We start from the raw sequence: 57,123 nt of genomic DNA, 5'->3' as shown, positions 1-57,123 counted from the left end.
CGGGACTGATCGGCATACACCTTGGAGAAGCCCGCAGCCTTGTCATTGGCGACCTGGGGCACCTTTTCGGGCGCTGGCGCAGCCGTGCGCGAGGCCTTGGCCACGGCGGACGGTTGCAGCAGCGGGTTTGAAGCGACAGGCATGGGAAGGGTCTCCACTACAGAAGCGCGAACTTGAATAGCGAAGAGACTGCAAGAGTCGCGCCAGGTTTGCGCTACACAGGATGCCTGGCCGCCTGCGGCGACACGCGCTCCAACTCGGCGACATAGAAGGGACGCACTTCGAGGTACTCGCACCTGATCTGGCTGATCAGGTCCTCGATGCCGTGTGCCGGCTGCTCCATCACGCGCACTTCCAGCTGCCGACACAACTCGGCCAGGTCGGTGGCGCCCATGTTGCTGCAGCTACCCTTGAAACTGTGGGCAGCCTCACTCAGCTGCCGGGGGGAGCGGGCGTCGCGCAGTTGCACCATGCGCTTTTCGCAATCGGCCAGGAAGGTCTCCAGCAACTCGGCATACTGGCTACCCATGACCTCCCGCAACTCGCCCACTACCTTGTTATCGATACGCTGATCGGACACTTGCTCACTCCTTGATCAAGTTCAATTATGCCAGAGCCACCCAGGCGAACTCCACGCGGGCCCTGCGCCCTCCGTCGGCCCATTCGGCGTGACGGCTCAAACGCCGGATCAGGCTCAGGCCACGCCCGCACAACCGCTGCTCCAACACCGGTCGGGCCAGCACTGTACCCACATCGAAGCCACTGCCGCTATCTTCGATCTCAATCACCAGACGCCCGCCACCCGCTACGGGTTCAACCTGAAGGTGCAAGCGTATGTAACCTTCCTGCAATGCCTGCAGGCGTCGGCTGCGCTCCTGATAATAGGCGGCAAACCCCTGGGCGTCGCGCTTGAGGGCCGAGTCGAGGGCCAGCACACCGTGCTCCAGTGCATTGGTGTAGAGCTCGTTGAGCACGCTGTGCAGCGCACCGCTCTGGGGGCGCAGGCCGTGTATTTCCTGCAGTACCTGCAACAGATAGGGCAAGGGGTTGAAGCGTTTGAGGGTCTGCGCGCGAAACTCGAACGACAGCGACCAGTCCAGCGGGCTGGACTGGCCGCTGTCCGAATACACCAGCGGCGGCGGGGCCAGTGTCTGGGGCTCGACCACACTGATCTCGAGCATGCTGACATCGTCGCGGGACTGGCCGCGAAAGTCTTCGAGCGCCTGCAGCACATCCTCGAACAGGTGCTGCGGCGCACGGTTGCGCGCAAACACCTGGCGCAGGCGTTCCACCCCGAACAACTGCTCATCCTGGTCGCAGGTATCCACCACCCCATCGGACAGCAGGAACAGGCGATCCCCCAACGCCAGCGACACCACCTCGGGGTGCTCGTCGAAACGCTCCGGCGCCAGCACCCCCAAGGGCAAGTGCCGCGACACCAGCGCCTGGGGCTCGCCACCGGCCGCGGGCAGCAGGTAGCCGTCCGGCATGCCGCCGTTCCATACCTCGACCAGGCGCCGTTCGAAACTCAGGCTGAGCATCATTGCGCAGCAGAACATGTCCACCGGCAGGATGCGCTTGAGCTTGGCGTTCATCTCGCGCAAGGTTTCGGCCAGGCCGTAGCCCTTGGCGGTCATGCCGTAGAACACCTCGGCCAACGGCATGGCGCCCACTGCAGCCGGCAGGCCATGGCCAGTGAAATCGCCCAGCAGCACATGCATTTCACCGGTCGGCGTGAACGCCGCCAGCAGCAGGTCGCCGTTGAACAGCGCATAGGGAGATTGCAGGTAGCGGATGTTCGGCGCATTCAGGCACCCCGAGTGCGTGACCTGATCGAACACCGCCTTGGCCACCCGCTGCTCGTTGAGCAGGTGGCCGTGGTGGCGCGCCAGCTCGTCGCGCTGCTCCAGCACGGTCGCCTGCAGGCGACGCAGGCGATCCATCGCCTTGATCTTGGCGGCCAGGATCACCGGGCGATAAGGCTTGGGCAGAAAGTCGTCGCCACCGGCCTCCAGGCAACGCACCAGGGCCTGCTCCTCACTCAGCGAGGTAAGAAAGATGATCGGCACCAGCGCCTGGCCAGCCATCAGCTTGATCTGGCGAGCCGCCTCGAAGCCGTCCATCACCGGCATCAGCGCGTCGAGCAGCACCAATTGCGGACGCAGCTCGGCAAACAGCGCCACTGCCTGCGCACCGTTCTCGGCCGTGATCACCGAGTGCCCCTGCTCGCGCACGATGCGCGCCAGCAACAGGCGGTCGGTGGCGCCATCTTCGGCAATCAGCACGGTCAGCGACGACTGCTCGTTCACGAGGTCGCTCAAGTGATCTCGAACAGCTTGTCGAAATTGGAGATGGCGAGGATCTTGCGAACGTCGGAGCTGGCGTTGATCACCCGTATATACGCATCGTCGCCGCCGGCGTGGTCACGCAGCAGCAGGAGCATGCCCAGGGCGGAGCTGTCGAGATAGGTGGCGTCCTTCAAGTCGACGACCACGCCCTTGGAAGGTACTGGCTCGCGCTCGTAGCATTCACGAAACGCCTGGTGCTTGCCGAAATCGAACCGTCCCTTGACCCTGATCGTCAGGCTGTTCCCATCCGGCGATAGATCGTGCTCCACGGCCATATGCTCGACTCCTTCGATCATGGCGATTGCAGACACCACAGGTTTAGCAGCCCGCCCGCCCCTGGGCAACCTGCGCCGACCAATGCCGTGCTAGAAGCGATCGTGGCGCGGCAATCGCTGGGACAATTCGTCGAGCAGCTTCTGCTCGCGCTTGTCCTCGAGCATGCGGGCTTCATCGCGGTAGCGCTGTACCAGCTTGCGCAGGCCCTCGACCCGGGCGTAGGCCTGCTGCCAGGTGGCCCGTGCGTTGTTGAGGTTGGTCTGGTGCCACACCAGGCTCTGGTGTTGCTGGGCCACGGCGGTGTCCAGCTGGCTGAGAAAGCGCTGATAGCCCAGCAGCCAGCTGCCTGAAACGCCCTGGCCGCCCTTTTCCATCCACTGGTTCTGGTACTCGCTGCGAAACTGGTCCAGTTCCCGGAGCTTGGTTTCGGCCATGCTCACCTGCTGCTGGAAATGCCCGAGGCGCTGCACAGCCTTGCGCTCGGCCTCCTCGGCCATCTCCACCACCGGCACCAGGCGCGCGGCACGACTTGGCAGGGCCATCGGTTATCAGCCCGATGCCGCTGGGGCGAAGACCGCCGCCAGTTCATCGCGGCTCTGCTCATGGCTGACGTTTTCATTGAGCCCCTGGCGCAGGTACTGCACCAGCTTGGGTTGCAGGGAAATCGCCAGGTCCGTCTCGCGGTCGCCGCCAGCCACATAGGCACCCACGCTGATCAGGTCGCGGCTTTGCGACAGGCGCGACCAGAGCTGCTTGAACTGCTGGGCCTGGGTCATCTGCTCGGGGCTGACCACCTGCGGCATGACCCGGCTGATCGAAGCCTCGATATCGATGGCCGGGTAATGCCCCTCTTCGGCCAGGCGCCGGGACAGCACGATATGGCCGTCGAGTACGCCCCGCGCGGAGTCGGCAATCGGGTCCTGCTGGTCGTCGCCTTCGGACAACACGGTGTAGAAGGCGGTGATCGAGCCACCACCGGCCTCGCCGTTGCCGGCACGCTCCACCAGCTTGGGCAGCTTGGCGAACACAGAAGGCGGATAGCCCTTGGTGGCTGGCGGCTCGCCGATGGCCAGGGCGATTTCCCGCTGGGCCTGGGCGAAACGGGTCAGCGAATCCATCAGCAGCAGGACGTTCTTGCCCTTGTCGCGAAAGTACTCGGCGATCCGCGTGCAGTACATGGCGGCGCGCAGGCGCATCAGCGGCGCATCATCGGCAGGGGATGCCACCACCACCGAACGCTTGATGCCCTCCTCGCCCAGGATGTGCTCGATGAACTCCTTGACCTCACGCCCCCGCTCACCGATCAGCCCCACCACGATGATGTCGGCCTCGGTGAAACGGGTCATCATGCCCAGCAGCACACTCTTGCCCACGCCGGTACCGGCGAACAGGCCCAGGCGCTGGCCACGGCCCACCGTCAGCAGGCCATTGATGCTGCGAATGCCCACGTCCAGCGGCTGGCTGATGGGGTCGCGGTTGAGTGGGTTGATGGTGGGGCCGTCCATCGGCACCCAGTCCTCGGCCTTCATCCCGCCCTTGCCATCCAGCGCCCGGCCGGCACCGTCCAGCACGCGACCGAGCATGCTCATGCCCATCGGCAGGCGGCCGCTTTCGGCCAGCGGCACCACCCGCGCACCGGGCGCGATGCCGGCAACGCTGCCCACCGGCATGAGAAACACCCGGTCACCGGCAAAGCCCATGACCTCGGCCTCGACCTGCACCGGATGGTAGCTGTCATCGTTGATCACCAGGCAGCGGCTGCCGACGGCAGCGCGCAGGCCCTCGGCCTCCAGGGTCAGGCCGACCATGCGCAACAACCGCCCCTCCACCACCGGCTGCGCCGGCAGGCTCACGGCCTCGGCATAGGTGCCCAGGCGCTTGCCGAAGCTGGTACGGTCAAGGCGCATCGGGCGTGGCCTCGCTAGTGCCCGGGTCGCCAGCAAGGTCGACGTGCAAGTCTGGTGCGGCAGGGTGCAGGCCCTGGTCATGCAACTGGTCGAACAACTGGGTCATGGCCTTTTCGATGCGGGTCTCGACGGTGGCGTCGATACGGCTGTGCAACGTCTCGATGCGGCAACCACCGGGCAACAGGGCGTCGTCTTCGAGCAGGCGCCAGTTTTCCTCATGACGCTCGCGCAGGGCCTTGGCCAGCTCGAAGTCCTGCGGATTGACATGAATGCGGATGTTTTCGGCGCCCATCGGCAGCAGCTTGAGGGCCTCGCGCAGCACGTGGGTGATCTGGCTGGAGTCGGTGGCCAGCTCACGCCCGATCACCTCGCGGGTGATGCGGCTGACCATGTGCACCAGGGCCTTCTCGATCTGATTGTCCTGCTCGGCGATCGGGTCGAGCAGGTGGCCCATCAGCTGCTCCAGGCTCGCCAGCTTGGCGCTCAGGGCCACTTCGGCCTCCTGGCGGACCTTGAGCTGGGTGCTGTGAAACCCTTCGCGCTCGCCGGTGGCAAAGCCTTCGTTGTAGGCTTCCTGGCGAATGCTTTCGAGCTCTTCGAGGGTCAGCGGCTGGACTTCTTCCAGCGGCACTTCTTCGACTTCCTCGACGATTTCCGGCTCGGGTTCGGGCTCGGGTTCCGGCTCCGGGTCGAAGCTGGGCAGCGCCCAGCGGTCGAAGCCCTCGACGTCGCGGGCGGGGATCAGTTCACTCAGGTGCTCGTTGGTCGACATGATTCCACGCGTTCAATTGGGTAGGCGCCGGGGTGGTCGGCGATGCGGCCGCCAGGCACCGGCGGGTACCGCGTTGAGGCATCCGCCGGCAAGGCCGGCTCCTGTGGAGGAGCCGGGGCCGGCGAACGGCTTTAGATCATTTCTTCGGCGCCCTTGCCGCCGAGCACGATCTCGCCGGCTTCGGCCATGCGCCGGGCAATGGTGAGGATCTCTTTCTGCGCCGTTTCCACGTCGCTGACCCGCACCGGGCCCTTGGCCTCGAGGTCGTCACGCAGCAGCTCGGAAGCCCGCTTGGACATGTTCTTGAAGATCTTGTCCTTGACCTTCTCGTCGGCGCCCTTGAGCGACACCACCAGCACGTCCGAGGACACTTCGCGCAACAGCGCCTGGATACCGCGGTCGTCGACATCGGCCAGGTTGTTGAAGACGAACATGAGGTCTTCGATCTGCTCGGACAGCTCGCCGTCGACGTCGCGAATCGCGTCCATCAGCTGGCCTTCGACCGAACTGTCGAGGAAGTTCATGATGTCGGCCGCGCGCTTGATACCGCCCAGGGTGGTACGTGCCGCGTTGGAGTTGCCCGAGAACTGCTTCTCCAGAATCTGGTTGAGCTCCTTGAGCGCCGCCGGCTGCACGGTGTTGAGCGAGGAGACGCGCAGGATGATGTCCAGGCGCACCTTGTGATCGAAGTTGCCCAGCACCTCACCGGCCTGGTCGGGGTCCAGGTAGGCCACCACGATGGCCTGGATCTGCGGGTGCTCGTAGCGGATCACGTCGGCCACGGCACGCGGCTCCATCCACTTCAGGCTGTCCAGGCCGCTGGTGTTGCCACCCAGCAGGATGCGGTCGATCAGGCCGTTGGCCTTGTCCTCGCCCAGGGCCTGGGTGAGCATCTTGCGGATGTAGCCGTCGGAGCCGACACCCAGGCTGGTCTGGTCGCCGACGATCTCGACGAACTCGCTCATCACCTGCTCGACCTGTTCGCGATGGACGTTGCCCATCTGCGCCATGGCCACGCCGACCCGCTGCACTTCCTTGGGGCCCATGTGGCGCAACACCTGCGCCGCATCGGTTTCACCCAGCGACAGCAGCAGGATGGCCGCCTTGTCGACACGGGTCAGTTTGGCGGTAAGGGCTCGATTATCACTCATCGGCGTTGATCCACTCTTTCACGACCTGGGCCACACGACCCGGGTCTTCGGCCACCAGGCTCTTGATTGCGTTCAGCTGAGCGTCGTAACCCTCGCTCGGGCTAGGCAACAGAATGCTTTGCGGACCACCCAGGCTGACGCGGTCGTTGGCCAGATCGCCATCCAGACCGAGCATGCCGCCCAGTTCCATGTCGCCATCGGCACCGGCGCCCTGCTTGCCGTTGCCGGTGATGTTGTTGAGCACCGGGCGCAGCACGCCGAACACCAGCACCAGGATGAACAGCACGCCCATGACCTGCTTGATGATGTCCCAGAACCACGGTTGCTGGTAGAACGGAATCTCGGTGAACACTTCGCCACGGTCGGCGGCGAATGGCACGTTGATCACACTGACGCTGTCACCGCGGCTGGCATCGAAGCCGACGGCGTCCTGCACCAGGCGCGTGAAGCGCGCCAGGTCTTCGGCCCCCCATGGCGCGCGGGTCGACTCGCCAGTGGCCGGGTCGAGCTTGACCTGGTCGTCGACCACCACCGCGACCGACAGGCGGCTCAGGCGCCCCTGCTGCTGGCGGGTGTGGCTGATGGAACGGTCCAGTTCGAAGTTCTTGGTCGACTGCTGACGCTTGTCGGCCGGGTACGGTGCGAGCATCGGCTGGCCGGTGGCCGGGTCCATGATCTGCTGGCCGTTGGCGTCCAGCAGCGGCTGGCCTGGTTGCACCATGCCCGCGGCAGCCTGTGCCTGACCGGTCTGCTGTGGCGCAGTGGCCGGGCCGGGTGGCTGGTTGCTCAGGGCACCAGGCACGCCCTGCGGGCCCATGCTGCTGGAGCGTTGTTCGTTCACCGACTGCTCGCTGCGCAAGGCAGGCTGGTCGGGGTTGAACTGTTCGGAGGTGGACTCGACCGCACTGAAGTCGACGTCGGCGGAGACTTCGGCCTTGTAGCGGTCGTTGCCCAGCACCGGCAACAGAATGTTGTGCACGCGCTGGGTGAGCATGCCTTCCATGCGGCGGCTGTAGTCGAACTGCTTGCCGGCCATGGTCAGCTCGGAGTTCTCGCCCTGGTCGGACAGCAGGTTGCCCTTCTGGTCGACCACGGTCACCTGGGACTTGTTCAGTTCCGGAACGCTGGACGCCACCAGGTTGACGATGGCCGCCACCTGGCCGGGCTCGAGGCCACGCCCCGAATACAGCTCGACCAGTACCGAGGCACTGGGCTTGCGCTCGTCGCGCACGAACACCGAGCTTTTCGGAATGGCCAGGTGCACGCGGGCACCCTTGACGTTGTTCAGGCTGGAGATGGTACGCGCCAGTTCACCTTCCAGGCCGCGACGATAACGGGTGGCCTCCATGAACTGGCTGGTGCCCAGCCCCTGCTCCTTGTCGAGCAGTTCGAAGCCGACGTTGCCATCGCCTGGCGCCACGCCGGCCGCGGCAAGTTTCAGGCGCGCACGGGAGAGGTCTTCGGACTTGACCAGCAGCGCCCCGGAGCTGGGCTCGACGTTGTAGGCGATGTCGGCGGCGGACAGGGTGTCCATGACCTGCTTGGTGTCCATGCCGGCAAGGCTTGGGTACAGCGGGCGGTAGTCGGGCTGCTGCGACCACAGCACCACGGCAAAGCCGATCGCCACGCTCGCCGCCAACCCGACCAGCAGACCGACCTGACGCAGCATGGGCATCTCTGCGATGTTTTCCAGAAAGGACATGCCGAACAGCGGCGGCTTGGGCGCCGGGCTGCCTTTGGCGGGCACGTTATCAACGACTGCTTCGGCCATGACTCAATCTCGCCCTTATACCGGCATCTGCATGATGTCTTGATACGCCTGCACCAGCTTGTTGCGCACCTGGGTCAAGGCCTGGAACGACACGCTGGCCTTCTGCGAGGCGATCATCACGTCGGTAAGGTCGACGCCGCTCTTGCCGATCTCGAAGGCGTTGGCCAACTGGGTGGACGCCTGCTGGGTATCGCTGACCTTGTTGATGGCCTGGCCAAGCATGTCGGCAAAACCGCTCGAGCCAAGCTCTGGCGCAGGGGCAGCCTTCGACATCGACATGGCGTCCGCCTGCATGGCCCGCATGTCCAACATCAATCGATTAAATTCAACACCTTGGCTCATTGACTCTTCTCTCCGACGACCCGCATTTTTTTGACACTACGCAGCGGACAGGCAGAACTTAGCAACAAGAGTGCCAGCTCTACCCCCAGGACCAACAAAAACGACCGGTTACGGCGTCACACGCCGCTGGCGTAGAGACTCGCCTCCACATCCAGGCCGGCATCACGCATCTGTGCCAGCTTGTAGCGCAAGGTGCGCGGGCTGATGCCCAGACGCTCGGCAGCCTCCTTGCGGCGCCCGCGCTCGGCGCGCAGGGTATCGATGATCATCTGGAACTCGTGGCGGCGCAGATCATCCCCCAGCCCGGCTGGCTCGGACGGCTCGGCCAGCACCGGCACCGGCTCTACGGGCGATGCCGCCAGCAGCGGCAGCACCCCGGCCAGGCAGAAGTCCGCCGCCTCGATCACCCCGCCCTGCTGCAGGATCAGCGCCCGCTGGATGGCGTTGTCCAGCTCGCGCACGTTACCCGGCCACGGATAGCCTTGCAGGCAGGCCTGGGCCTGGGCCGACAGGCGCACGGGGGCATGCTTCATTTTATTGACGTGTCGCGCCAGCAGACGCTCGGCCAGCGGCAGAATGTCGGCGCTGCGCTCGCGCAGCGGTCGCCAGGCCAGCGGGAACACCGACAGGCGATAGAACAGGTCTTCGCGAAACCGCCCCGCCGCCACTTCGCCGGCAAGGTCGCGGTTGGTGGTGGCGACCACGCGGATGTCCAGCGCGATCGGCTTGCGCCCGCCTACCCGCTCGACCTCGCGCTCCTGCAGCACCCGCAGCAGCTTGGCCTGCAGCCCCAGCGGCATTTCGGAAATCTCGTCGAGCAGCAGCGTGCCACCGTCGGCCTGCTCGAACTTGCCTGGCTGGGCGGCTATCGCCCCGGTGAACGAGCCCTTTTCATGTCCGAACAACGTGGCTTCGAGCATGTTGTCGGGGATGGCGGCGCAGTTGATGGCCACGAATGGCTGGTCGGCACGCAGGGACTGCTGGTGAATGTAGCGCGCCAGCACCTCCTTGCCGGTGCCCGACTCGCCGGAAATCAGCACGGTGGAATCACTGCGCGCCACCCGCGCGGCCAGTTCGAGCAACTGCGCACTGGCAGGCTCGCGCGCCACCGGACCGTCGGCGTCCGCGCCGCTGGCAACGCCCAGGGCATGACGGGCCACCAGGTCGAGCAATGCGCGTGGCTCGAAGGGCTTGACCAGATAGTCCGCAGCGCCCTGGCGCATCGCATCCACTGCACGCTCAACGGCAGCGTGCGCGGTCATCAGCAGCACCGGCAACTGCGGCTGGCGGGCCCGCAACGCGGCCAGCAACTGGTGGCCGTCCATTCCCGGCATGTTGACGTCGCTGACCACCAGGCTGAAGGGCTGACTGGCCGCCACTTCCAGCGCTTCTTCGGCCGAGCCCACTGCATGATAGGCAAAACCGCCCAGCTCCAGGGTATCGGCCAGGGCCTGGCGCAGTACGCGGTCATCCTCGACCAGCAGAACCTTGATCGCCCTCATGCCGTTGCCTCCAGCGGTGCGCCGATCAGCGGCAGGGTCACCAGCGCACAGGTACCGCGCCCGGGGCGCGAGCGCAGCTGCACGGTGCCTTGGTGTGCTCGGGCAACCGCCATCACCACCGCCAGGCCAAGCCCGGTGCCAGTGGCCTTGGTGGTCAGGAACGGCTCGCCCAGGCGCGCCAGCAATGCACTGTCGATGCCCGGCCCGGCATCGCTGATGCACAGGCGCAGGCTTTGCCCGCGACGATACAGGTGTACCTTGAGCCGAGCAGCGCCGGGCGCGGCCTGCAGGGCGTTTTCAATGAGATTGAGCAGCGCCCCCACCAGGGTGTCGCGGTTGCACAGCAATTCGCCCAGGTGGCTGTCGCACTGCCAGCGCACAGCATGCCCCTGTACATGTACCTGCGCGGCCTGCTGCAGCGCCTGGAACAACGCCTTGGGGGTCACGCGGTCGGTCAGCGGCAGTTCCCCGCGGGCGAACACCAGCATGTCGCGTACCTGGTGCTCGAGTTCGTGCAGACGCTCCTTGAGGCTGCCGGCAAAACGCTGACGGGTGTCCAGCGGCAGGTCCTGCTCGGCCAGGTGACTGGCATACAGCAAGGCGGCCGACAGTGGCGTGCGGATCTGATGCGCCAGCGAGGCCACCATTCGCCCCAGGGTCGACAGGCGCTCGTGCCGCGCCAGCTGGCTTTGCAGGTGGCGGGTTTCGGTGAGATCGGTCAACAGCACCAGCTGGCCCGGCTCGGCATCCAGCGAGCGGGTAGCGATCGACAGGCGGCGACCATCGCGCAGCGACACTTCGTGGCCGTCGTCCTCGCGCGGCGCAAAGCTGCGGGCGATCACCTGACGCCACAGCTCGCCCACCAGCGGCTGACCCAGCAGTTCGACGGCGGCCGGGTTGGCCTCGCGCACGCGGCCCTGGCCGTCGATCACGATCACCCCGCCGGGCAACAGCGACAGCAGGTTCTGCAGGCGGTTGGCCAGTCGCTCCTTCTCCGCCAGCTCCGCCATGCGCTGCGCACTGACCACGGCCAACTCCCCCTTGAGCTCGGTGACACGGGCCTCGAGCAGGTTGTAGGACTGGCTCAGTTGGGTCGACACCTGGTCGAACAGGGCAAACGCCTGCTCGAGCCCCTGACGACTCTGCTGTTCGGCGGCGTCAGAACGCCTGGGCTCGGCGGCGGGGATGTGGGCGGCGTGGGGCATGGGTTGCTCTCTCGCATGGCTCACCGTCATAAAACGGTATGTTGCCAGCGGTATAGCAATAGACGTGCCGGATACTTTGACGGGGGGTTGCCAGCAGCAGCGGCGCGCCGCCCAAAGCCAGCAAGGGCAGGCTTTACAGCCCTGTGGAAAATAGGGGTATTGCGTTCGGCAGGCCCCGGTCGGGGCCTGCCGGCAGGAAGCAGGCGTCAATCCTCCGCCTGTTCGTCTCCATCGCGACGGCTCATGCCGTACTTGCGCATTTTTTCCACCAGCGTGGTGCGGCGGATGCGCAGGCGCTCTGCGGCACGCGCCACGATACCGTTGGCATCGTCCAGCGCCTGCTGGATCAGGCCCTGCTCGAGGCTGCCCAGGTAGTCCTTGAGGTCGAGACCTTCGGGCGGCAACATCGCATGGTTGCTGAAATTGGGCGTATGGCCGTTGATTGCCACGCGCTCTTCCAGGTCCGAGCGGAGGCTGTCGACCAGTTGCTCGTCTTCATCATCGACGTAGCGGAACTTCTTCGGCAGCTCGGACACGCCGATCACGCCATACGGGTGCATGATCGCCATGCGCTCCACCAGGTTCGCCAGCTCGCGCACGTTGCCCGGCCAGCCATGGCGGCACAGCGACATGATCGCGGCGGAATTGAAGCGGATCGACCCCCGCTTCTCGTGCTCCATGCGCGAGATCAACTCGTTCATCAGCAGCGGAATGTCTTCGACCCGCTCACGCAGCGGGGCCATCTCGATCGGGAACACATTGAGGCGGTAGTACAGGTCTTCGCGAAAGCTACCCACCTCGATCATGCTCTCGAGGTTCTTGTGAGTGGCGGCGATGATGCGCACATCGATGCTCTGGGTCTTGTTGCTACCCACACGCTCGAAGGTGCGCTCCTGCAGCACGCGCAGCAGCTTGACCTGCATCGGCAGCGGCATGTCGCCGATTTCGTCGAGGAACAGGGTGCCGCCATTGGCCAGCTCGAAACGCCCGGCACGGCTGGTGATGGCGCCGGTGAACGCCCCCTTCTCGTGACCGAACAGTTCGCTTTCGAGCAGCTCGGCCGGGATCGCGCCGCAGTTGACCGGCACAAACGGCGCTTCACGGCGCTTGGAATGGTAGTGCAGGTTGCGCGCGACCACTTCCTTGCCGGTACCCGACTCGCCGAGGATCAGCACGCTGGCGTCGGTGTCGGCCACCTGCTGCATCATCTGGCGCACATGCTGGATGGCGCGGCTGGTACCGACCAGGCTACGGAACAGGTTGGGCTCGCGCTGACGACCGCGCTCGCGGGCCTGGTCGTACATCTCGCGATAGACCTGGGCACGGTGCAGCGAATCGAGCAGCTTGCTGTAGCTGGGCGGCATCTCCAGGTTGGAAAGCACCCGGCGGCGCAGGTCCTCGGGCAACTCGGCAGAAGATATTTCACCCAACAGCAATACCGGAAGGAACTCATCCCAGGCAGCCACGGTCTTAAGCAAGCCCAAAAGGCTTGCCGGAGCGTTCACGGTGCCGACCAGGACACAGAGTACTTCACGGCTGGATGACAACGACTGAACGACCTGCTGCCAATCGTGGCTGGAGCAGGAAAGATTTTCTTCGCCAAGAAAATTCAGCACCACCGCCAGGTCGCGGCGGCGAGCGTCATCGTCATCGATCAGGAGAATTTTGGTTTCACGCCACATGCAATCGAAACTTCCCTAGTCAACTCGACACCCAATGTGGGCATGCTCGACATCCATTCCGACTGGAGCGGTCAGTGATCGGACGTCTGAAATTAGAAAACAGCCACTAGTTAAGTCAAAAAATCGTACACAGTCAAATTTATGGCGCACTGCATTTTCGAACCGTCCAGCGTCAGCTGAACAGATGGTATACCTTTGCGGCGTTTTTCGCTTGGCGGATCTGCGTCATCTCGTCGACTATTGTTTGACGTTCACCACTTGCAACATCAATTAGTTGGCGGTAGACGTCGAGCAACTCCTCAAGGCTGGTACGCAGAACCTGTTCGTTGGTCGATGCCTCGGCCAGTACGTCCTCGACGCAAACACGGCAGCTCAGGTCCAGTTCGGTGATCGTTTCCCAGTCGCGGCTGGCCAATGCCCCGAGCAGGGCTTCGCGGGTTTGTTCGATACGTTCGAGCACGGCACTCATGGCGTTCTCCTAGACGTCGGCGACCTGATCGCCGATCGCGTCCCAACCTTCCTTGACGGTAATCAGCAGGCGTGCGACTTCATTGAGGATCTCCGGGTCGTTCTGCACGTTGGCCTCGACCAGACGCCTGCTCATGTAGGCGTACAGCCCATCAATGTCGGCCAGTGCCTCGGCCTGGTTTTCGAGGTCGAGCCCTTCGCGCAGACCGCCGATAATCCCGATGGCCTTGCCGATCAGGATGCCCTTCTGGGCCAGGTCATTGCGCGCGATTGCACCTTTGGCCTGCGCGATGCGATCCAGCCCGCCCTGCATGAGCATCTGCACGAGACGGTGCGGGCTGGCCTCGGAGGTCTGCGCCACGCCGTTGACTTTCTGATACTGCCGAAGGGCCAACATAGGGTTCATGTTCTACCTCGTAACAAACGAAAAGGTTCATATACCGCCTGTATCGCCTGCGGGTCAAAAAACTTTAACCCCGAAAACGAAAAGCCCGGAGCACCCGAAGGGGTGCTGCCGGGCTTTTTTGCGGCCCCTGCTATCAGGAGTTCTTCTGCTGCGCTTCGATCGAGGCGAACATCGAGGCAATGTTCTTGCGCTGCGCCTCGAGCTTGCCGACCAGGGTATCCATGGCCACGTAGCGTTTGGTCAGCGACTCGGTCAGCGACGCAATGCGCCGATCCAGGGCCTCCTGCTGGTTCTCGAGGTCTTTCTGCAGCCTGTCCAGGCCGTTCTTGCGCGAGTCGAGAATGCCACCGGTCTGCAGGTACGGTTCGATCGCCTTGTTCATGTGCGCGAACACGCCATTCTTGCCGGTGAAAAGCTCCTGCACGTCGGCACCGAGCTTCTTGTCCTTCATCGCTGCGTCGTACTTGACGGAGTTGAACTCGAGGGTACCGTCCTTCTGGGTGTTGATACCCAGCTGGCTGAGGGTGGTCAGGCGGGTACCGTCCGACTCGGTCGCCAATTGGCTGCGCAGGTCGCTCAGCAGCGAACGGGTGGTCGGGTCGTTGGTCAACGGGCCCAGCACGGTGTTGCCATCGGCATCCTTGCTCACGGAGGTCAGGTTGGTGACCGCCTTGATCAGGGTGTTATAGGCATCGACATAGGCCTGCACCGATTTTTTCAGGCCATCGGTGTTCTCGCCCACCGTAACCTGTACAGCCTTGCTGTCGTCGGGGCCGGTTGCCTGAAGCAGGTCCAGGCTGATGCCACTGATGGCACCGGTGACGGTATTGCTCTTGCTCGTGACCGGCAGGCCGTCGACGTACAGTTTTGCGTCCTTGGCCGGCTCACCGATGTAGCCGGCACCGTCACCAACCATCTTCTCGCCCGGCGCGATCTTGAGCGCGTCGATAGTGCCGTCGACGGAAATGTCCGTACCCTCACCGGTCTTGGTCGAACTGAACACCAGGCGCGAACCGTCTGCACCATTGACCAGGTTGGCAGTGATGCCTTTCTCGGACAGCGACGAGTTGATGGTGTCGCGCACGGACTGCAAGGTTGCACCAGGGCCGACCTTGACGGTGTGGGTGACACCGTCCTGGGTAATCAGCAGGTCACCTTCGGGAATCGGCGTGGTGGCACCGGTGTCGAAGTTCTGGCTGGCCACCTTGGACGAGGTGGCCAGGTTGTCGACACGGATCGTGTAGGTACCGGGCACCGCGGTATTGTTGGAGGTTGCCTTGATCGCGGCGTCGTTGCTGGACGTTGCCGCATAGGCATTGAACGACGGCGCGAGGGGATCATTGAGCTTCTTCATCGCCGCCTGATAGACAGACAGCGCGCTCTTGAGCGATGCGACACCAGAAAGCATGGCCGAGTTGTTGGCAGTCTGGCGTTTGATCTGGTTGGCTTTCGGATCGGTTTCAGACGCCACCAGCGTGCTGACGATCTTGTTGATATCGACGCCAGAACCCAGACCGGTGCCCGGTAAAATTGAACTCGCCATTGCTATTCCCTCTTGGTTGCGCGCCGCCCCTAGCCGATCAAGGCTAGCGAACGTGCTGCTCGGACGCCAGCATCAGACCTTGGCGTTGAACAGCAGGCTGTTAACATCGCTCAGACTGTGGGCAATTCTCAACGCCTCTTCCGAAGGAAGTTGGCGGATCAGCTCACCGGTTTCACTGGCGATGACTTTAACTACAATTCGGCCGGATTCTTCATCCGTGGAAAATTCGAGATTGCGACGCGACGAGGCGAGAAACTTCTCGATGTCCTTGAGCGCGTTCTTGACCTTCTCAGCTTCGGTCAGGCCGCTGTCGGCACTTTCCTTCGCTGGCTTGATGGATTCGACAGCCTCCACGGGCTTGACCGCAGGGCGCTCGGTGGGCTGCTCCACAGGCTTTGCAACCTGGTAGGACAGGTTCAGCTTGACGCTCATATCCATGCCAACCACCTCTCAATGCAAAAGGCGGGGGAGCGCCACAGGTGCACTCCCCCGCCGATAACCATCAGGCGATTACTGAAGCAGTTTCAGTACGGCGGATGGCAGTTGGTTGGCCTGGGCCAGAACCGAAGTCGAAGCTTGTTGCAGAGTCTGCTGCTTGGTCAGCTGAGCGGTCTCGGCAGCGAAGTCGGTATCTTGTACACGACCACGGGCAGCGTCGGCGTTTTCGTTGATGTTCTGCAGGTTGTTGATGGTGCTGGTCAGACGGTTCTGAACGGCACCCAGTGCAGCACGGCCTTCACCGATCTTCTTGACCGCGCCATCGATCGCGTCCATTGCAGCCGAGAAGTTGGTCTCGGCAGTGGCGCTGTCGCTACCGGCGATGGTGATGGCATTGGTGATGCCCAGGTCGCTGGCCAGGTACTTGCTGGTCAGGTCGATGCTGATCTGGTTGATGCCACCGGTTTCCGAACCGACCTGGAAGGTCATGGTGCTGGCGGAACCGTCCAGCAGGTTCTTGCCGTTCAGCTGGGTGGACTCAGCGATACGGGTCAGCTCGTCACGCATCTGGACAAATTCGTCGTTCAGCGATTTACGGTTGTCAGTGTCGTTCGAGTCGTTACGTGCCTGCAGAGCCAGTTCACGCATACGCTGCAGGATGTTGACCTGCTCTTGCATCGCGCCTTCAGCGGTCTGGGCGATCGAGATACCGTCGTTGGCGTTTTTGATCGCCATGGTCTGACCGCGGATTTGCGAGGTCATACGGGTAGCGATCTGCAGGCCAGCGGCGTCGTCTTTGGCGCTGTTGATTTTCAGGCCGGAAGACAGGCGAGTCATCGAGGTGCTCAGGGCGTCGGAAGCGCGGTTCAGGTTTTTCTGAACGTTCAGCGACGTGACGTTGGTGTTTACGGTTAATGCCATGACGAATTCCTCGTTTGTGGGTATTGCGGCTTCCGGCCCTGGCAAGCGCCGGGTGTGGCCTAGAGAACCTTCGTAATAGTTATCGTCGTCTGTGCAGGTTGCTTTAGGGGTTTTTTGAAAATTTTTACTGGCACCCTGCCACCCCAATGAAATCAAGGGTTTGACGCCGGGTTTCTGGCCACTGTGCCAGGGCCCAAACAGTGGCCACCGGTCAAGACAAAAAAAACGCCACCCTTAGGCAGCGCTTCTGCGTACAGCAAGCCAGCTCAGTCTCGACGCTCGATGATTGCCGAGCCCCATGACAGACCCACGCCAAAGCCGCTCAGTGCGACCCGCTTGTGCTGCGAACCCAGCACATGCTTTTCAAGCAGTAGCGGAATGCTCGATGAAACGGTATTGCCCGTCTCAGCCATGTCCTTGACGAAGCGCTCAGGCTCCCCGCCCTCGAACCGCTGGGAAACGGCATCCACAATGGCGGCACTGCCCTGGTGCAGGCAGTACAGGTCGATATCGTTGGCCTGCAGATGGCTGACGTCCAGCAACTGCTGCAAGTGAGCAGGTACCTTGATCAGAGCGAAGTTGTAGACCTGACGACCGTTCATGAAGAACTTGCCAGCAGTGGTCCGCAAAAACTCGGCGCCTGCGCCATCTGTGCCGAAAAGAGACTTGCCCAACTGCCAGTCTGCCTCCTCCCCCATCCATGTCACCGTTGCAGCATCACCAAACAGCATGGTGGTATTGCGATCCTCGGGGTCGACAATCTTCGAATACGGGTCGGCAGTGATCAACAGCCCATTCTTCAAGCCGGCAGCCTCCATGAAGCCTTTCATGGCATACAAGCCGTAGACATAACCGGAACATCCCAGAGAGATGTCGAAAGCGGCGATATTTGTCGGCAGACCCAGCTTGTGCTGGACGATGGCAGCTGTGTGCGGCAGGCCCTCAGCATCGCCATTCTGGGTGACAACGATCACGGCGTCGACAGAGGCCGGGGTCAGTGCGGGGTTGTTGGCGAACAGGGCCTTGACGGCCTCGACACACAAGTCGGAAGTTTCCTGGCCAGCACCCTTGCGCGGCAGGAAAGTCGAGCCGATCTTGCCAAAGATGAAATCCTGATCCTTGCCGAATTTCGCGCCTTGAGCGTAATTGTCCAGCCCTTCAGCCGGCACGTAACTGGCGATACTTTTAATGCCAATCATATGGCTTCCCAATTCAGAAAAAGCAAATTTCCACTGTGTTCCACGAAGACCAGCCAGCTATTCCAAGCTTCTGGCAGTGCCACCCGCAGGCTCAGTTGCTCCCGGTTACGGGAATGATAACAGTGAAGATGCCCGTCGTGACTCACAAGTCACGCGCTTTTATCGAATCGGTTGCCGATACGATCAGATACCGCACGCGGCTCATCCGAAGCCGGGTATGTGCAGGCGCCGGGTACGCCGGGAGAAACAGTGCTGTTGAAGCCAGCCTGATCTCCCAGCGGGAAGGGTGCCCATCTATGACAAATACACGACTCGGGCGCATAGGAGCGCCCTTGGCACCCGCAATCGATCGATTCGTTGCGGCCATTACAGATTGCCCGGCCTCAACGAAGTGACGGCACTCAACCGAGCACCTGTGGTGCAGCGGGTAACGTGAAGCATCGGCTACTAGCTCGCCTGCCCCTTGGTGAAGGTCAACAACTTCTCCAGCACATCATTCACCACAGCTTCACGCCCTTCCATAGCTGCCAACCGCTGCACGGCATCATTCAATCGCCGGATGTCCTCCGGAAACTGGGTGAAGCTGTAAATCTGATCACTGCCTGACACCTTGCCGTTCTCGAACTTTTCAACAGCCTTGATCATTCTGTTGGGGTACTGATGCAGGAAACGTTCATCTTTCACGAAAACCGCCAGGAAGTCGTTCCATACATCTTGGTGTTGAGGGGTAATGAACGACTCCAGCAAAACGGGGTTCATGCCCTGACGCTTGGCCCAGGTGACCAGCGCACTCCCCGCATCAGGGTAGAAGCGCCAGCAGTCAACCGGGTAACGGTGGAATGCGCCGTTGGAAGGCACGTTGATGAACAACAGACCATCCGGCTTAAGGATCCTCAAGCACTCGGTAAACGACAGCCAGAACATCTCCGAATGCTCCAGGCACGAGGAACTGACAACGACGTCGACAGACTCGCTTTCGAACGGAAGGCAATACGGGTCGGTCAGTACAACATCGACACCTTTGCCGACGACAAAGTCCACGCCAATGTAGCGTGCGCCCGGTGGCGCGACCTCTCGAAGAGACCCATTGACGTTTTGCGCGCCGATTTCCACAACCACACAGTTCGAGTTTTTACCCAGGTAAGTATCGAAAAACAGTTGTCCATTTTGCATGGCGGTAGGGTGCATTTATTTCAAGCTTCCAATCCGAGTTAGATGATTTAGTTAGCCGACTTCAACCGACAACAGCCCTGAACACGTACTGCAACGGCAGCGCATCCTGAACAGCCATCTCAGGATCCCTTCCCGCCGCGCTCGCCATGGCATGAATTATCGGGAGAAATTTTTCACGCTGGGGCTCGTCAAAAACTCGCGGCACCCCCGCGTCGACGGTCAAACCTGCCTGAGCGAACATTTCAAGCATGGTGACCAGCGTGAACCAGCGAATATGCGTCCTGTCAAACAGCCCGGAATCCTCGTAGCGGAAGTCACCGACACTGAGTCGAGCCTGCACGCTCCAGTGTTGCGCATTCGGAATACATGCCACCACACAGCTACCCGGCGCACTGGCTTCACGAATTTTCTGCAGCAGGTGCCATGGGTCGTACAGATGTTCAAGCACATCCCCAAAAACCCAGCAGTCAGCCGCCAGATCGCCGGCGAGCAATTCGGTACAGGCGTTTTCGATATTCATGTCGAGAACACGATCACAGTGTTCACGGGCTAACTCGGCGTAACTCGGATCGATCTCGATTCCCGTGTAATGTACGTGCGGGTTGAGTTTTTTATATTCGCGTGCGAGCGCACCCGAACTGCATCCGATCTCCACAACTCGCCTGGCATTGACAGGCATCAGCTTGAGCAGGTCCGGGTTATGAAACTGATGAACCGGGGTTTGTTTTTGCACAGTGGCCTCCTGGGGCTTGCGAGTGCCTGCTACGGCATACTTATCTTGGTAGCGCCGAAAGCTCTCGCGCCACGCGGGGGAGCCAAACGCCCCTCCGCTTTCATGAACGACGCTCAACGGCCACGTGCCCATGCTCAACCCGCTCAGCTCCGCCGAGCGACAGAAATCCATGTCGTAGAAGTGAAATTCAAATTGCTCGTCAAAGCGTACATTGCGCTGCTGAAGACGCTCGCTGTCCACGGCAAGCAACAGCCCATCGAGCAATTTGCAGGGCTGGGGCACGGGCCCGAAATTGGAGACCGCACAAGGGAAACCCTTGCCGTGCCCGACGATCCCGCTCAGGAAACACTTCTGATCCCAGGTAAACTGGTCATCAATGAAAGCCCACGCGGGCTGCCCCTCGACACGCCGGGTATTACCAGCCAGCCCGATAATATCGAAGGCTGCAACCGCTTCGCGGATTCGCTCGCTCCACAGAAAGTCGCACAGGTGCACGTCGTCATGAACGAATACCAAAATGGCGGGATCGCCCCTGGCCTCATCAATGACGCGGTTGTAAATCGTCGAAAGCCCCTGGGTATTCTCTGCAAACAGCCGGATATCCACAGGATTGGCCGCCTGGTGGATCTGCAAGGATCGGCCAAGAGCGGTCTTTGTGGAGAACTCCTGCTCGGAAACGCGCGTTCCACATACAACTCGAATAGGTTTCATGCAGGCACTTAGTTATTTAATTATGACAAGGCTGCCCGGTAAGCGACGCACCAGCATCCGCAGAACCGGGTACCGAGTGAAGCACGATCCGAGCCCCTCCAAGCACAGAGGGACCCAGGGCAAATCACACCAACACGCTTACAGCTTCGCCACCCAGGCCAACTCTCCCCCAGGGCTCAACTCTTCGTCGAATGCACGACCGGTGAAAGCCTGCGGCCACCGCTCAGCCAACCCCAGGGCAACGCTGGTATCCGGTACCGACTGCTCTACGACGCGCACCTGGGCCTGTGGTGTCCACACCACCGCCAATCCTGCGCTCTGCACTTGCAGGCACAACTCGATATCCGCCCCCGGCATTGCCTGCAATCCACCACACTGTTCCAGCAGAACCTTGCTCACCATCAGGCAGGCACCGGAAACAGCCGCGCAACCACGCACGGCCGATTGCCACTGATCCGCGGTGCCCAGCCAAGGCGCGCCAACCCGCGGGCCGCTCAGTAGACCATAACCGGCATGGACCAGGATCGAATCGTCACTGTACAGCGCGCCGCCCACAACGCCGACTTCCGGGCGCTGGGCTTCGTTGAGCAACCCTTCTAGCCAGGCTGGGCTGATGACATCTGCACCCGCCGACAACAGCACCAGATATTCGCCCTTGGCCTGGCTCGCTGCCAGGTTGAGCAAGTCGCTGCGCGAGGCGCCGGGGGATGCGTTCACCACCCGTACCCGGTTGCCCAACCCGGGGAACTCGGCCGCTTCTTGAGCAATCTGATCGCCAGAGCACGCTACGATCACTTCGTAGCGCGGGTAGCGCGTACGTTGCAGCACACTGGCCACACTTGCCTGCAAGGACGCACTGCCCTCCTCGCCCGCCACCAGGATGCTGACCAATGGCGTGCCGGCATGACGAAAATCGACCTGCAGGCCGGATACGCTGCCTTCACTAACGTGCCCACGATAGCCCAACTGCCCCAGATGCCGTTCGAGCACCACCTTGGCCTGGGCAGTCAATGCCGGCGAAGATTGTTCGCCAAGCACCAGATAATCATCCAGATGAGCCAGGCAAGCCAGACCATGGGTCTCGACCAGACGCAATAGCAGGTCAAGCTCGACGGCATCACGCTGGGCGTCGCTGTAGCCTCCCAGCTCGAGCACCGCCTGGCGTCGCATCAGCCAGTGGCGCGACATCAGTGCAGGTTGCCCACGTAGCAGGTCCAGGTCGGCACCTGGACGTACCACACTGTTCAGGCGTCCTTGCTCATCGCGCTGAACCTCGTTGGCACAAATAGCCTGACAAGCCGAAGCGCCGGCCAACTCCAGTGACAGATGCAGCAAGCCCCCAGCGAGCAGTTGCTCGCCAGCCTGCAGCAGCAACAGCCACTCACTCGGCAACTGGCGCACCGCATGATTGAGGTGGGCGACCCAGTTGTCCTGCGTAACCTGAATGAAATGCAAAGTGTCACGCGCGGTAGTGATAACCGGCGGCTTGCCAGCCTTGAGGACCAGCAGTTTGAAATGGCGCAGGCCGCTGGCAAGCAGGCTGTCGAAGGTAGCTTGCAGAGCGGCATCATTATCAGCCAGGTCCAACACCACAAAGGCAATCTGCGTAGCCGGCGAAGGCTTCAGACGCGCCATGATACGCGCACGCGCGGCATCATCCGGCGTTGCGGCAGCCAGCTTCGCAAGCACCTTGCCGGAGGACGTGGCGGCCAACCCCTTCTGCGGATCAAGCGCAGGGATTAGGGCCAGACGCTCCAGCCAATCGCTCATTTCGGCAGCATTGGCCTGATCGTCCTCACTGGTCAGAGAAGCGGCCAAGCGCTGACAGACCTCACGATTGAACAGGCCCAGTTCCAGCGCCTCCCAATAGCGATGCTGAAGGGTTTCGAGCGTATCGTTGGGGTGAGTGAGCAGCAATTCACGCTGGCGTACCCAACTGCCTTCCAGCGCGTGGTGCTGGCGCTCGCCGGCAGGCCAGGCATGGCAGAGAAACTCCAGCGTGGTCAGGAACGCGAACAATGCACCGTTGTAATACGGCAGTTCGACATACTGACGCGGCTCAAACAGACGCTCAGGCGCCTCTGTCACACGCGTCCAGGATGAGGTGAAGAGCAGCGGTTGCTCCAGCGAAGCGTACGTGTTGCGGACAAAACGATCGAGCAGCGCAAAGCCTGGCTCATCGACGCACAGCCCGAAGGTGGCGATATCCCACTGCCGCAATGCGCGAGCAGTTTGAGTGAAGCGCTCTTCCAAAGCAGCAGGCGGCAGTGCGCTAGGCGCGTATTCCGAGACCACATCGGTCTGGTCAAGGGATTGGATCGCCCCTTGCGCCAGCAATGCGTAGGATAACGCCACCCTCCAGCCGGAAAAGTCCAGGTGCTCGGGTAACTGCGCCAGTGCCACCTGCAAGGCGCTGACCTGTAGTACCGCTCGCCAGGCAGACTGTGCGGCTTGAGCGTACTGGCCCAGGCGCGCGGTGGCACTCTCGGCAGACACGGGTTCCAAAGCAGCACCCAGCTTGTGATAGGCCACTTGCCCATTAGCTACCGCATACGCCAGTGCGTAACCCTGAGCACCAATTGAATGCGATGTAGCGCTCAAACACACTGCAGCGTTATCCAGGGCTGCGGGCAAAATGAAATCGGAATCCAGCGACAGCACCACCCATGGGGTAGTCACCTGCTGCAGTGCCTGAGCCAACCTCTGGCTGCAGGTCTGACTGCTGCTGACCAGCAATGACTCCAATGGCAAGCAAGGCACACCGGCCTGCTGGTAGAAGTGCTGTGCCCGTGCACGGTGATCGACCTGCTCATGTCCAAGCAGAACGACCGTTACATCACTGCGCGACCCGGTTCCAATTGTGTTCATAACGTACCTGTTTCAAATGATGGAGTCGGCGCCCGGCGTGACCGAGTGCCAGGATTCAGTCCGCCAGCCAGGCATTTGCCCAATGCTGGAGGTGCCGCTGTGTAAGCAAATAGTCTCGCAGTACCACTTCACGCAGGGCATCACCCTGCTGGTAGCTGGCTTGTGGGTCAGACAGATGCATGCGAATTGCCTCCAGCCACTGTTCGGTCGAATTCTCGCGTACGCGTGTACAGGGCAAGTAACCACCGTAGGCCTTGGTCTCGGTGCAGATCACCGGGAAACCGCAAGCACCGTATTCCAGCAGGCGCAGGTTGCTCTTGCAGTCGTTGAACAGGTTCTGCTCGAGCGGCGCCAGCGCCAGATCGAGGTTCAGGCCCGCCAGCTTCTGCGGGTACAGGTGCAGCGGCACGCCGGCATGAAACTCCTTGATGTAGGGACGCAGCAGCTGCGGGCACATGCCGAAGAACACCCAGTCGACCTCATTGGCCAAGGTCTTGACCACCTCGGCCAGCAGTTCGAGGTCGCCGCGGTGACTGGTGCCGCCCGCCCAGCCGACACGCGGACGCGCCGACGTCTGGCGGCGCCCCTTCAGGCCGCCCCACAACGAGCGCGAGAGCATGTTGGGGACCACGCGAATATCCCGGTGCATGCTCGACAGCGCGTCGGCCAGTGGCTCGGTGGAGACCACCACCCGATCACACAGGGCGATACCGCGGCTGACCATTTCGCGCATGTTGCCGGGCATGTTGCGCCGGTGTTCATTCTTCTCGGGCACATCGATGATGTAGTCATCGATCTCGTAGATGCGCCGAGCCGAAGAAAGTCGCTGGATGCGCGCCATCTCCTCAAGCGAGCCGGTGGTATAGCGGCACTGCAGGATGATCACATCCGGCTTGCAACGCTCAAGCTCCACCATGCTCGGCAGCACATAGTTCAACTGTCCCTGTATCCAGCTGGCCCGTTCCAGCTCCTTGAACGGCTGACTGACGCGATAGTGTCCGACCGCAGTGGTGTTGATTGGCAAGGCCATGACAAAAGGCAGCACCGGCTGGATGAACGGCACCCATCCCTCGCGCAGGCCCGGCTCCAGGTTGAAACTGGCCATGCGCAAGCTGAGGTTGTGGTTGTACGCCGGGTCATTGGCCACGCGCGGCAGCCAGCGCTCGTAGAAGCTGTCCTTGTGCTGCTCGTCCAGGGCCACCGTCTGCGAGGTGGCCTTGGCAACCACCGCAAAGGGAGTCCAGACGATCAGGTAGCCATGGTCGCGCATACGTAGGCAAAGGTCGGCATCACTCAAGCCGGTCGAGAAGGTTTCGCCGTCCAGACCGCCAAGCTGGTCGAACAGCTCGCGACGTACCATCAGGCAGACGCCACTCACGGCGCTGTAGTTCTGCACGCAAGCCAACCGATTCATGTAGCCATTGGCGTCTGCGGGCTGGCCGAAAAACGGACTGCTGGCAAGGCCGTGCAGCCCCAGCACCAGGCCTGCTCCGGTCACGTTGCCAGTCTGGTTGCACAATTTTGGCCCGACGATGCCGACCTCCGGACGCTGGGCCTGACCTACCAGTTCATCAAGCCATTGCGCGTCGAAAAACACGCAGTCCGAATCGAGCAACAGCAGGTAGCTGCCACGTGCCTGCAGGCTGGCCTGGTTGTAAAGCGCCGGGCCATTCGCCGAGGCTACCGGCACAATGCGCAACTGCTCGCTGCCAAGCCCCTGCATTGCAGCCAGCCAGCCTTGTACTGGCATCGACTCACGACCACTGACAGCAATCAGGATCTCGTAGTTGCAGTAGGCGGTGTGCTCGAAAATCGATTCGACGCAGCGCGTCAGTGCCTTTACGTCATCGCCTGCGGCAACGATGATCGACACCGCCGGCGTATCGGCATGTCGATACTGCACATGGGCAAACATCGAGCCTTCGGCGCTGACCACCTCGGCCTCGACGCCCAGGCGTGCCAGATGCGCACGCAGCACCCTGGGTGCCTGTACGGCACAGGCCGCTTCCCGCTGCCAGGCCTCATAGCCGTAGCGACATTGCACCAGCAGCTCGGCGACATGCCCCACCGCGCCCAGCCCCTGACTCTCGACCAGTTTCCAGAGCATGTCGTGGGGTGCCAGCGACTCGAACTGCGGGTCGAAACCGCCCTGCTCACGCACCCGGGCGGTATCGAAGGCCAGCAGCCTGCCTACGTAGGGAACACTGCGCATCAGGTCCAGGTTGAAGTCCGGCTTGAAGATCGGCTGGCTGGGCTGCAGGTTGTCGTGGGTGCCTTCATCGGTGTACAGGCACGCGCAGTCGGGTTGCAGTGCCATGCGCTCGGCCATGATGACCAACGCATGCGGGTGCAGGCAGTCGCCTGCACGCAGCAGAAATACCCAGTCACCCGCCCCATCGCGGGTCACGCAGTCATTGAGCTGCTCGATGGCGTGGCCCTGGGCGTGCACCTGCACGAGCTTGGGGTTCAACGGTTGCAGCGCTGCCGGGCCCAGCACGCAAATGGCCGCAGCGGCATAGGACTGTTGCTCGAGGCTGTCCAGCGTGGCCTTGAGTGCCATGCAATCGTCTTGGGCAGCGAGCACCAGCACGTCGATGCGCGGGCGACGCGGCCATTGCGCAATGCGCTTGGGCAGCAGGTCAAGCTGCGCCGCCGACAATACCCGACATCCCAGCCACTCGCCGTACAGCTCGGTGAAGCTCAGGCTGCTGGTGCCGACCTGTTGCTGAAAGCTGGCGACCTGGCGCGCATACAGGCGCGTCAGCTCGAACTCTTCCCAGGCCTTGTCGGCGCCGAGGGTGTAGCGCTCCAGTGGCAGATAGCGGATCCAGCCGCTGGCCGGGGCCGGTTCACTGGTACGCGACGCCAGCATCTGGTGCAGCCATTCGGTTTCGATGCTGTGTGCCAGGGTCATGCTGGTGTGATGGCCCAACGCCCCGGGTGTACACGCTCCAGGCTGAGCATGGTGTTCAGGTAGGCCAGGTGGCCACGGCGCAGCAGGCAGATGAACAGCGCTTCGACCAGGCGCGCACGAAACCCTTCGCCCTCCTGCACCAGCTGCGGCAAAAAGTCCTGAACCTGGGCACGGCGCAACAGCGCATGGCTGATACCCCCAAACAGGTTCGGCAGGTTGCTTTCGAGCGCCTCCAGCAGGTCGCCGCCGTTGATCAACGCGCTGGTGGGGGAAATGATGCAGTTGGCCTGGCGCATGGGCAGTACCGTTTCGTCCGCCGCGCATATCAGCCGGTGGTGAATCAGTATATTCACGTCCGGGCAGTCGCGCAGCACCTGCGTCGACTGGCTGATGCAGTTGTCCACCAGCCAGTCGTCATCGCAGAGAAACTTGATGAATTCACCCTGCGCCTGCTCCAGGCACATCAGCACATTGCGCGAAAAGCCCAGCGTCGAAGGGTTGCGCACATACCGCAACGCGCACGTGGCCTGGCCTGCCCACAGATCGAAAATCGCCTTGATCTCGTCACCCTGGCTGTCGTCGCACACGACCACTTCCACGTTGGCATAACGCTGGGTAATGGCACTGTGCAGGGCGCGACTGAAGAACTCGGGGTTGAACGCGGGGATGGCGATGCTGACGAGCGGCAGTTCGTTCATTGAGATAGACCTGGAGAAAACCCCGGGGGCGACTGAGCGCCCCCGGGTGGGTACTGCAGAAAAGGGTCAATCAGAGCCGGTTGAACAGCCCGAGCGCGGCCAGCTTGCTGAAGGCCAGTTGCGAGGCTTGCAGCATGTTCTGCTGAAGCGTGAGGCGGATCATCGTCTCGGCAGGGTCGGCGTTACGGATCGAGTTCTGCGTGATGGTGTTGGCCGACTGCAAGGCTTCGTTGGTTTCTGCCTGCACATCCAGTGCCGCACCGCGTCCACCGATGGAGCTGATGGATTCGGCGATCTTGTCCGCTGCACTGGCCAGGTTGGAGATAGCCGAGTCCATCGACGCGAGGAAGTTGCGGCGGGCTGTCGGATCGTTGTCGACAGGTGTCAGCAGCGCGGTGCGCAACTGATGGATGGTGTCGAGCACGTTCTGGTTCTGGTGGTTGTTGACCTGCACCGAGTACTGGTCGCCATCTTTGGGCGTGCCACTGAAGGTGAAGTCGACGCCGGCCACGCGGGTCGGGCTGACGGTGGTATCACCGCTGCCCACAGGACGGCTGTCGGCGGTCATAGGCTGGGCATACACGTCGAATGTGGTGTCGCTGGTGAACTTGACGATCGCACCGCCACCGGGGAACGCAGCGTCGTATTTTGCCTTGTCCGCGATCGACAGGCCGCTGAGCTGGCCGTCGGGCGACACGTTGCCGGGGCTGCGGGTGCCGGTGATTTCGTCGGGCTTGGAAGCGAGGGTGAACTCGTGCCCGCGCACCGCGTCGTCAGCGGCGGTGGGGTCGGTCAGCTCGTCGCCCTGCAGGCTGACTTCCATGCGGATGTCGACGCCGCGGAAGTTGATGGTGGTATTGCCGCCCTTCGGGTTGAAGACCCCGCCATTGGTGGCTTCCAGGGTACGGTCGACGTTGTTGACGTCGGTGATCTTGAACTCGGTGGCGCTGACGAATTCGATCTTGTACGGCTCGCCGCTGCGGAACAGGTCGTTGTAGGTCGAGCTGCCGGAGACCTGGCCATTGGACAGGTTGACACGCACGTCGGCCGGGTTGGCAGGCGCGGTCATGGTGGTCTGGCTGCGGCTGGTGTTCAGCGCCTTCTGGAACACGTCGTAGCCGGTCTCGTTGGTGGCCACGCTGAGCATGTCACCGACCTGCAGGTTGGTGGTGCTCTGGTCGCCCTTGTACGAGTAGGTGCCATCGGCATTGCGTTCGAACGGCTGGGTGTCACCACGCGAACCCGAGAAGATGTACTTGCCGTTCTCGTCGCGGCTGTTCATCAGACTGAACAGTTGCTCTTCGAGCTGCGACAACTCCTGCTCGTTGGCCTTGCGATCGTTGTCGGTCATGTTGCCGCTGCCGGCGCCGATCGCCAGCTCCTTCACCCGCGACAGCACATTGGTGATGCTGTTGAGGGTGGCCTCGGAGGTGCCCAGGCTGGAGCGTGCACTGGAGATGTTGCCACTGTACTGGGTGATCAGGTTGTTCTGCTGTTCCAGTTGCAGCAGGCGCGCGGCACCGACCGGGTCGTCCGCGGCGGTACGTACGCGCAACTGGTCACTGGCCTGCTGCTGGGACTCCACGGCCTTGGCGAAGTTAGCCTGATAGTTGGAGGTGCTGGTCTGGTAGAACTGGGCGGTGGAAATGCGCACGATCTACGACTCCTTAAAGGCTGTTGATCAGCGTGGTGAAAATTTCCTGCGCGATCTTGATGATCTGCGAGGAGGCCGTGTAGTACTGCTGGAACTTGATCAGGTTGCCGGTTTCTTCGTCCAGGTCGACGCCGGACACCGAAGCGCTGGCGGCTACCGCAGACTTCTGCAGGGCTCCGGTGGCCTCGGTATCGAGCTTGGCCTGGGCCGCCTTGCCGCCGACGTTCTCCACCAGCTTGCCGTAGGCATCGGTCAGGCTGATGCCCTTGCCGTTGGGACCGACGTCGACGGTGGCCTTGGTCTGCAGATCGATCACCGCCTGGCCGTTGCGGTTGTCGGCCGAGCCGGCACCGGTCATGCCCACCGTGTAGTTGTCGCCCTGCTTGGGCGAACCGGCCACGGTCATTTCAAAGGTGATGTTCTTTTGTGGCGTACCCACCGGGTTGCCGCTGGCATCGACCATCGGCACGTTGATCTGCAGCTTGTTTTCCTGGCCCGGAATGATAGTACCGCTGCCGATTTCATCGCCCTGGGCGTTGTGGATCTTGTAGGTCTGCGGGTTGGTGCTTTCATCACCGAACACCAGCTTGACCGGCGTCGAGTACTTCAGGCCGTTCTGCAGCTCGATGCGCTGGGCCGAGTCGTAGATGTCGATCATCGAAGTCAGGTTGGGCTGACCGATGATGCCGGTACCCTGGTTGCCTGCACCGCTGGTGCCGGTCAGCGGCGCCGCCAGCGCGATGCGCTTGGGGTCGGTGAGCACGGTGTCGAGGCTGCCCGCGGCGCCGCGGGTCGGGGTGATCTTGAACGAGTCGCCCTTGCTGGGCAGGCCACCGTTCATTTCCAGGGTGAAGCCGTCGATCACCGGCGGTGGCGTCTCGTCCAGCTTGTAGGGGCCCATCGCAGTGCCACCCGGGAGCCGGGTGACGGTGTAGTTGTTGTCGTCGGTAAAGGTCACCTGGTAGTCGCTGGTGGTCAGCTTGCCGGTGTCCTTGATGTTGACGTTAAGGCTGCCGGTGGCGGCGTTGTTGCCCGCCTTGGCGATGCTGCGCTGAGCCATCATGGTGGCGTTGTTGATATCGTTGAACAGGGTCGCGCCGAAGTCACCGTTCTTGTCGATACCTTGCGCCAGCTGGCTGTTGATCCGGTCGGCCACCACCAGGGCCACACGGCCGAGTTCGTTGAGCGCCGGTTCCAGCACGTCATTGCGGTAGGTGATCAGGCCGCCGATCTCGCCACCGCTGACGCTGTTGGTGATGTCGATCTTGGTGGTGCCGCGGTTGAGCACCAGGTTGGAACGGGTCGGATCGGTCGGGCTGTTCACCGTCTCGAGGGTGTTGGTGGTCTTGCCGAGCACCAGCGACTGGCCGTTCTTGAGGTACACGTCGAGGTTGCCTTCGCGCTCGACCACATCCACGCCCACCAGGTTGCTGAGCTGGCGCACCGCTTCGTTGCGCTTGTCGAGCAGGTCGTTGGGGCTGCCCTGCAATGACGACACGCGGGAGATCTGGTCGTTGTAGTTGGCAATGGTGGCCGTCAGGTTGTTGACCTGGGTGGCCATCGACGACAGGTTGCCGTTGATGTTGGTGTTCTGCTGGTTGAGCTGCGCGGCGATGGTGTTGAAGCGCTTGCTCAGCGCCTGGGCGCTGGTCAGCAGCAACTGGCGCGAGGCGTCTTCGGTCGGCTTGGCGCCAGCGCTCTGCAGGGCGGTGAAGAAGCTCTGCAGGGCGCCGGTGATACCGGTGTCCTTGTCCGACAGCAGCTTGTCGGTGGGGCTGACCTGGTCGAGAAAGGCGTTGGCCTCGCTGCTCAGCGAGTTGGTGGTACGCAGCTGGTTTTCCAGGAAGTTGTTGTACACGCGGCGCACATCGGCCAGCGTGGTGCCGGTGCCGATGAACACCTGGCCTTCGCGGATCGAACTCTTGGAGTTTTGAATGTTCTGCTGGCGCGAGTAACCAGCGGTATCGACGTTAGCGATGTTGTTACCCGTGGTGTGCATGCCCGATTGGGCAGCGCTGGCACCGGATAAGCCGATATTGATCAAACTCGCCATAATTCAAACCTTATAGTTTCGTTGTAGTAGCGACAGCTGCGTAGCTCTCGTACGACTTCATCTGTTTTGCGATCTGCGAGATCTTGCTGGCGTAGTCCGGATCGGTTGCATACCCGGCCTTCTGCAGCTCTCGCACAAACTGTTCAGGCTTATCGGCCGCATTTACCGCATCTTTATAGCGAGCATTGTTTTGCAACAGGCTCACCAGGTCGTGGAAGCTGTCCTGGTAGGAGTCATAGGAACGGAACGCAGCGGTTTCCTTGACGAACTGCCCGTCACGGAACTCGCTGGTGATCGCACGTGCCTGATCGCCTTTCCAGTTGCCGGTGGCCTTGATGCCGAACAGGTTGTGGCTGCTGCTGCCATCGGCCTGGCGCATCACCGATTTGCCCCAGCCGGTTTCCAGGGCGGCCTGTGCCACCAGGTACCGCGGGTCAATGCCGATACGCTTGGCGGCCTGCTCGGCCATCGGCAGCATGGTGGTGACGAACTCGTCGCTGGAATCGAACGCGCGCTTGGCCGGGGCCAGTGGCGGCTGCGCCACGGCACGTCCGTAGATACGCATCGAGCCCGGCGCGGCAAAAGTCTGGGCCGGGGCCCAGTCGCCCTTGACCAGCGCATCGGTCATGGCCGTGGTGCGCTGCGGCAACGCGGCGGTATTGGTGGTGGCTGGCGTTCCATCTGCCGACGGCACGATACCGGCCAGCAGGCGATCGGTGAGCTTGCCGGGCAATGCCAGGCGCCGCGAATTGAGCGCCGCCATGTCGTTGCGGTGGCTGGTGCTGGCGGCATCACGCAGTGGCTCGGCCACCTTGGTCGCCCACAGGCTGCGCTGCTGCAGATCGACCCGCGGGAACGGGCTGCTGGCCGCCGCTGCAGCGTTGGTGGCCTTCTGCTTGGACAGCTGGCGCATCAGCACATCCTGCAGGCCGATGCCGCCGCCCTCGCGGGACATGCTCACCGCCAGCTGCTGGTCGTACATCTGCTGGTACTGCTTGGTGGTTTCGGTATTGAGCGGGTTGTCCTTGGCCAGCACATCGCTGGCCGAGCGCATCGACTTGAGCATCTCGTTGAGGAACAGCGACTCGAATTCCTGGGCGACCTTGCGCAGGTTGGCGTCGCTGTCGCGATCACCCACCTTGAGCGAGTTGAGGCGGTTGAGGTCGGTGTAGGCACCACTGTCGGCGGCACTGATGCCGCTTTTAGGCATATCCATGACCAGCCCCTCAGATCACGATCAGGTCGGCTTGCAGCGCGCCGGCCTGTTTGAGGGCTTCGAGAATCGCCATCAGGTCACCGGGGGCCGCGCCCACCTGGTTGACCGCACGCACGATCTCGTCGAGCGTGGTGCCCGGCCCGAACTTGAACATCGGCTTGGCTTCCTGCTCGGCGTTGACCCGCGAGCGCGGCACCACTGCCGTCTCGCCATTGGAGAACGGGCCGGGCTGGCTGACGATCGGGTCTTCGGTGATGGTCACGGTCAGGCTGCCGTGGGTGACCGCCGCTGGCGATACCTTGACGTTCTGGCCGATCACGATGGTACCGGTACGCGAGTTGATGATGACCTTGGCCACTGCCTGGCCGGGGTCGATCTCGAGATTCTCCAGGATCGACAGGTAGTCGACGCGCTGGCTCGGGTCCAGGGGCGCGGTGACGCGCACCGAGCCACCATCCAGCGCCTGGGCCACACCCGGGCCGAGCAGTTCATTGACCTTGTCGACGATACGCTTGGCGGTGGTGAAGTCGGGGCGATTGAGGTTCAGGGTCAGGCTGTTGCCCTGGTTGAAGCCGCTCGGCACCGAGCGCTCTACCGATGCACCGCCCGGAATACGCCCGGCCGATGGCACGTTGACGGTGATCTTGGAACCATCACGGCCCTCGGCATCGAAGCCGCCCACCACCAGGTTGCCCTGGGCAATGGCGTAGACGTTGCCGTCGATACCCTTGAGCGGGGTCATCAGCAGGCTGCCGCCGCGCAGGCTCTTGGAGTTGCCGATGGACGACACGGTGATGTCCACCACCTGGCCCGGCTTGGCGAACGCCGGCAGGTCGGCGTGCACCGACACTGCCGCGACGTTTTTCAGTTGCACGTTGCCCGAGCCCGGCGGCACCTTGATACCGAACTGCGAGAGCATGTTGTTGAAGGTCTGCAGGGTGAACGGGGTCTGGGTAGTCTGGTCACCCGTGCCGTTGAGCCCCACCACCAGGCCGTAGCCGATCAACTGGTTGGTACGCACGCCGGAAATGCTGGCGATGTCCTTGAGGCGCTCGGCATGTACGCCGAACGCGGTGGACAACAGGACAGTCGCGGCAATCAGCTGCTTGATGTTGAACATGATCATCCGAACCTAGAAAGGCCAAAGCGGGCTGATGAAGAAGCGGTCCAGCCAACCGGGCTGGCTGGCATCGGCAAACGAGCCGGTGCCCGAATAGGTGATGCGCGCATCGGCGACCCGGGTCGACGGCACGGTGTTGTCGGTGGCGATGTCGTCGGCGCGTACCATGCCGGCAATACGCACCAGCTCGTCGCCGGTGTTGAGGGTCATCCACTTCTCGCCGCGTACCGCGATGATGCCGTTGGGCAGCACGTCGGCCACGGTGACGGTGATCGAACCGGTCAGGGTATTGCCCTGGGCCGCCTTGCTGTCGCCCTTGGTGGCGCGGTCGCCGCTGTAGCCGGCGCTGAGGCTCAGGTCACCGTCGCCAAACGGATTGTTGGTGTTGACCCCGGCACCGAACAGCGAGGTCAGGCCAAGCTCGGCCTTGCTGTTCTTGGCGATCTGCGAGTTGGCGTTCTTGCTCGCCTGGGTACGCTCGTTGAGCGTGATGGTGATGATGTCGCCCACCCGGAACGCCTTGCGGTCGCTGTACAGGTTCTGCTCGAAACCGGCCTGGTAGATGGAGCCGTTGTTGGCCGCTGCAGGCAGGGGTGTACGCGGCAACACAGGCGCGTAGTACGGGTCGTTGGGCTTTGGCGTCGGCGCGACGCAACCGGCCAGCAACACCACCCCACCCAGGGCGAATACGGACAACAAACGGCTCATGACTCTGACCTCACGGTGTAACAGGCGCCGCATCAGCGCCCCTGGGGCTTCACTTACAGGTTCTGGGTAACGAACGAGAGCATCTGGTCGGCGGTGGAAATCACCTTGGAGTTCATCTCGTAGGCACGTTGGGTGGTGATCATGTTGACCAGCTCTTCCACGGTGCTGACGTTGGAGTTTTCCAGGGTCTGCTGCAGGGTGGTACCGAAGCCGTTCAGGCCCGGCGTGCCGATCTGCGGCGCACCGCTGGCGGCGGTTTCCAGGAACAGGTTGTTGCCCATGGCCTGCAGGCCGGCCGGGTTGATGAAGTCGGCGGTCTGGATGTTGCCGATGATCTGCGCGGCCGGGTTGCCGGCGGTGGTGATCGATACGGTGCCGTCCTGGCCCACGGTGAAGGTCTGCGCGTCTGGCGGCACGACCACGGCAGGCTCGAGGGCGAAACCGTTGGCGGTGACCACCTGGCCATCGGAGTTCAGGTGGAAGGTACCGTCACGGCTGTACGAAACGGTGCCGTCTGGCTGCAGTACCTGGAAGAAGCCGCGACCGTTGATGGCCATGTCCAGCGGGTTCTCGGTGGTTTGCAGGCTGCCGGTGCTGAAGTTTTTCTGGGTGCCGACGATGCGCACACCAGTACCCACCTGCAGACCCGATGGCAGCTCGCTGTCCTGGGTCGACTGGGCACCTGGCTGGCGTTTGATCTGGTAGAGCAGGTCCTGGAACTCGGCACGATCACGCTTGAAGCCGGTGGTCGAGACGTTGGCCAGGTTGTTGGAAATGGTGGTCAGGTTGGTGTCCTGGGCGGACAAACCGGTTTTACTGACCCAAAGAGCCGGAAGCATGCTGTTCTCCTCGTGCGCCTGTTTTACGGCGCTACGTCTGTGTAATTAGCCGATTTGCAAAACCCGAGCCATGGCTTCGTCGCCTTCCTTGGCTGTGGTCATCATCTTGACGTGCAGTTCGAATTGACGGGACAGCGCCAGCACCGAGGTCATTTCCTCGACGGCGTTGACGTTGCTGGCTTCCAGGAAACCGGACACCACCTGCACGTTGGCATCGGCATCGGCAGGCTGGCCGCTCTTGGTGTGGATCATGCCGTCCAGGCCCTTGTTGAGGGTCTTGACGTCGGGGTTGACCAGCTTGATGCGATCGACCTCGGCCATCACCCGCGGGCCTTCACCCATGGCGCGAATGCTGATGGTGCCGTCCTGGCCGATCTCGACCTTCTGCTCGGGCGGCACGGCAATCGGCCCACCATTGCCCATCACCGGCATGCCGTTGCCCGCGCGCAGCACGCCCAGGGCATCGATGTTGAGGCTGGCGGTACGCACGTAGGCTTCGCTGCCATCCGGGGCCTGCACGGCGATGAAGCCGTCGCCACCAATGGCGATGTCCAGGTCGCGGCCGGTCTCCTGCATGGCACCGGGGCTGAAATCGGTGGCAGGACGTTCGGTCATGGCATAGGCACGCGCCGGAAAGCTGTCACCAAACACCGGCATCGAGCGCGCCTGCTCCAGGTCGCGCTGAAAGCCGCTGGTGGAAATGTTCGCCAGGTTGTTGGCATGCGCCCGTTGCGCCAGTGCGTTCTGGCTGGCACCGGTCATGGCCACGTAAAGCATCTTGTCCACAGATCATCCTCCGCTGCGCTGGCGAACACTTGCCGTTCACCGCTGCTTTGCCGGTCACTCAAGCAAGTTTCAAACCAACTCTGCCAAACAGGGGTAAAGCCCCGTCAATGCGGGGGCTGGAGCACAGGCCAGCGCCTGCGCGTGCGATGCACCGTCGAAAATACGGCGCCAGCTTGCCGCTAGCGGCAAACCTCAGTTGTCACGGCAAGCGCCATTGTTGAAAGGCCCGGAAAACCGACGCCAGCCCTCGCCCGGCGAAACCTGCGAACAGACGAGCCGGCCATCGGCCTGGCTTTCCCAGCGATACCAGGCGGCCATGTCGGCGCCGACCTGCACAGCCACCACCAGCAAGGTGAAGCCCACGATTGCGAGTGCGCACTTCATTTCTACTGCCTCCGAAACAACGAACCCCTTCCGAGAAAGGGGTTCGTCCATGCTCATTTCATCAGGCGATCATCAGGTCATCTGGATGATGGTCTGCATGATGGTGCTTTCGGTAGAGATGGTCTTGGAGTTCGCCTGGAAGTTGCTCTGCGCCTTGATCAGCTCGACCAGCTCCATGGTCAGGTTGACGTTGGACGCTTCCAGTGCGTTGGACTCGATCGAACCCAGGGTACCGGTCTTTGGCGTGTCGATGCCCGGGATGCCCGAGGCGTAGGTCTCTTTCCAGCGGGTACCACCCAGCTGCTCCAGGCCCTGCTCGTTGGCGAAGCTGGCAATCGCGACCTGGCCGATGGCGCGGGACTGCTGGTTGCTGAAGCTGGCGAACATCACACCGGTGGAGTCGATGCTCAGGCTGGACAGGATGCCGGTGGCATAGCCGTCCTGCGCCTGGGACATGCGGGCAGTGTCGGTGTTGTACGACGTGGTGCTGGTCATGTTCATACGGATGCCGTCGGCATTGCCGGCCGAACCGTTGGACGCCCACTTGTCGGTGGCCTTGTCGTAGGACGCCGGCACCCAGCCTTTCATGGTGAAGTTGTTGTTGACCACGGTGAATTCGGAGCCCGCCGGGTGACCGGTATTGTCGGCAGTCATGGCCTTGACACTGCCATCAGGATTGAAGCTGATGGTGCCGGACAGTGGCTTGGTGCTGGTAGGGTCGAACGGGTTGCGACCATCGACCAGCGTATAGGTGGTCCACTGGTTGTCACCGGTCTTGCGATAGAACTGCTCCATCGTGTGCTCGTTGCCCTGACTGTCGTAGATCTTGGTCGGGAACGATTTGGTGTAGGTGCTCTCGTCCGAAGGGTCGAACGTCTTGTTGTCCACCAGCACCGGCGGCGTGCTGTCATCCAGTACCTGCAGCGGGATCGACGGCGCCGAGGAGTTCAGGTTGATGCCCTGATCGATCAGCGTGGTGGTCTTTGGCGCCAGCGCGGAGGTGTCGATCTTCAGGTCGGTCAGCACGCCCTTGATGATCTTGCCGTTGACGTCGGCCGCGTAACCTTGCAGACGGATACCGTCCGAGGTCACCACGTAGTTGTCCTTGTTGGTCTGGAACGCACCGGAACGGGTGTAGCTCAGCGAGCCGTTGTCGCTCAGGACGAAGTAGCCCTGGCCCTGGATACCCATGTCCAGTACGTTGCCGGTGTTGTTGATGTCACCCTGACCGAACTGCTGGGAGACTGCAGCCAGACGCACGCCGTTGCCGACGGTCTTGCTGCCCACACCCAGTTTGCTGGCCGAGTACACATCGGCGAACTCGGCGCGCGAGGCCTTGAAGCCGGTGGTCGAAACGTTGGCGATGTTGTTGCCGGTGACAGCCAGTTGCTTGTTGGCTGCATAGAGACCGCTAAGGCCGATATTGAAAGACATCTTTCCACTCCTTGTGCCGCGTTAGCCGGCTCTATATACCGATAGTTTGGACTTTGGACAGCGCAACGCTGCCCAGGCCAGCGAGGTTGAGCATCAGCTCGCCGCCGGTCTGACTGATGGTGACGCTGCTGACGGTGGCCGGCAGCAGGGTGTACATCTCGGCCGACTTGCCATCGACGGTGGTCTTGGCCGTGAAGGTGTAGGTACCCGGGTCGACCTTTTCGCCCTTCTCGTTGGTACCGTCCCAGATGAAGTCGGCATTGCCGGCCTTCTGCTCGCCCAGGTCGATGGTCTTGATGGTCTTGCCATCCTTGTCGGTGACAGTGACGGTGCCCGAAGTGATCGACTGCGGGACCACCACCTGGCCAGTGAAGCTCTTGGTGGTATCGACCACGGCCTTGTCGGCCTGGGTGATCACCGAGCGACCGACCAGCCCGGAGGCCTGCAGCGCCTGCGAGGAACCCATGGCCCCCGTGATGGCGTTGACCGAATCGTTCAGCGAGGTGATGCCTTCGAGGCTGGAGAACTGCGCCAGCTGGGCCACGAACTCGCTGTTGTCCTGCGGGTCGAGCGGGTTCTGGTGCTGCATCTGGGTAACCAGCAGCTGCAGGAACGCGTCCTTGCCCAGGGTCTGGCCGTTGGCGGTCTTGCCGCCCAGGCCGCTTGCCGCGTTCGTATTGCTGGAGTTCTTGACGCCGGAATTGGAAATGACGTCGTTCAGGTTTACATCAGCCATAAAAAACGCCCCTTATCACTGACCCAGGGTCAGGACCTTCTGCATCATGGTTTTGGCCGTGTTCATCAGTTCGGCGTTGGTCTGGAACGAGCGGCTGGCGGAGATCATGTCAGCCATTTCCTCGACCACGTTGACGTTCGGGTAGTAGACGTAGCCGTCCTTGTTCGCCGCCGGATGGTTGGGCTGATAGCGCGCCTCGAGGTTGCTCTGGTCTTCGACCACACCCAGTACCTGAACGCCCTGCCCGGCTTCGCCCTGGTCCTGGAACAGCGACTGGCTGACGCCATTCTGGGCCTGCTGGAACGTGGTGGCGAACACCGGGTGGCGGGCACGGTAGGTCTGGTCGATGCTCGAGGAAACGGTCTCGGCGTTGGCGATGTTGGAGGCAACGGTGTTCAGGCGCGTGGTCTGCGCGCTCATGCCGCTACCGGCAATGTTGAAAACGCTGGCAAGGGACATGACTTACTCTCCGCGCAGGGCTGACACCAGCCCTTTGAATTTACTGTTGAGCAACGTGAAACTGGCCTGGAAACCCACGGCGTTCTCGGCATAGCTGGATTGCTCGAGCTGCGCGTCAACGGTGTTCTGGTCGATCGAGGGCTGCATGGGCGTGCGGTACTGCAGGGTTTCGTCACCCATCGCCAGGCCTTGGGCCTCGATGTGCCGGGTGTTGGTGCGCTCGAGGGAGAAATGGCCGTTCTTGACCTTGTCGGTCTCGGCCGCCAGCACGGACGAGAAGTCCATGTCGCGCGCCTTGTAGTTGGGCGTGTCGGCGTTGGCGATGTTGTTGGCCAGCACTTCGGCACGCTGGGCGCGAAAGCCCAGTGCCTTTTCGTGAATGCCAAGCGCTTTGTCGAAACTGATGCTCATGTCGGGGAAACCTTTGAAGGTTGACCGTAGGGTTCGTTGCCGGTGATAGAGCAAGTCCCGTGCCAAAACACAAAACCCAGCAAAGCCTGGGCTTTTCCGCGCTTGCCAGCCATGGCAATGCCAGAAAAGCGGCAACGGATTTCCGCCAGACACCGGCAAAGCGGCAATTGCCTGGCAGCGGCAACCCCACCCTGCGCCCTTTTGGCGTCAAATTTTAATGTCAATTCGCTATCTCTCATCTAAGATCCGTCCCGCTCCGCTACGTGGCATCTGGCTATCACCGCACAGCCGTCATGCCACGCAGGCAAGCGCCGAATTCAATACGCTGTGTTTAAGGAATAAACCGTGACTCCTGTGATGTTTCGCAAGACCCTGCTCGCCCTGGCAATCACTGCCACCGCCCTGCCTGTCGGCGCCCAGACCATCAAGTTGACCGATGCCGGCTTCATCAGCGAGCACAAGACCTACGAAGGCAACCTCGAATTCACTGGCGCCTACACCGGCAGTGCCGCCGAAGACGCGATCGAATTCAACGGCAACCACGTCAAGGGCGACCTGATTCTCAACACCACGATCAACAGCAGCGGCAACTTTGCCGGCGGCATCGACCTGGACGCCTGGGAAGACGGCAGCAGCTGGGCCAGCAACCAGATCGACGGCAACCTGATCAACAAGGGCAGCATCAGCGCCGTGGGCGGCGGCTCCAATGCCCTGATGATCGACCCGGCCACCATCAATGGCAGCGTCATCAACCAGGGCCTGCTCAGCGCTACCGGCGAACCGCTGCTCGACGGCAGCGAAATGGACGTGGCCCGTGCACTGGACTTCACCGGCACGATCAAGGGCGACCTGCTCAATGACACCACTGGCCGCATCATCGCCAAGGGCACCAGCGCCAAGGGCATCAACCTGGAAGGCGGCCGTATCGACGGCAAGCTGATCAACAACGGCCTGATCCAGGTTACCGGTAACGGCGCTACCGCCATCGACGCCACTACCAGCTTCAACGGGCAGAATGTGGACATGGTCGACCTGGCCGGCATCGTCAACAACGGCACCATCATCGCCACCGGCGATGACGCCGAAGGCATCCGTGTGGACGGCGCCAGCTTCACCACCGCCGAGCGCCAGATCGTCAACACCGGCACCATCAAGGCGACCGATGCGGCCATCGTGATCGGCAACTTCGACATCGACGTGGCCAACCGTGACGCTTTGTGGGTCGTCAACAGCGGCACGCTGATCTCCGAAGATGAAGCGGTCGATGCATCCGAAACCAACAAGACCGTCTACCTGAGCCTGCAAAACGGCAGCAAGGTGACGGGCAACCTGATCGATCTGACGTCCATCGACGTCTATGGCAACGTCGACTTCAGCGGCACCCAGGGCAACGACGGCGCCAACATCCGCCTGCGTCAGGGTGGCTGGATGAGCGTGGGCGGAGAAACCGGAAGCGCTCACCTGAACCTGGTAAAACCCCATACCGTGCTGGACGGCAGCATGACCGTAGCAGGCAACTCCTCGCTGGGGCTGAACCTGAGCACGGCCACCAACCCGAATGCAGCGGTACTGAAGGTAACTGGCACTGCCGAATTCGAGAAAGGCTCGCAAGTCAAGCTGGCCGCCAAGGGCAGTGACTTCAACGCCAAGGGCAATACCTATCGCCTGATCGAAGCCGGCAAGATCGACGGCAACATCAACCTGGTCAGCAGCTCGGCCCTGCTCAAGGTCGACAGCTACAAAGTCCAGGGCAACAAACTGGTCGCGACCGTCACCGGCAAGGGTGCTGACGAAGTCAACCAGATCCTGGTCGGCCAGGGTGCCTCGGCCAACAGCCAGCTGGCCCTGGGCAGCCTGAACCGCGACAGCATCCTGAGCAAACTGAGCGCCAACGACCCGCTGCTGCAAGCCTTCGCCAATGCCGACGAGGCCCAGCTGGCCAAGCTGGCCGAGCAACTGACACCTGAAGTCAACGGCGGCGCCACCCAGGCAGCCACCACCAGCCAGAACCTGGTGAGCAATGTCACCGGCAGCCGTACCAGCAGCCTGCGCGGCGCCTCCTCGGGCGAAGCGTTCAAGGACACCGGCGTGTGGGTGCAGACCCTCTACAGCGATGCCAGCCAGGACCTGCGCGACGGCGTGGCCGGCTACAACGCCTACAGCCGCGGCATCGCGGTGGGTGCCGACGGCAAGCTCAACGACAACCTGACCCTGGGCCTGGCGTACAGCTTCATCAACACCGACGTCAACGGCAAAAGCGGCAACCAGACCAAGGTGGACAGCCACGCCTTCACGCTGTACGGCGGCTTCGAGCAGGGCAACTACTTCGTCGATGCCAGCCTGAGCTATGGCTTGAACGACAACGACAGCAAACGCAAGATTGCCGGCACCTCGGCCAAGGCCGATTACGACAGCGACCTGCTGGGCCTGAACGTGGTGGGTGGCTACACCTATCACATCAACCCGCAGATGCTGGTCGAGCCGCGCATTGCCGCGCGCTACAGCCTGGTGAACATCGACGGTTACCGCGAGAAGGGTTCGTCGGCTGCACTGAAGGTCGAAGACCAGCGCTACGAGGCCATCGAGCTGGGCGCAGGCCTGCGCGTTGCCGGCGAGTATCCGCTGGGCGCCGGCACCCTGCAGCCACAGGCTCGCCTGATGGCATACCATGACTTCGCGGCGGACGAAGCCAAGAGCACCTCGACCTTCCTGCTGGGTAGCACCCCGTTCGTCACCAGCGGCGCCAAGGCCGTGCGCAACAGCTACGAAGCCGGCGTAGGCGCCGACTACAAGCTGGGCGCGGTGACCCTGGGCGTGAACTACGACTACATCGGCAAATCGGGCTTTGACGCCGATGTGTTCTCGGCCAAGGTGCGTTACGACTTCTGATCGATGACAGCAGCTGCATGAAAAAGGCCGGTGTCTCGCGACACCGGCCTTTTTCGTTTCACTTGGCCTGGTAGATGATCCCCGGGCTGCACTGCACCATCTGGTAATGGTCGGGCAGCCCGTTGAGCGCCTCGGACGCCCCCAGGAACAGGTAACCGCCGGGCTTGAGCGTGCCGTGAATGCGCAGCAGGATGTCCTTCTTCACCTGGGCGGAGAAGTAGATCAGCACGTTGCGGCAGAACACGATGTCGAACTTGCCCAGGCTCGCGTAGCTGTCGAGCAGGTTGAACGAACGAAACTCGACGCGGCTGCGGATCGGGGCCTTGACTGCCCAGCGCCCCGGCCCCTTGGGGTCGAAATAGCGTTGCAGGCGCTCCTGGGACAAGCCACGGGCAATGGCCAAGCTGTCGTACTCACCGGTCTTGCAGTTGGCCAGCATCGAGCCGGACAGGTCGGTGGCGACGATCTGCGCGCCCATCTTCAATTGCCCGATGTTGCTGCGCTCGAACTCATCGATGGCCATGGAGATCGAGTACGGCTCCTGCCCCGACGAACAGGCCGCCGACCAGATGCGCAGGCGCTGGCCAGGGTTGGCCTTGATCTGCTCGGGCAAGACCTTGTTCTTGAGCACCTCGAACGGATAGTTGTCGCGAAACCACAGGGTTTCGTTGGTGGTCATCGCATCGACCACCTGCTCGCGCAAGCCGCTGCGCGGCTGGGTCTGGATCCGCTGCACCAGCTCGCTCAACGATTTGATGCCCTGCTGTTCCATCAGCTTGTTGAGACGGCTGGAGACCAGATACTGCTTGTTTTCGCCCAGCAGGATGCCACAGGCTTTTTCCAGGAAGACCCGGAATTGTTCGAAATCCAAATTACCCGTAGACAATGATGCCGCCTCTTAAATCATGTGTAACGCCAGGGACGAGCCCTGGCCGTTAGTGGGTGGCCTTGATCCGGTCGACCACGCGTTGCGCCAGGTCATCCGGCCGGAACTTGGCGAGAAAATCATCCGCGCCCACCTTCTTGACCATGGCCTGGTTGAAGACGCCGGAAAGCGAAGTATGCAGGATGATGTGCAACTTTTGCATGCGCGGGTCGTTGCGGATTTCTGCAGTCAGGGTATAGCCGTCCATTTCCGGCATCTCGATGTCGGAAATCATCATCAGGAATTCCTCTTCCGGATGCTTGCCCTCATCGACCATCTTGCGCAGGTAATCCAGCGCCTGCCGGCCGTCGTTGAGCGCCACCACCTCGACCCCCACCGTCTGCAGGCAACGACTGACCTGCTTGCGTGCCACCGAGGAGTCATCCACGGTGAGCACGCGCAGCGACACGGCCTTGACCTGCACTTCTTCGTCGACCACACCCAGGGAGATCGCCTCGGAGGTCGGCGAGACCTCGGCGAGGATCTTCTCCACGTCGATGATCTCGACCATCTTGCCGTCCACCCGGGTCACGGCCGTCAGGTAATGGTCACGACCGGTGCCCTTGGGTGGCGGATGGATCTCCTCCCAGTTCATGTTGACGATGCGTTCGACCGAGTGCACCAGAAACCCCTGGGTCTTGGTGTTGTACTCGGTGATGATCACGAAGCTCTTGCCGACATCTTCACTCAGACCGGGCATGCCGGTCGCCATCGCCAGATCCAGGATCGGGATGGTTGCCCCACGAATATTCGCCACACCGCGCACCACCGGGTTGGACTTGGGCATCACGGTCAGGTTCGGGCATTGCAGCACCTCCCGCACCTTGAACACGTTGATCCCGTACAGCTGCTCGCCATTGAGGCGGAACAACAGCAGTTCGAGACGGTTCTGCCCTACCAGTTGTGTGCGCTGGTTAACCGAATCCATTACACCAGCCATGCCAGACTCCTCGACCAAATGCTCGAGCGTCGTACCGCAGTCGGCACGCGCCTTGCTTTTTTAACTGTATGAACACGAAAACGACATTTTTCCGACGCCTGACCCGCCCCTTGCCCGGCATCCTTGCTGCGCTGTGCCTGCTGGCCCCCGGCGTTCGAACTCTGGCTGACGCTTTCACCTTGCCTGAACAGCTTATCGGTGTCACTCAGGGGTTTCTTGAATTCACGGTCGAGGATTACCTGGCGACCAGCCAGACCGAAGGGCGCTTCGAGATCCAGGTCAACAGCCTCGACCCGCGCCTGCGCATGCCACTGTGCGACCAGCAACTGGGCGCCACCCTGGAAAGCCCGGCGCAACCGCTGGGCAGGGTGACCGTGCGCGTACGCTGCGATGGCAGCTCCCCGTGGACGGTGTTCGTGCCGGCCCAGGTGCGGCTGTTTCGCAATGTGGTGACCGTGGCGCGTCCGCTCAAGCGCGACAGCGTGGTCGGCGAACAGGACGTGAGCCTGCGCGAGCGGGACGTGGGCATGCTCAACCAGGGCTACCTGACCAGCCTGGAGCAGGCCGTGGGCCTGAAGGTCATCCGACCGACGGTCATCGATCAGGTGCTCACGCCGCTGCATCTGGAGCAGGCTGAAGTGGTCCGCAAGGGCGATCATGTGGTCATCATCGCCCGCAGCGGCACGCTGAGCGTGCGCATGCCGGGAGAAGCCTTGAGCAAGGGCGGCATCAGTGAACAGATACGGGTACGCAATCTGAACTCCAAACGGGTGGTGAAGGCACGGGTCACTGGACCAGGGCAGGTGGAAGTCGCGATGTGAAGCGGGTCACGACGCCAGAACAAACAAGGCTGGCGATCAGGAACCGCTTTTCCTAAACTGTGTCGAACCGGGTTGATGGGCTGGCCGCGCAAGCTGCACTGCATTTGCGTCTAAAGTTTCTTTCGGGTTGGCCGAAAACAAGGCAAGCGTCCAAACACCCAGAGGTTTTCTGATCATGGTCATCGACTTCAGTCGTTTGAATAATTCCCCGTCCGTGACGGGCGCCGTGCGCACTGGCAACAGCCAGGAAAGCACGGCCACTGCTCGCACCGCCACCAGCGCTACCGAGGCTGGCCAGAGCGGAGAAGCCGTACACCTGAGCCACGAGGCCCAGCAGTTGCAACAGGTCAGCGACAAGCTGCGCGATCAACCGGTTGTCAACAGCGCCCGCGTGGCCGAGTTGAAACAGGCCATCGCCGACGGCAGCTACCAGGTGGACGCCCAGCGCGTCGCCAGCAAACTGCTTAATTTCGAAGCCCAGCGCTAGCCCTCTGGCGCGCTGACTTCAGGACGCTAGAACCAAGAGCCAGCCAATGCACGACACTACTCTGCTGCAACTGATCGAAGATGATATTGCTCCAGCGCAACAACTGCTCGAGTTGTTGCAGGCTGAAGCCGTGGCCCTGCATGGCCGCGACATGCCCTTGCTGGAAAATATTCTGGCCCGCAAGCAATCGCTGGTGGTGCTGCTCGATCAAGGCGGACAACGACGTAGTGCGCTGCTTGCGAACCTGGGCCTGCCGCAAAGCCGCGAAGGTGTAGTGGCCATGGCCGAGCAATCGGACCTGGGCTCCCTGCTCATCGAGCAGCTCGATGTGCTGGCTGCGCTGATGAATGATTGCCAGGCGGTCAACGCACGCAACGGCCAGGCGATCCAGCTTCAGCAGTACACCACCGAAAACCAGATCAAGATCCTCATGGGTGGCGAATCACCGTCGCTCTACGATGCCCGTGGCACTACATCGCCGCTTTCAAAGCCTCGTGCACTCAGCCAGGCGTGACCCCCTCTATCAAGGCACGATTCATGCTGGCAGAATGCCAGCAATTGCCTGTGTCGTTTTTGCCTGGAGATTCATCAACCGTGTTCAATGACGAAGAAGCTCCTCAGCCTCCGAAGGTGCTGACTACGCCTTTGGAAATTGCCGCTCATTTGCGGATGTTGCTAGAGAGCCATGACCCACTGATCATCACGTTCCCCGAACGCAGCCAGCGCTTCCAGAGTTATGTGGTGGAGGTAGACCGGGACAGCAACAGCATGGCCCTGGACGAAATGATCCCGCGCGATGGCGAACGCTTCCTCGAAAATGGCGAACCATTCCGTATCGAAGGCTTCCATGACGGCGTGCGCATTGCCTGGGACTGCACTACCCCGCTGAGCATCAGCACCTCTGACGGCTCACGCTGCTACCGCGGCAGCCTGCCCACAGAAGTTACCTATCACCAGCGTCGCAATGCGTTTCGCGCAGCACTGAAGCTGTCGCAACTGGTCGACGTGATTTTCGACGGCGAGAAACTGCGTGGCGAGCACCCGCTCAAGGGCAAGCTGCTGGATATTTCGGCTACTGGCTGCAAGCTTCGCTTCGAGGGCGATATCGAGGAGCGGTTGCAGTTGGGCCAGGTCTACGAGAAGTTTGCTACCGGCCTGCCGCTGGGGCTTTCTCAGGTAATGGTCGAGCTGCGCCACCTGCACTATGAAGAGCGCTTGAACGCCACCTTCGCCGGCATTCGCTTTCATAACGTGACAGGACAGATGGCGCGCAAGATCGAAAGCTTTGTGTACCAGCTGCAACGTGAAGCGCGACGCTTCGACAAAGACGATTACTGATAGACATCACGCTTCACATTTCCAAGGGTCGCTACCCATTCAGCGGCAACGGATTCATCCGCAAAGGGGCGCCTGGCGCCCCGCCTGCCAGCGGAACTCAGACGCAGCCCTTCGCCACTATCTGCCCCCCACGCCACTCACACTTCTGGCGCAGGCTTGACAGGTTCGACGCCCTCAGCCTCCCCGGGCGTGCCCTCCTCCTCGGTATCTTCGGCACCTACCGGTGCCTGCATCTGATCCTGCACCACCTGCTCATCAACCCGCGGGTCGAGCGCCGCAGACAGCGGTGAACCTGCCGCCGGCATCGCTACGTGAAGCAATGGCGCATCCTCGACCTGATGCAGGTTGGTAACCGCTTTGGGACGGATGCGCCACACCAGCACCAGCGCGAAGAAACAGAAGAACGCGTACAGCATCTGGTCGCCCAGGGTCTTCATCAGCACACCGGCCACCAGCGGCCCGATGCTCGCCCCCACGCCATAGGTCACCAGCAGCATCGCGGTGAGCGAGACCCGTCGCTCGCTTTCAACGTGGTCGTTGGAAAACGCCACCGCCAGCGGGTAGAGGCAGAACTGCAGCAGCGAGACCGCAAAACCGGTGATGAACAGCACCTCGAGCGGCACGCTCGGCAGCAGCGCCAATGGCAGGGAGGTGACGGCCAGCCCCACCGCCACACTGCGAATCAGCACGGCCCGGTCGTAACGGTCCGACAACCAGCCCAATGGCCACTGCACCAGCAGGCCGGCAAAGATGCAGCAGCCCATGAACACACCGACCTGTTCTGTACTGAGCCCCTGCTTGGAGGCGTACAGAGGCGCCAGACCATAGAACGACCCCACGATCAGCCCCGCCCCGAGTACCGTACTCAGCGACTGGGGGACGCGCTTGATGAAGAACCGCGGCTCCATGGGGGCCGGACGCAGCGGTGCGGGGTGGATGCGCCGGGTCAGGGCCACCGGAACCAGGCATAGCGCAAAGCACATGGCCACCAGCATCAGCAGCTCCAGGCCCAACTGCGGGTGAACCACCAGAATCAGCTGGCCCAGTACCAGGCCCAGATAGGAGGCGATCATGTAACCGCTGAACACCGCCCCACGCTGCTTGGCGTCGGCCTGTTCGTTGAGCCAGCTCTCGATCACCATGTACTGGCACATCATGCCCAGGCCGACGATCACCCGCAGCAGCAGCCAGGCCGGCAACCAGCTGACCAGACCATGACCAAGCACCGCTGCGCCGACGATGCCGGCACACGTAGCGTAGGCGCGGATATGCCCCACCCTGGCGATCAGCCGGTGACCGATCTTGCCCCCCAGCGCCAGGCCGAAATAGTTGGCCGCCATCAGCGCACCGACCCACAGGCTGTCGACCTGATCGGCCGCCAGTCGCAGGGCCAGGTAGGTGCTCAACAGGCCGGAACCGATCAACATCATCAATGCGGCGAAATACAGCGCGCGAAAAGACTTCCAGATACTTCGCATCGACGTCCCTGAGGGCCCCTTGAGCAGGTGAAAAAACTGCTTGAAAGCATAAGTGAAAAAAACGCCGACGCGGCGGGCCGGGCATAAAAAAACAGGTGACAAACCATGATCTCGATCATGGCTGCCACCTGCCTCCGCTTACCCTGGCGCCAGGCGGCATTGCCGCCCCGCAGTTACGCCTGTGCCGCCAGCACGCGCCGCTCCCACGGGGTGATCTCGTCGAAGAAGCTGGTCAGTTCCAGGGTCTTGGACGCGATGTAACCTTCGATGAACTCAGTCCCGAACAGTTCCCTCGCCAACTGGCTGCGCTTGAGACGCTCCAGTGCCGCGTGCAGCGTGCAGGGCAGTGAAAGGTTGTCGGGCACCTCGAATTCGCCCTGGATCGCCGGCGCCGGCTCCAGCTGCTGTTCGATACCGTACAAGCCGGCCGCCAGGCTGGCGGCGATGGCCAGGTAGGGGTTGGTATCGGCCCCGGGCAGGCGGTTTTCGACCCTGCGCGCTACCGGTGCGCTGGCAGGGATACGCAGGCCCGCAGCGCGGTTGTCCTGCGACCAGCAGGCATTGTTGGGCGATGCATAAGGGTGGCACAGGCGCTGGTAGGAGTTGACGTTGGGTGCGAACAACGCGGTGAAGTCGGCCATGCATGCCTGCTGGCCACCAATGAAGTGATAGAAGGCAGGAGTTGGCTGCCCCTGCGCATCGCTGAACACGTTACGGCCGTTGTCGATCTCGACCACGCTCTGGTGAATGTGCATCGAACTGCCTGGGGTTCTGGCCAACGGCTTGGCCATGCACACCACATTCAGGCCATGCTTGAGCGCAACCTCCTTGAGCAGGTGCTTGAACAGGAAGGTCTGGTCGGCAAGCAGCAGCGGGTCCCCGTGCAGCAGGTTGACCTCGAACTGGCTGACGCCCATCTCGTGCATGAAGGTGTCGCGCGGCAGGCCCAGGGCCTCCATGCAACGGTAGACCTCGCTGAAGAACGGGCGCAGGCCATTGTTGGAACTGACGCTGAACGCCGAATGGCCGTCCTCGCGCCGACCGTCCAGCCCGGTGGGCGGCAGGAACGGCTGGCTCGGGTCGGGATTGGGAGCGAACACGAAGAACTCGAGTTCGGTGGCCACCACTGGCGCCAGGCCGTGCGTGCGATACCGCTCGATCACCGCCTTGAGCTGGCCGCGGGTGGACAAGCCCGAACTCTGTCCATCGAGCTCATTGGCATCGCAGATCGCCAGTGCCCTTGGTTCGTCGCTCCAGGGCAGGCGGTAGATATGCAGGGGGTCGGCCGCCAGGGCAAGGTCGCCGTCGTCGCTGCCGTAAAAGCGTGCCGCAGGGTATCCGCCCATGATGCACTGCAGCAGCACGCCGCGTGCCATCTGCAGGCGCCGCCCTTCCAGGAACCCCTCGGCGGTCATCACCTTGCCGCGAGGCACGCCATTGAGGTCGGGGGTGACGCATTCGATTTCATCAATGCCCGTCAATCGCTCGGCGAGAGAACGTTGGCCATTGGTCGTCATGACTTGATCCTTGTTATTTTTAACAAGCCGCGAACGGCGACCCGAACAACATAGTCCGGGGGTGTTAAAAATATCAAGCACCATGTAGGCCCGATCGCTGGGCGAACGCCGCCAGCCAACCCGTAGAAGCTGTCTACACTGTGCCTGGCAGCGTAATACCGTTCGCCGGCAGCGGCAGCGCAGTCTTGTAGCGCACCTGCTTGAGGGCGAAGCTGGAGCGAATATTGGCCACCCCGGGCAAGCGGGTGAGGTAGTCCAGAAACCGCTCCAGGGCCTGGATGCTCGGCAGCAGTACACGCAGCAGGTAATCCGGGTCGCCGGTCATCAGGTAGCACTCCATCACTTCCGGGCGCTCGGCGATTTCCTCTTCGAAGCGGTGCAGCGATTGCTCCACCTGTTTTTCCAGGCTGACGTGGATGAACACGTTCACGTCCAGCCCCAGCACTTCGGGCGACAGCAAGGTCACCTGCTGGCGAATCACGCCAAGCTCCTCCAGCGCCTTGACCCGGTTGAAACAGGGGGTGGGCGACAGATTTACCGAACGGGCCAGCTCGGCGTTGGTGATGCGGGCATTGTCCTGAAGGCTGTTGAGAATGCCGATGTCAGTACGATCCAGTTTGCGCATGAGACAAATTCACCTGCTTCTTGTTCTTTTGAAGAATGTTTATCCGCAAGCCAGCCCAAAGGCAATGAACTTGAGAAAAATATTCTTCCGCCAGCGGAATATGATGTAGGCAAGACTGACTCTCCGGTCACAAGCCGGGTTCAGTAGCGACCGCTTCAAAGCTCAACAAAAACACAAGACAGAGCGAGCGTAAAAAAGCATGAACGAGTACGCCCCCCTGCGTCTGCATGTGCCCGAGCCTACAGGCCGGCCAGGCTGCCAGACCGATTTTTCCTACCTGCGTCTGAATGACGCCGGTCAGGTCCGCAAACCCGCCATCGATGCCGAACCCGCCGGTACCGCCGACCTTGCCTACGGGCTGATCCGCGTGCTCGACGAACAGGGCCGTGCGCTTGGCCCCTGGGCCGAGGACATCGGCCCCGAAGTGCTGCGCCAAGGCATGCGCGCGATGCTCAAGACCCGGCTGTTCGACAGCCGCATGGTCGTGGCGCAGCGCCAGAAGAAGATGTCCTTCTACATGCAGAGCCTGGGCGAGGAAGCCATCGGCAGCGGCCAGGCACTGGCCTTGAACCGCAGCGACATGTGCTTCCCCACCTACCGCCAGCAGAGCATCCTGATGGCCCGCGACGTGTCGCTGGTGGAGATGATCTGCCAGCTGCTGTCCAACGAGCGCGACCCGCTCAAGGGTCGCCAACTGCCCATCATGTACTCGGTGCGCGAAGCCGGCTTCTTCACCATCAGCGGTAACCTGGCGACCCAGTTCGTGCAGGCGGTCGGCTGGGCCATGGCCTCGGCCATCAAGGGCGATACCAAGATCGCTTCGGCCTGGATCGGCGATGGTGCTACGGCCGAGTCGGACTTCCACACCGCGCTGACCTTCGCACACGTGTACCAGGCCCCGGTGATTCTCAACGTGGTCAACAACCAGTGGGCCATCTCCACCTTCCAGGCCATCGCCGGTGGTGAATCCACCACCTTCGCCGGCCGCGGCGTTGGCTGTGGCATCGCTTCGCTGCGGGTCGACGGCAACGACTTCATCGCGGTGTACGCGGCCTCGCGCTGGGCCGCCGAACGTGCCCGCCGCGGCCTGGGCCCGACCCTGATCGAATGGGTGACCTACCGCGCCGGGCCGCACTCCACGTCGGACGACCCGTCCAAGTACCGTCCGGCCGACGACTGGAGCCACTTCCCCCTCGGCGACCCGATCGCCCGCCTCAAGCAGCACCTGGTGGCCATCGGGCACTGGTCGGAGCAAGAGCATCAGGCGGTGACTGCTGAGCTGGAAGCCGAAATCATCAGTGCGCAGAAGGAAGCCGAGCAGTACGGCACCCTGGCCGGCGGGCAGATGCCCAGCCCGGCGAGCATTTTCGAGGATGTGTACAAGGAAATGCCGGAACACCTGCGGCGCCAGCGCCAGGAACTGGGGATCTGACATGAACGATCACAACACCACTATCCAGTTGGAAACCGCCATGGCGACTACCACCATGACCATGATCCAGGCCCTGCGCTCGGCCATGGATATCATGCTTGAGCGCGATGACAATGTTGTCGTCTATGGCCAGGACGTCGGTTACTTCGGCGGCGTGTTCCGCTGCACCGAAGGGCTGCAGAACAAGTACGGCAAGTCGCGGGTGTTCGACGCACCGATCTCCGAAAGCGGTATCGTCGGCACCGCCGTGGGCATGGGTGCCTATGGCCTGCGCCCTGTGGTGGAAATCCAGTTTGCCGACTACTTCTACCCAGCCTCGGACCAGATCGTCTCGGAGATGGCCCGCCTGCGCTACCGCTCTGCCGGCGAGTTCGTGGCCCCGCTGACCCTGCGCATGCCGTGCGGTGGCGGCATCTACGGCGGCCAGACCCACAGCCAGAGCCCGGAGGCGATGTTCACCCAGGTCTGCGGCCTGCGTACCGTGATGCCTTCGAACCCCTACGACGCCAAGGGCCTGTTGATCGCCTCGATCGAAAACGACGACCCGGTGATCTTCCTGGAGCCCAAGCGCCTGTACAACGGCCCTTTCGACGGGCACCACGACCGGCCGGTAACGCCCTGGTCCAAACACCCCGCCAGCGCCGTACCGGATGGCTACTACACCGTGCCACTGGACAAGGCTGCCATCACCCGCCCAGGCAATGCGGTGACGGTACTGACCTACGGCACCACGGTGTATGTATCCCAGGTGGCTGCCGAAGAGACCGGCATCGACGCCGAGGTCATCGACCTGCGCAGCCTCTGGCCACTGGACCTGGAGACCATCGTCGAGTCGGTGAAGAAGACCGGCCGCTGTGTGGTCGTGCACGAAGCCACCCGCACCTGCGGCTTTGGCGCCGAGCTGGTGGCGCTGGTACAGGAGCACTGCTTCCATCACCTCGAAGCCCCGATCGAACGTGTCACCGGTTGGGACACCCCCTACCCGCACGCGCAGGAATGGGCGTACTTCCCCGGCCCATCGCGAGTGGGTGCGGCATTGAAACGGGTCATGGAGGTCTGAATGGGCACGCACGTCATCAAGATGCCGGACATCGGCGAAGGCATCGCACAGGTTGAGCTGGTGGAATGGTTCGTAAAGGTCGGCGATACCGTCACCGAAGATCAGGTGGTCGCCGACGTCATGACCGACAAGGCCACCGTGGAAATTCCTTCGCCGGTCACCGGCAAGGTGCTGGCCCTGGGCGGCCAGCCCGGTGAGGTCATGGCCGTAGGCAGCGAGCTGATTCGCATCGAGGTCGAAGGGGCCGGCAACTATCAGGAAGGCGCCGGCAAGCCGGCAGTAGCCACGCCGCCTGCGGTAGCTGCCGCACCGAAGGCCAGCGTACCCGAAGCCCAACCCCAGCCCGCCGTCGTGTCTACCCCGGCAGCGGCATCTTCAGGCAACGCACAGCGTTCACCGACGATCGTGCCACGTGAGGCCAACGAGCGTCCGCTGGCCTCCCCGGCGGTGCGCAAGCGCGCGCTGGATGCGGGCATAGAGCTGCGCTATGTGCATGGTAGTGGCCCTGCCGGGCGCATCCTGCACGAAGACCTGGACGCTTTTCTCGTTCAACCGAGTATCAGCAGTGCATCGGGCCCCGGTGGCTATGCAAGGCGTGACGACAGCGAGCAGGTGCCTGTGATCGGCCTGCGCCGCAAGATCGCGCAGCGCATGCAGGATGCCAAGCGCCGCGTCGCGCACTTCAGCTATGTCGAGGAAATCGACGTGACCGCGCTGGAAGAACTGCGCGTGCACCTGAACAAGAAGCATGGTGACAGCCGCGGCAAGCTGACCCTGCTGCCCTTCCTGGTACGGGCAATGGTGATCGCCGCGCGCGAATTCCCGCAGATCAACGCCACCTATGACGACGAAGCCCAGCTCATTACCCGCCATGGTGCAGTGCATGTGGGTATCGCCACCCAGGGCGACAACGGGCTGATGGTACCGGTGCTGCGCCATGCCGAGGCCGGCAGCCTGTGGAGCAATGCCAGCGAGATCGCCCGGGTAGCCAACGCCGCCCGCAACAACAAGGCCAGCCGTGAAGAGCTGTCCGGCTCGACCATTACGCTCACCAGCCTCGGCGCACTGGGCGGCATCGTCAGCACACCGGTGGTGAACACGCCGGAGGTGGCCATTGTCGGGGTCAACCGCATCGTCGAGCGGCCAATGGTGGTCAACGGCCAGATCGTGGTGCGCAAGATGATGAACCTGTCCAGTTCGTTCGATCATCGTGTGGTCGACGGCATGGACGCCGCGCTCTTCATCCAGGCCATCCGCGGCCTGCTCGAACAACCTGCCAGCCTGTTTGTGGAGTGACCATGCAGACTCTCAATACCACCCTGCTGATCATTGGGGGCGGCCCCGGCGGTTATGTCGCGGCGATTCGTGCCGGTCAACTGGGCATCCCCACTGTACTGGTCGAAGGCCAGGCACTGGGCGGCACCTGCCTGAACATAGGCTGTATTCCATCCAAGGCACTGATCCATGTAGCGGAGCAGTTCCACCAGACTTGTCAGCACAGCCAGCACTCCAGCCTGGGCATCAAGGTACAGGCTCCCAGCCTGGACATTACCCAGAGCGTGGCCTGGAAGGACGGCATCGTCGACCGCCTGACCAGCGGCGTCGCCGCCTTGCTGAAAAAACACGGCGTGACGGTGATTCATGGCTGGGCAAGGATCGTCGATGGCAAAACCGTCGACGTCGAAGGCCAGCGCATTCAGTGCGAGCACCTGCTGCTCGCCACGGGCTCCAGCAGTGTGGAGCTGCCCATGCTCCCACTGGGCGGCGCGATCATCTCGTCCACCGAAGCCCTGGCCCCGCAACGCCTGCCAAGGCGCCTGACGGTGGTGGGTGCAGGCTATATCGGCCTGGAGCTGGGTATTGCCTACCGCAAGCTGGGGGTCGAGGTAAGCGTGGTGGAAGCGCGCGAGCGTATCCTGCCTACGTATGACAGCGAGCTCACTCAGCCGGTAGCCGAGTCGCTGAAGAAACTGGGCATGACGCTGTACCTCAAGCACAGCGTCGAAGGCTTCGATAACGCCACCCAGTGCCTGCAGATCAGGGACCCGCATGGCGAACAGTTGACGCTGGAAACCGATCAGGTGCTGGTTGCCGTAGGACGTCGGCCACGCACTCAAGGGTTCAACCTGGAAACCCTGGAGCTCAAGATGAATGGCTCTGCCATTGCCATCGATGAGCGTTGCCAGACCAGCATGCGCAATGTGTGGGCAATCGGCGATCTGAGCGGCGAGCCGATGCTGGCCCACCGCGCCATGGCCCAGGGCGAGATGGTGGCCGAACTCATCGCCGGCAAGCAGCGGGTTTTCGATCCGGTGGCCATCGCGGCAGTGTGCTTTACCGACCCCGAGGTGGTGGTGGCAGGCAAGACACCCGAGGCCGCACAACAGCAAGGCCTGGATTGCATCGTTGCGCAGTTCCCGTTCGCGGCCAATGGCAGGGCCATGACGCTGGAATCCAAAAGCGGCTTCGTACGCGTGGTGGCGCGTCGCGACAATCATCTGATCCTGGGCTGGCAGGCTGTCGGCGTGGGGGTTTCGGAACTGTCTACCGCGTTTGCACAATCACTGGAGATGGGCGCCCGGCTCGAGGATGTGGCCGGAACCATCCATGCCCACCCTACCCTCGGAGAGGCTGTGCAGGAGGCTGCATTGCGTGCCTTGGGGCACGCGTTGCACCTGTAGCCAGAACCACTGGGCGTCGATCATCGGCGCCCAGGCATCAGGCGATCTGGTTCTTGCCGCCGGCCTTGGCGCGATAGAGCGCCTGGTCGGCACGGGCGACCAGTTGCTCCGGGCGCTCGCCGCCACGCCACTGGGCGATGCCAAAACTCAATGTGACGCGGTGCTCGCCAATTGGGGGCAACCTCAACACCTGCTGGCGGATGGCATCAGCTACCGCCATTGCTGCCTGCAGGTCACTCCCTGGCATCAACACCATGAACTCGTCACCCCCCCATCGGGCAAGCAGGTGCTCGGGGCCGACACACTTACGGATCTGTTCGACCACCTCTACCAGGGCGGTATCGCCACGGGCGTGGCCGTAACGATCATTGATCGGCTTGAAATCGTCGAAATCCATCAGGATCAGGCTCAAGGGCAAACGAAAGCGGCCGGCACGTTCGCATTCCTGAAGCAGGGCCTTTTCCAGGCGATAACGATTGGCCGCCAGGGTCAACGAGTCGCGCTCGGCCAGGTCACGGTTCTCATCGAGCTGACGTTTCAGTTGCTCGTTCACCCAGCACAGTTCCCGGGTCCGTTCGGCAATCAGTGACTCCAGCGAGCTGTTGCGCTGCTCCAGATGGGCAACCAGGCGCTTGCGGTCGTCGATGTTGCGGTGTGCACCGAACATCCTGGCCACCGAGCCATCAGGGTTGCGCGCAACCACATGCCCGCTGTCCTCGATCCACAGGTAGCTGCCATCCTTGCAACGGCAACGGTACTCCACCTGGTAGCTTGGCGCGCGCTGGCTCAGGTAGTCCTCGAAACAGGCCATCACCCGCGGGTAGTCCTCGGGGTGAATGACGTTTTCCCAGGTGAACACCGTATTGTCCAGCGAGTGGCTGGGGTAGCCCAGCATGCGATACCAACCCGGGTTGCGATAGACATGGCCGGTGTTGGCGTTCCAGTCCCAGATGCCATCACTGACCAGGTCCAGAAGGGTTTGCAGTTGCTCTTGCCCCAGGTCGCTCAATGGCGCCATCACGCAAGCGGTATTCTCACTCATGGACACTCTCCCCTGTCCAGCAACTACGCCCCAGCTCAATGATGGTGCTGCCGATTGTTATGCGCCAAAGCCTGCGCGAAATTTCGAACAATATACTCGCGAAAGAATGGAAGCGGCAGGCGGAACCGACCGCACGTCCAACTGCAGGCCTTGGCTGTTGCCGCCTGCGGCAATCATCCTCCTCTTTGGGGCAACAGCGTGCCAGAGTAAACGGCCGAGCATTGCTGCCCCCTTGTAATACAGAGGGTTCAGAGCGTGAGGTAACTGGCACAGCCCTTGCTCTTCCCTTGCTCTGCACAGTATCGGGAGACCTTCAGGTGAGCATCATCAATGATTATGGTTGGCAGGTAGCCGCTACCACTCAGCAACGTAGCAGTGTTTCTACAGACAGCGATGCTGTGCCGTATGTACCTGTTTCAGTTGCCATTCAGTCGACGTCCGACACGCGCGGGAGTGCCAGTCACTCCGAGCAGCGCTTTCACGACAACCAGCAAGAAGCGTTCGCAAAGTTCAAGGTCAGTCTGCAGAACCTGGAAGAGATCTTCGACACGAAAGAACCAGAGAGCACTGCCTTGCAAGAGTTTCGCGACTACATGGCACTGTCTCCCGAGCAGAAAATTCGCGAAAAGATGCTGCGCGAACTTGGGCTGAGCCTTGAAGAATACGAAGAGTTACCCCCTGAGAAGAAAGAACTGATCGACAAGCAGATCGCTCAACGCATCAAGGAAGAAATGGAGATAAAAACCATGGCCAAGCTGCAACCGCCTCAACAGATGGATGCGGTCAATGCACTGGCAGGTTCACAGACACTGTCGGCAGAAGGCACCGACGAGAAGGACAGGACGGACCCGCTGGCCTGAATCGTATTACGTAAAAAAACCACCTCCCAAGGTGGTTTTTTTATGCCCGCCTTGCAGGAAACTTTCAGCCCACAAAGACAAAACCCCTACCTGCAGATGCAGATAGGGGTTTCGGAATTTAATCTTGACGATGACCTACTCTCACATGGGGAAACCCCACACTACCATCGGCGATGCATCGTTTCACTACTGAGTTCGGG

Annotated in this window: 52 protein-coding genes and 1 pseudogene (1 of these 53 only partly in view); 12 read left to right on the top strand and 41 right to left on the bottom strand. The window is 62.1% G+C overall.

Going from position 1 to position 57,123, the window contains the following annotated elements; all coding sequences use genetic code 11:
• From QMX96_RS09680 to fleQ, 13 genes are all read right to left on the bottom strand, one after another.
• Positions 1 to 143, bottom strand: partial view of a flagellar hook-length control protein FliK gene (locus tag QMX96_RS09680; RefSeq protein WP_282361673.1) — the beginning only. Its footprint begins 1,174 nt before the window's first position; 143 of the gene's 1,317 nt are visible here — the first part of the coding sequence; the start codon lies at positions 141 to 143; the stop codon falls past the left edge of the window.
• A 71-nt stretch (positions 144 to 214) separates the two neighbouring features.
• Positions 215 to 580 (bottom strand): Hpt domain-containing protein, encoded by a 366-nt coding sequence (locus tag QMX96_RS09675; RefSeq protein ID WP_043861811.1) that lies wholly within the window; start codon positions 578 to 580, stop codon positions 215 to 217.
• 25 nt (positions 581 to 605) lie between these two features.
• Positions 606 to 2,321: a fused response regulator/phosphatase gene (locus QMX96_RS09670; RefSeq protein ID WP_054915632.1), complete on the bottom strand. Its 1,716-nt coding sequence runs from the start codon at positions 2,319 to 2,321 to the stop codon at positions 606 to 608.
• Entirely contained in the window at positions 2,318 to 2,623 is a 306-nt protein-coding gene (locus tag QMX96_RS09665; protein ID WP_043861809.1) for an STAS domain-containing protein, read from the bottom strand. The genes QMX96_RS09670 and QMX96_RS09665 overlap by 4 nt, the downstream gene beginning before the upstream one ends.
• 90 nt (positions 2,624 to 2,713) lie before the next feature.
• The gene (gene fliJ, locus QMX96_RS09660; RefSeq protein WP_043861808.1) at positions 2,714 to 3,166 is read right to left on the bottom strand and encodes a flagellar export protein FliJ; all 453 of its coding nucleotides are present in this window, start codon (positions 3,164 to 3,166) and stop codon (positions 2,714 to 2,716) included.
• A 6-nt stretch (positions 3,167 to 3,172) separates the two neighbouring features.
• The gene (gene fliI / locus QMX96_RS09655) at positions 3,173 to 4,531 is read right to left on the bottom strand and encodes a flagellar protein export ATPase FliI (protein ID WP_043861807.1); all 1,359 of its coding nucleotides are present in this window, start codon (positions 4,529 to 4,531) and stop codon (positions 3,173 to 3,175) included.
• Positions 4,521 to 5,303, bottom strand: coding sequence for a flagellar assembly protein FliH (fliH, locus tag QMX96_RS09650; RefSeq protein ID WP_088515600.1), 783 nt, complete (start codon positions 5,301 to 5,303; stop codon positions 4,521 to 4,523). Before fliH ends, fliI begins: the two co-directional genes overlap by 11 nt.
• Positions 5,304 to 5,434: 131 nt before the next feature.
• A complete protein-coding gene (fliG, locus tag QMX96_RS09645) occupies positions 5,435 to 6,454 on the bottom strand; it encodes a flagellar motor switch protein FliG (protein WP_043861805.1) in 1,020 nt (339 codons plus the stop codon).
• Positions 6,447 to 8,225: a flagellar basal-body MS-ring/collar protein FliF gene (gene fliF, locus QMX96_RS09640; RefSeq protein ID WP_043861804.1), complete on the bottom strand. Its 1,779-nt coding sequence runs from the start codon at positions 8,223 to 8,225 to the stop codon at positions 6,447 to 6,449. Before fliF ends, fliG begins: the two co-directional genes overlap by 8 nt.
• 15 nt (positions 8,226 to 8,240) lie before the next feature.
• Positions 8,241 to 8,567 carry a flagellar hook-basal body complex protein FliE gene (fliE, locus tag QMX96_RS09635; protein ID WP_043861803.1) on the bottom strand — a complete coding sequence of 109 codons (327 nt, stop codon included), beginning with the start codon at positions 8,565 to 8,567 and terminating at the stop codon, positions 8,241 to 8,243.
• A gap of 116 nt (positions 8,568 to 8,683) precedes the next feature.
• Entirely contained in the window at positions 8,684 to 10,069 is a 1,386-nt protein-coding gene (locus tag QMX96_RS09630) for a sigma-54 dependent transcriptional regulator (RefSeq protein ID WP_054915634.1), read from the bottom strand.
• Positions 10,066 to 11,274 carry an ATP-binding protein gene (locus QMX96_RS09625; RefSeq protein WP_054915635.1) on the bottom strand — a complete coding sequence of 403 codons (1,209 nt, stop codon included), beginning with the start codon at positions 11,272 to 11,274 and terminating at the stop codon, positions 10,066 to 10,068. Before QMX96_RS09625 ends, QMX96_RS09630 begins: the two co-directional genes overlap by 4 nt.
• 206 nt (positions 11,275 to 11,480) lie before the next feature.
• Entirely contained in the window at positions 11,481 to 12,899 is a 1,419-nt protein-coding gene (gene fleQ / locus QMX96_RS09620; protein ID WP_235384250.1) for a transcriptional regulator FleQ, read from the bottom strand.
• On the opposite strand from fleQ, the gene QMX96_RS09615 reads away from it, so the two are divergent.
• The gene (locus QMX96_RS09615) at positions 12,846 to 13,034 is read left to right on the top strand and encodes a hypothetical protein (RefSeq protein ID WP_229590459.1); all 189 of its coding nucleotides are present in this window, start codon (positions 12,846 to 12,848) and stop codon (positions 13,032 to 13,034) included. The two genes, fleQ and QMX96_RS09615, sit on opposite strands and share 54 nt — an antisense overlap.
• Before the next feature lie 94 nt (positions 13,035 to 13,128).
• Here QMX96_RS09615 and QMX96_RS09610 read toward each other — a convergent pair whose 3' ends face one another.
• From QMX96_RS09610 to flgB, 22 genes and pseudogenes are all read right to left on the bottom strand, one after another.
• Complete coding sequence (locus QMX96_RS09610; protein ID WP_043861799.1) at positions 13,129 to 13,425, bottom strand: flagellar assembly protein FliT; 297 nt, start codon at positions 13,423 to 13,425, stop codon at positions 13,129 to 13,131.
• Positions 13,426 to 13,434: 9 nt separating this feature from the next.
• On the bottom strand, positions 13,435 to 13,830 hold the full coding sequence (gene fliS, locus QMX96_RS09605) for a flagellar export chaperone FliS (protein WP_043861798.1): 396 nt from the start codon (positions 13,828 to 13,830) through the stop codon (positions 13,435 to 13,437).
• Between the two features lie 133 nt (positions 13,831 to 13,963).
• Positions 13,964 to 15,373 (bottom strand): flagellar filament capping protein FliD, encoded by a 1,410-nt coding sequence (fliD, locus tag QMX96_RS09600; protein ID WP_043861797.1) that lies wholly within the window; start codon positions 15,371 to 15,373, stop codon positions 13,964 to 13,966.
• Positions 15,374 to 15,445: 72 nt separating this feature from the next.
• On the bottom strand, positions 15,446 to 15,811 hold the full coding sequence (locus QMX96_RS09595) for a flagellar protein FlaG (protein WP_282361672.1): 366 nt from the start codon (positions 15,809 to 15,811) through the stop codon (positions 15,446 to 15,448).
• Between the two features lie 72 nt (positions 15,812 to 15,883).
• On the bottom strand, positions 15,884 to 16,732 hold the full coding sequence (locus QMX96_RS09590) for a flagellin domain-containing protein (RefSeq protein ID WP_282361671.1): 849 nt from the start codon (positions 16,730 to 16,732) through the stop codon (positions 15,884 to 15,886).
• Positions 16,733 to 16,998: 266 nt separating this feature from the next.
• Entirely contained in the window at positions 16,999 to 17,931 is a 933-nt protein-coding gene (locus QMX96_RS09585) for a ketoacyl-ACP synthase III (RefSeq protein WP_282361670.1), read from the bottom strand.
• 447 nt (positions 17,932 to 18,378) lie between these two features.
• Positions 18,379 to 19,119 carry a methyltransferase domain-containing protein gene (locus QMX96_RS09580; RefSeq protein ID WP_116053227.1) on the bottom strand — a complete coding sequence of 247 codons (741 nt, stop codon included), beginning with the start codon at positions 19,117 to 19,119 and terminating at the stop codon, positions 18,379 to 18,381.
• Between the two features lie 46 nt (positions 19,120 to 19,165).
• Complete coding sequence (locus QMX96_RS09575) at positions 19,166 to 20,548, bottom strand: bifunctional glycosyltransferase/class I SAM-dependent methyltransferase (protein ID WP_116053225.1); 1,383 nt, start codon at positions 20,546 to 20,548, stop codon at positions 19,166 to 19,168.
• Between the two features lie 138 nt (positions 20,549 to 20,686).
• Positions 20,687 to 23,416, bottom strand: coding sequence for a glycosyltransferase (locus QMX96_RS09570; RefSeq protein WP_282361669.1), 2,730 nt, complete (start codon positions 23,414 to 23,416; stop codon positions 20,687 to 20,689).
• Between the two features lie 55 nt (positions 23,417 to 23,471).
• Positions 23,472 to 27,028, bottom strand: a pseudogene (locus QMX96_RS09565) (glycosyltransferase).
• Positions 27,029 to 27,098: 70 nt separating this feature from the next.
• Positions 27,099 to 28,682 (bottom strand): flagellar hook-associated protein 3, encoded by a 1,584-nt coding sequence (locus QMX96_RS09560; protein ID WP_282361668.1) that lies wholly within the window; start codon positions 28,680 to 28,682, stop codon positions 27,099 to 27,101.
• Positions 28,683 to 28,695: 13 nt separating this feature from the next.
• Positions 28,696 to 30,735: a flagellar hook-associated protein FlgK gene (gene flgK / locus QMX96_RS09555; protein ID WP_104572206.1), complete on the bottom strand. Its 2,040-nt coding sequence runs from the start codon at positions 30,733 to 30,735 to the stop codon at positions 28,696 to 28,698.
• Positions 30,736 to 30,745: 10 nt separating this feature from the next.
• Positions 30,746 to 31,951: a flagellar assembly peptidoglycan hydrolase FlgJ gene (gene flgJ, locus QMX96_RS09550; RefSeq protein WP_043861789.1), complete on the bottom strand. Its 1,206-nt coding sequence runs from the start codon at positions 31,949 to 31,951 to the stop codon at positions 30,746 to 30,748.
• A 10-nt stretch (positions 31,952 to 31,961) separates the two neighbouring features.
• Positions 31,962 to 33,071 (bottom strand): flagellar basal body P-ring protein FlgI, encoded by a 1,110-nt coding sequence (locus QMX96_RS09545; protein ID WP_054915656.1) that lies wholly within the window; start codon positions 33,069 to 33,071, stop codon positions 31,962 to 31,964.
• Positions 33,072 to 33,083: 12 nt separating this feature from the next.
• Entirely contained in the window at positions 33,084 to 33,779 is a 696-nt protein-coding gene (gene flgH, locus QMX96_RS09540) for a flagellar basal body L-ring protein FlgH (protein ID WP_043861788.1), read from the bottom strand.
• Between the two features lie 53 nt (positions 33,780 to 33,832).
• Entirely contained in the window at positions 33,833 to 34,618 is a 786-nt protein-coding gene (gene flgG, locus QMX96_RS09535) for a flagellar basal-body rod protein FlgG (RefSeq protein ID WP_043861787.1), read from the bottom strand.
• 45 nt (positions 34,619 to 34,663) lie between these two features.
• Positions 34,664 to 35,404: a flagellar basal body rod protein FlgF gene (locus tag QMX96_RS09530; protein WP_043861786.1), complete on the bottom strand. Its 741-nt coding sequence runs from the start codon at positions 35,402 to 35,404 to the stop codon at positions 34,664 to 34,666.
• Between the two features lie 192 nt (positions 35,405 to 35,596).
• Positions 35,597 to 35,788: a hypothetical protein gene (locus tag QMX96_RS09525; protein ID WP_349016784.1), complete on the bottom strand. Its 192-nt coding sequence runs from the start codon at positions 35,786 to 35,788 to the stop codon at positions 35,597 to 35,599.
• Positions 35,789 to 35,860: 72 nt separating this feature from the next.
• Positions 35,861 to 37,222, bottom strand: coding sequence for a flagellar hook protein FlgE (gene flgE, locus QMX96_RS09520; protein ID WP_088515594.1), 1,362 nt, complete (start codon positions 37,220 to 37,222; stop codon positions 35,861 to 35,863).
• Between the two features lie 31 nt (positions 37,223 to 37,253).
• Positions 37,254 to 37,958 (bottom strand): flagellar hook assembly protein FlgD, encoded by a 705-nt coding sequence (flgD, locus tag QMX96_RS09515; RefSeq protein ID WP_104572203.1) that lies wholly within the window; start codon positions 37,956 to 37,958, stop codon positions 37,254 to 37,256.
• Positions 37,959 to 37,973: 15 nt separating this feature from the next.
• The gene (flgC, locus tag QMX96_RS09510; protein ID WP_043861782.1) at positions 37,974 to 38,417 is read right to left on the bottom strand and encodes a flagellar basal body rod protein FlgC; all 444 of its coding nucleotides are present in this window, start codon (positions 38,415 to 38,417) and stop codon (positions 37,974 to 37,976) included.
• A gap of 3 nt (positions 38,418 to 38,420) precedes the next feature.
• Positions 38,421 to 38,828: a flagellar basal body rod protein FlgB gene (flgB, locus tag QMX96_RS09505; protein WP_054915646.1), complete on the bottom strand. Its 408-nt coding sequence runs from the start codon at positions 38,826 to 38,828 to the stop codon at positions 38,421 to 38,423.
• A 59-nt stretch (positions 38,829 to 38,887) separates the two neighbouring features.
• Here flgB and QMX96_RS09500 point away from each other — a divergent pair, with 59 nt between their 5' ends.
• Positions 38,888 to 39,046, top strand: a complete 159-nt coding sequence (locus QMX96_RS09500; RefSeq protein ID WP_158554927.1) for a hypothetical protein — start codon at positions 38,888 to 38,890, stop codon at positions 39,044 to 39,046.
• A 139-nt stretch (positions 39,047 to 39,185) separates the two neighbouring features.
• Positions 39,186 to 41,717, top strand: coding sequence for an autotransporter outer membrane beta-barrel domain-containing protein (locus QMX96_RS09495; protein WP_116053213.1), 2,532 nt, complete (start codon positions 39,186 to 39,188; stop codon positions 41,715 to 41,717).
• Between the two features lie 58 nt (positions 41,718 to 41,775).
• Here QMX96_RS09495 and cheR read toward each other — a convergent pair whose 3' ends face one another.
• Both cheR and QMX96_RS09485 read right to left on the bottom strand, forming a co-directional pair.
• Complete coding sequence (gene cheR / locus QMX96_RS09490; RefSeq protein WP_043861780.1) at positions 41,776 to 42,603, bottom strand: protein-glutamate O-methyltransferase CheR; 828 nt, start codon at positions 42,601 to 42,603, stop codon at positions 41,776 to 41,778.
• 49 nt (positions 42,604 to 42,652) lie between these two features.
• Complete coding sequence (locus tag QMX96_RS09485; RefSeq protein WP_100634319.1) at positions 42,653 to 43,582, bottom strand: chemotaxis protein CheV; 930 nt, start codon at positions 43,580 to 43,582, stop codon at positions 42,653 to 42,655.
• Between the two features lie 68 nt (positions 43,583 to 43,650).
• On the opposite strand from QMX96_RS09485, the gene flgA reads away from it, so the two are divergent.
• From flgA to QMX96_RS09465, 4 genes are all read left to right on the top strand, one after another.
• On the top strand, positions 43,651 to 44,403 hold the full coding sequence (gene flgA / locus QMX96_RS09480) for a flagellar basal body P-ring formation chaperone FlgA (RefSeq protein ID WP_043861778.1): 753 nt from the start codon (positions 43,651 to 43,653) through the stop codon (positions 44,401 to 44,403).
• A gap of 175 nt (positions 44,404 to 44,578) precedes the next feature.
• The gene (gene flgM / locus QMX96_RS09475) at positions 44,579 to 44,890 is read left to right on the top strand and encodes a flagellar biosynthesis anti-sigma factor FlgM (RefSeq protein WP_043861777.1); all 312 of its coding nucleotides are present in this window, start codon (positions 44,579 to 44,581) and stop codon (positions 44,888 to 44,890) included.
• Between the two features lie 46 nt (positions 44,891 to 44,936).
• A complete protein-coding gene (locus tag QMX96_RS09470) occupies positions 44,937 to 45,404 on the top strand; it encodes a flagellar protein FlgN (protein ID WP_043861776.1) in 468 nt (155 codons plus the stop codon).
• 80 nt (positions 45,405 to 45,484) lie between these two features.
• A complete protein-coding gene (locus tag QMX96_RS09465) occupies positions 45,485 to 46,228 on the top strand; it encodes a flagellar brake protein (RefSeq protein ID WP_043861775.1) in 744 nt (247 codons plus the stop codon).
• A gap of 137 nt (positions 46,229 to 46,365) precedes the next feature.
• On the opposite strand, the gene QMX96_RS09460 is transcribed toward QMX96_RS09465, so the two are convergent.
• The 3 genes from QMX96_RS09460 to bkdR form a co-directional block, all read right to left on the bottom strand.
• A complete protein-coding gene (locus tag QMX96_RS09460; protein WP_043861774.1) occupies positions 46,366 to 47,706 on the bottom strand; it encodes an MFS transporter in 1,341 nt (446 codons plus the stop codon).
• A gap of 173 nt (positions 47,707 to 47,879) precedes the next feature.
• Positions 47,880 to 49,121 (bottom strand): glutamine synthetase family protein, encoded by a 1,242-nt coding sequence (locus QMX96_RS09455; protein WP_282361685.1) that lies wholly within the window; start codon positions 49,119 to 49,121, stop codon positions 47,880 to 47,882.
• A 235-nt stretch (positions 49,122 to 49,356) separates the two neighbouring features.
• Entirely contained in the window at positions 49,357 to 49,848 is a 492-nt protein-coding gene (gene bkdR, locus QMX96_RS09450) for a Bkd operon transcriptional regulator BkdR (protein WP_043861772.1), read from the bottom strand.
• Between the two features lie 199 nt (positions 49,849 to 50,047).
• On the opposite strand from bkdR, the gene QMX96_RS09445 reads away from it, so the two are divergent.
• From QMX96_RS09445 to lpdA, 4 genes are read left to right on the top strand one after another with little or no spacing between them, the layout of a single operon-like run.
• A complete protein-coding gene (locus QMX96_RS09445) occupies positions 50,048 to 51,280 on the top strand; it encodes a 3-methyl-2-oxobutanoate dehydrogenase (2-methylpropanoyl-transferring) subunit alpha (RefSeq protein ID WP_043861771.1) in 1,233 nt (410 codons plus the stop codon).
• A 1-nt stretch (position 51,281) separates the two neighbouring features.
• Positions 51,282 to 52,340, top strand: coding sequence for an alpha-ketoacid dehydrogenase subunit beta (locus QMX96_RS09440; protein ID WP_043861770.1), 1,059 nt, complete (start codon positions 51,282 to 51,284; stop codon positions 52,338 to 52,340).
• On the top strand, positions 52,341 to 53,636 hold the full coding sequence (locus QMX96_RS09435) for a dihydrolipoamide acetyltransferase family protein (RefSeq protein ID WP_282361666.1): 1,296 nt from the start codon (positions 52,341 to 52,343) through the stop codon (positions 53,634 to 53,636). It abuts the gene before it with no gap.
• Between the two features lie 2 nt (positions 53,637 to 53,638).
• Entirely contained in the window at positions 53,639 to 55,021 is a 1,383-nt protein-coding gene (lpdA, locus tag QMX96_RS09430) for a dihydrolipoyl dehydrogenase (protein ID WP_282361665.1), read from the top strand.
• Positions 55,022 to 55,058: 37 nt separating this feature from the next.
• Here lpdA and QMX96_RS09425 read toward each other — a convergent pair whose 3' ends face one another.
• Positions 55,059 to 56,063, bottom strand: a complete 1,005-nt coding sequence (locus QMX96_RS09425; RefSeq protein WP_054915652.1) for a sensor domain-containing diguanylate cyclase — start codon at positions 56,061 to 56,063, stop codon at positions 55,059 to 55,061.
• 317 nt (positions 56,064 to 56,380) lie between these two features.
• Between QMX96_RS09425 and QMX96_RS09420 the strand changes: the two genes are divergently transcribed.
• Positions 56,381 to 56,923 (top strand): hypothetical protein, encoded by a 543-nt coding sequence (locus QMX96_RS09420; RefSeq protein ID WP_058542066.1) that lies wholly within the window; start codon positions 56,381 to 56,383, stop codon positions 56,921 to 56,923.
• Positions 56,924 to 57,123 lie beyond the last annotated feature (200 nt).

The organism is Pseudomonas sp. PS01300 (genome assembly GCF_029960155.1).
Taxonomy (GTDB): Bacteria; Pseudomonadota; Gammaproteobacteria; order Pseudomonadales; family Pseudomonadaceae; genus Aquipseudomonas; species Aquipseudomonas palmensis.
The sequence above is the reverse complement of the archived record's forward strand: the minus strand, read 5'-3'. Positions and strand labels throughout refer to the sequence as shown.

What these genes read in the sequence shown, in the direction of transcription:
- QMX96_RS09665 (WP_043861809.1), bottom strand. Translation starts at nt 2,623, where the DNA reads ATGGCCGTGGAGCACGATCTATCGCCGGATGGGAACAGCCTGACGATC.
- fliJ (WP_043861808.1), bottom strand. Translation starts at nt 3,166, where the DNA reads ATGGCCCTGCCAAGTCGTGCCGCGCGCCTGGTGCCGGTGGTGGAGATG.
- fliI (WP_043861807.1), bottom strand. Translation starts at nt 4,531, where the DNA reads ATGCGCCTTGACCGTACCAGCTTCGGCAAGCGCCTGGGCACCTATGCC.
- fliH (WP_088515600.1), bottom strand. Translation starts at nt 5,303, where the DNA reads ATGTCGACCAACGAGCACCTGAGTGAACTGATCCCCGCCCGCGACGTC.
- fliG (WP_043861805.1), bottom strand. Translation starts at nt 6,454, where the DNA reads ATGAGTGATAATCGAGCCCTTACCGCCAAACTGACCCGTGTCGACAAG.
- fliF (WP_043861804.1), bottom strand. Translation starts at nt 8,225, where the DNA reads ATGGCCGAAGCAGTCGTTGATAACGTGCCCGCCAAAGGCAGCCCGGCG.
- fliE (WP_043861803.1), bottom strand. Translation starts at nt 8,567, where the DNA reads ATGAGCCAAGGTGTTGAATTTAATCGATTGATGTTGGACATGCGGGCC.
- QMX96_RS09630 (WP_054915634.1), bottom strand. Translation starts at nt 10,069, where the DNA reads ATGAGGGCGATCAAGGTTCTGCTGGTCGAGGATGACCGCGTACTGCGC.
- QMX96_RS09625 (WP_054915635.1), bottom strand. Translation starts at nt 11,274, where the DNA reads ATGCCCCACGCCGCCCACATCCCCGCCGCCGAGCCCAGGCGTTCTGAC.
- QMX96_RS09610 (WP_043861799.1), bottom strand. Translation starts at nt 13,425, where the DNA reads ATGAGTGCCGTGCTCGAACGTATCGAACAAACCCGCGAAGCCCTGCTC.
- fliS (WP_043861798.1), bottom strand. Translation starts at nt 13,830, where the DNA reads ATGAACCCTATGTTGGCCCTTCGGCAGTATCAGAAAGTCAACGGCGTG.
- fliD (WP_043861797.1), bottom strand. Translation starts at nt 15,373, where the DNA reads ATGGCGAGTTCAATTTTACCGGGCACCGGTCTGGGTTCTGGCGTCGAT.
- QMX96_RS09595 (WP_282361672.1), bottom strand. Translation starts at nt 15,811, where the DNA reads ATGGATATGAGCGTCAAGCTGAACCTGTCCTACCAGGTTGCAAAGCCT.
- QMX96_RS09590 (WP_282361671.1), bottom strand. Translation starts at nt 16,732, where the DNA reads ATGGCATTAACCGTAAACACCAACGTCACGTCGCTGAACGTTCAGAAA.
- QMX96_RS09585 (WP_282361670.1), bottom strand. Translation starts at nt 17,931, where the DNA reads ATGATTGGCATTAAAAGTATCGCCAGTTACGTGCCGGCTGAAGGGCTG.
- QMX96_RS09580 (WP_116053227.1), bottom strand. Translation starts at nt 19,119, where the DNA reads ATGCACCCTACCGCCATGCAAAATGGACAACTGTTTTTCGATACTTAC.
- QMX96_RS09575 (WP_116053225.1), bottom strand. Translation starts at nt 20,548, where the DNA reads ATGAAACCTATTCGAGTTGTATGTGGAACGCGCGTTTCCGAGCAGGAG.
- QMX96_RS09570 (WP_282361669.1), bottom strand. Translation starts at nt 23,416, where the DNA reads ATGAACACAATTGGAACCGGGTCGCGCAGTGATGTAACGGTCGTTCTG.
- flgK (WP_104572206.1), bottom strand. Translation starts at nt 30,735, where the DNA reads ATGGCGAGTTTGATCAATATCGGCTTATCCGGTGCCAGCGCTGCCCAA.
- flgJ (WP_043861789.1), bottom strand. Translation starts at nt 31,951, where the DNA reads ATGGATATGCCTAAAAGCGGCATCAGTGCCGCCGACAGTGGTGCCTAC.
- QMX96_RS09545 (WP_054915656.1), bottom strand. Translation starts at nt 33,071, where the DNA reads ATGTTCAACATCAAGCAGCTGATTGCCGCGACTGTCCTGTTGTCCACC.
- flgH (WP_043861788.1), bottom strand. Translation starts at nt 33,779, where the DNA reads ATGAGCCGTTTGTTGTCCGTATTCGCCCTGGGTGGGGTGGTGTTGCTG.
- flgG (WP_043861787.1), bottom strand. Translation starts at nt 34,618, where the DNA reads ATGCTTCCGGCTCTTTGGGTCAGTAAAACCGGTTTGTCCGCCCAGGAC.
- QMX96_RS09525 (WP_349016784.1), bottom strand. Translation starts at nt 35,788, where the DNA reads ATGAAGTGCGCACTCGCAATCGTGGGCTTCACCTTGCTGGTGGTGGCT.
- flgE (WP_088515594.1), bottom strand. Translation starts at nt 37,222, where the DNA reads ATGTCTTTCAATATCGGCCTTAGCGGTCTCTATGCAGCCAACAAGCAA.
- flgD (WP_104572203.1), bottom strand. Translation starts at nt 37,958, where the DNA reads ATGGCTGATGTAAACCTGAACGACGTCATTTCCAATTCCGGCGTCAAG.
- flgC (WP_043861782.1), bottom strand. Translation starts at nt 38,417, where the DNA reads ATGTCCCTTGCCAGCGTTTTCAACATTGCCGGTAGCGGCATGAGCGCG.
- flgB (WP_054915646.1), bottom strand. Translation starts at nt 38,828, where the DNA reads ATGAGCATCAGTTTCGACAAAGCGCTTGGCATTCACGAAAAGGCACTG.
- QMX96_RS09495 (WP_116053213.1), top strand. Translation starts at nt 39,186, where the DNA reads ATGTTTCGCAAGACCCTGCTCGCCCTGGCAATCACTGCCACCGCCCTG.
- QMX96_RS09485 (WP_100634319.1), bottom strand. Translation starts at nt 43,582, where the DNA reads ATGGCTGGTGTAATGGATTCGGTTAACCAGCGCACACAACTGGTAGGG.
- flgA (WP_043861778.1), top strand. Translation starts at nt 43,651, where the DNA reads ATGAACACGAAAACGACATTTTTCCGACGCCTGACCCGCCCCTTGCCC.
- flgM (WP_043861777.1), top strand. Translation starts at nt 44,579, where the DNA reads ATGGTCATCGACTTCAGTCGTTTGAATAATTCCCCGTCCGTGACGGGC.
- QMX96_RS09470 (WP_043861776.1), top strand. Translation starts at nt 44,937, where the DNA reads ATGCACGACACTACTCTGCTGCAACTGATCGAAGATGATATTGCTCCA.
- QMX96_RS09460 (WP_043861774.1), bottom strand. Translation starts at nt 47,706, where the DNA reads ATGCGAAGTATCTGGAAGTCTTTTCGCGCGCTGTATTTCGCCGCATTG.
- QMX96_RS09455 (WP_282361685.1), bottom strand. Translation starts at nt 49,121, where the DNA reads ATGACCGCCGAGGGGTTCCTGGAAGGGCGGCGCCTGCAGATGGCACGC.
- bkdR (WP_043861772.1), bottom strand. Translation starts at nt 49,848, where the DNA reads ATGCGCAAACTGGATCGTACTGACATCGGCATTCTCAACAGCCTTCAG.
- QMX96_RS09445 (WP_043861771.1), top strand. Translation starts at nt 50,048, where the DNA reads ATGAACGAGTACGCCCCCCTGCGTCTGCATGTGCCCGAGCCTACAGGC.
- QMX96_RS09440 (WP_043861770.1), top strand. Translation starts at nt 51,282, where the DNA reads ATGAACGATCACAACACCACTATCCAGTTGGAAACCGCCATGGCGACT.
- QMX96_RS09435 (WP_282361666.1), top strand. Translation starts at nt 52,341, where the DNA reads ATGGGCACGCACGTCATCAAGATGCCGGACATCGGCGAAGGCATCGCA.
- lpdA (WP_282361665.1), top strand. Translation starts at nt 53,639, where the DNA reads ATGCAGACTCTCAATACCACCCTGCTGATCATTGGGGGCGGCCCCGGC.
- QMX96_RS09425 (WP_054915652.1), bottom strand. Translation starts at nt 56,063, where the DNA reads ATGAGTGAGAATACCGCTTGCGTGATGGCGCCATTGAGCGACCTGGGG.